We start from the raw sequence: 56,266 nt of genomic DNA, 5'->3' as shown, positions 1-56,266 counted from the left end.
ACACCAGCACCTGTTTCCAGCGACCCTTGCGCATCAGGTGCACAAACAGCTCCGGCTTGCGCTTCTTGTCCACCGGCACGATCCACTGCTTCACCGTGTTGGCGGCGACGTTGCGCGGGCTGACTTCGATGCTCAGTGGGTCGTTGAGCATCTGCCCGGCCAACTGGCGGATGTCATCGGAGAAAGTGGCGGAAAACAGCAAGGTCTGGCGCTTTTTCGGCAGCATGCGGTAGATGTTTGCCAGCTCCTCGGAGAAACCCAGGTCGAGCATGCGGTCGGCTTCGTCGAGCACCAGGGTTTGCAGCTGGTTGAGCTTCAACGCGTTCTGGCGGAACAGGTCGATCAGGCGGCCAGGGGTGGCCACCAGCACATCCACACCCTTGCGCAGCTTCATCATCTGCGGGTTGATGCTTACGCCGCCGTACACCGCGTAGGTGGTTAGCGGCAGGTTTTGCGCATACTCGGCGACGCTGGCGTGAACCTGCTCGGCCAACTCGCGGGTGGGGCACAGGATCAGCGCACGCGCCGAGTTGGCGGCGACTTTCGGCCCTTCCATCGTCAGCAGTTGCAACAACGGCACGGCGAAACCGGCGGTTTTTCCGGTGCCGGTCTGGGCCGCAGCCATCAGGTCACGACCGGCCAGCACCGCCGGAATGGCTTGCGCCTGCACCGGCGTCGGGGTCTGGTAGCCAAGCGTCTCAAGGGCGCGCAGCAAGGGTTCGATCAGGCCAAGGGTGGCGAAAGTCATGTAGTTACCGTAGGAAAATTCAGCGCAAGGAACGCAATGGGCCGCAGTTTACCTTATTTCCGGCTTGGGCTTGCGCCACTGGGGCAGGCTGATCAACAGCACCGCGCTGATGATCACCAGCATCGCCAGGGCTTCTTCCAGGCCGATGGTTTCGCCGACGAACACAATCCCCAGCAACACCGCCACCGCCGGGTTCACGTAGGCATAACTGGTCGCCGCCGCCGGGCGTACGTGCTTGAGCAGGTACATGTAGGCGTTGAAGGCGATGATCGAACCGAACACGGCCAGGTACGCCAGGGCCAGCCAGCCTTCCAGCGGTGGCATGGCCTGCAGGTGCTCACCGGCCAGCGCGCTGCCGATCAGCAGCGTGACACCCGCCACCAGCATTTCCGCGGCACTGGCCATGGCGCCCTGGGGCAGCGGCAAGCGTCGGCTCCACACCGAACCGAATGCCCACGAGGCGGCGGCGAATAACAGCAACGCGGCCCCCAACGGACTCGATTGCAAAGTGCTGCCCATGTTCAGCATGGCAATGCCGATAATCCCCAGGATTACCCCGGCCCACTCCAGGCGGGTGTTACGTGCGCCCCAGAAAAACCCACACAGCAGCGTGAACAACGGCACGGTGGCCACCGCCAGCGCAGCCACACCGGACGACACGCCGGAGTGCTCGGCCAAGGTCACCCCGCCGTTGCCGAAGGTCAGCAGCAAAATGCCGATCTTGGCCGCCGCTTTCCACTGCTCCCACGTTGGCGCGGGCACCCCGCGCCACCGCAGGTAGCCGTACATCACCGCACCCGCCGCCAAAAAGCGAATCCCGCCCAGCATCAGCGGCGGCCAGTACTCCACGCCAATGCGGATCACCAGATAGGTGGAACCCCAAATCACATACAGCGCAAAAAAGGCAGCGATCAACGGTAAGGGAAAGCGACTCGGGCCGGGCATTGGGTGGCTCTATGGCAGTAGAAGGGAGGCTTATTCTAAAAAAGCAGGCGGTTAAACATAAGTTACAAAACCTGTTTAAACCGCCCATACACTTTTCAAAGCATGGTTATGAGGGCTATAAACCATGCTTTCGAAAGCCACGCGCAACTGGAGCCTTATCATGGACAAATACGACCGCATGCTCCTCAGCGCCCTGCTCGAAGACGGCCGCGCCTCCTTCGCCCAACTGGCACGCACCGTAAACCTCTCCGCCCCGGCCGTTGCCGAGCGTGTCGCCAAGCTTGAGGCCAGCGGCGTGATCACCGGCTACCAGGCCAAGGTGGACCTGTCCAAAGTGGGCTTGCCGATTCAATGCGTGATCGAACTGCGCCTGACCAATCACGGCAGCCAGAAGGTCTACGACGAACTGAGCAAAATCCCCGAGCTGACCGAATGCCACCGGGTCACGGGCGATCCGTGCGTGATCATGCAGGCGGCGGTAGGGTCGATGCCGGAGCTGGAAGACCTGATCAACCGAGTGGCGAAGTTCGGCTTCAGCAAGACCTCGATCATCCTCTCCAGTGCCATAGAACGGCGGGTGCCATTGGCGCAATTGGAGGTGAAAAATGGTGGGTAAGGTCGTCAGCCTCAGCCATCCGATCAGCCCGCGAATTCCGCTATGGCCGGGCGACCCGCCGGTGGCATTCGACGACATCGCATCATTGGGCAAAGACGGCTACTTCCTGCGCCGTTTCAGCATGGGCGAGCACAGCGCCACCCATATGAACGCGCCAAACAGCTTCTATGCCGACGGCATGGGCATCGACGGCTACCCACCCCACGACCTGGTGCGGCCTGCGGTAGTCATCGATGTGCGGGCGCAGTGCACGCCGGACTACGCAATCAGCGTGCAAGACATTCAAGACTGGGAGCGCCAGCACGGCCCCATCGAACCGGGCTGCGTGGTGCTGATGTACACCGGCTGGCAGCACCGCTGGGATGATCCGGCGGCGTTCTTCGGCCAAGACGCCCAAGGCTCGCATTTCCCAGGGATCGGCGAGGCGGCGATTGAGTTTCTGCTGTCCCAGCGTCAGGTTGCCGGTGTAGGCATTGATACCCACGGGGTGGATCCGGGGCAAAGCAGCACGTTCGCGACCAACCGTGCGGTGTTGGCGGGCAATGGGATTGTGTTGGAGTGCTTGAACCACTTGGATCAGTTGCCGCCCAAGGGCGCAACGCTGGTGATTGGAGTGCTGGCGCTTGAAGGTGGGTCGGGATCGCCGGCGGCAGTAATGGCGCTTATCCCCTGAAACACCACAAAACCTTATGTGGGAGCGGGCTTGCTCGCGAATACGGTGGGTCAGCCACACATGTATTGACTGACACTGCGCTTTCGCGAGCAAGCCCGCTCCCACAAGGTTCCTACGCGCCTATCGGAATAGACCTACTGACGGTGCTGAGACAAGTGAAATACGCCTTTAAAAACCCATTATTTCATTGGCCAGCAAGACCCATCCCTTTCATTTGCAGGACGTTTCCGAGAGAATTCCACGGCCTTGTTTCCGTCGGATCAGGTAGCTAGTCTCGCTCGGTCATCGAATGTTCGGTGACCGGACGTGCAAGTCCGCCGACGGTAATACGCAACAGCCTTAGCTCCCAACACCTGTTTTTTACTCCAGGCGTTAATGTGTTATGGCAGCTGTACGCGGGAGATCTTCGGATCTACCGGACGCCGTCACGGTCTTGCACACCCGCGTACTGCTGCCACCCTAAATTCGTGTGCAAGCGAACGGTTGCAGCTTCTTAACCTGACGGAGAAGTTACAACATGGTCAAAGTTACCCCCGATCCACCCCGTTCCAACAAAGAATTCCCCAGCGAAGACGCCCTGCTCAATCGCCGCGCCCTCGACTACTACCTCAAAGCATCCGCGCCGGATGCGCCCACCTTTATCCTGAATGACAACCTGAGTTTCGAAGATGCCCTGGCCCATGCGGCGGATTTGCTGCATTGCGCGGTCGAGACGGCGCACTTATCCGAAGAGGCACTGAATGTGCAGCAACGGGCAGTGATGCATCTGGTGGAGATGGCAAAGGTGGTGGTGGATCAGGCGTTGGGTTGCACACAGTCTCGATGAGCAATGCATAACTAATGTGGGAGGGGGCTTGCTCCCGATGGCGGTGGGTCAGCTACAGATTGGCCGACTGATCCACCGCCATCGGGAGCAAGCCCCCTCCCACATTTGGATCTTCAGTGTTCTTGGCAGTGTGGCCAGGTCAGAACCCGCGATGCTTCTTCAAGTGCTCATTGATCTTCGCCGCCGGCACCTTCTGCAAGGTGCACAGCAGGTCGTGGGACAGTTCGCGCAAGCCGTGGGTGCCGCGCAGTTCCTGTGCCAGGTGGGCGGTCAGGTTGGCGGCCATTTCGGCATCGGCCATCGCCCGGTGAGCCTTGCCGGTGTGGGGCAGTTGGGCAAAGGTGTTCAGCGTGCCGAGCTTGTGGTTCGGGGCTGTCGGCATCAGGCGCCGGGCCAGCAGCAGGGAACAGGCGAATTTTTGCAGGCGGGTGCGGCGGATCAGGCCCAGTTCGAAGTCCCAGAACTTTTGGTCGAACGCGGCGTTGTGCGCCAGCAGCGGGGTGGTGCCGACGAATTCATTGACTTCGTTCATCACCCGTTCGGCCGGAGGCGCGCTACGCAGCATGGCGTTGCTGATGCCGGTGAGTTGTTCGATGAACCCTGGCACATGCACGCCGGTTTTCATCAGGCTCTGGTAGCGGTCCACGATCTGGCCACGTTCGAGGATGACCACGGCGATTTCAGTGGCGCGGCAGTGGCTGCTCGGGGTGATGCCGGTGGTTTCAAAGTCGATGACCGCTATACGTTCCAAACCTGTTCCAACTCCGTCCAATCAATTTATTTGAGCAACAACGCGCCTTCGATCGGCACGTAGCGGCTGGCCGCTCGGATCAACGAGTTCGCCGTGAGCCCAGGCACGCCATAGGCCACGGCTTCGACGCCATGCTTGTGGATAACCCGGTCGAGCAACATGTCGAAATCACCGTCGCCGGAGGCCAGCACAATTTCGTCGACGTGGTCGGCGGCGTCCATGATGTCGAGGGTGATGCCCACGTCCCAGTCGCCCTTGGCCGAGCCGTCGCTGCGCTGGATGTAGGGCTTGAGTTTTACCGTAAAGCCCAGGTTGCGCAGGATCTGCTGGAACTGCTGCTGCTTGCTGTCGCCCCGGTCGATGGCATAGGCGTACGCTTCGACGATTTGCCCGCGCGAGCTGATGTCAGCCCACAGGGCGGCGTAATTGAAGTGGCAGCCATACGCCTGGCGAACGGTGTAATAGAGGTTTTGTACATCGGCGAACACTGCAATTTTCTTCACCGCGCTTTCCACCGCACTTCCCCCATGACAACCAGGCGCCACGGCCCGGAAAGGGTGCCAGTATGCCAGCCGCAGGAAAGTTTCCGGAAAAAATCAGACCGGGGCGACAAGGCGCCCCGGGCTTGGGTGTGTCAGACGAAGGAATCGTCGTCGCCGAAGGAAGAGGAATCGTCGGAATAATCGCTGTCGGCAAAGCTGTCCGAGCTGTTGCTGCCCCAACTGTCATTGCCGGCGAACTTCTGGTCATCGTTGCCCCAGCCGCCCTGGTCGCTGGCCGGTGCCGGTTGTTCGATGATTTCCTCTACAACCTGCGGCTGCTGGTTGTGGTGGAACAGGCTGCTGATGCCTTCGGCCAGCAACACACCACCGGCCACGCCAGCAGCGGTTTTCATCGCCCCGCCCAGAAAGCCACTGCCCACGGGTGCTGCAGCGGCAGGCTGTGGGTAGTTTTGCTGCGGCGCAGGCTGGCTGAACCCAGGCCGAGCCGGTTCACGCCAGCCGCCGGAGGATGGCGGGGCACTCGGGGCCGGTTGTTGCTCGCGGGAGGAACCACCGCCGCCAAAGATGCTCGACAAAAAGCCACCGCCGCTCGAAGGCGCCGGTTGCGCGGACTTGGCCCGCTGCAACTCATCCTGCAACTGCTGGATCTGCTGCGCTTGCTGCTTGTTCTGCGCGTCGAGAGTCTTGAGCGCGTGTTCCTGCACCAGAATCGACTGGGTCATGTAGTACCCAGCCGCCGGTTGGCGCGTCATGTGCTCCTTGATCCGCGCTTCGGCCTGGGCGTCGCGGGGGGCTGAGTCCGTTTCGGCTTGTTGCAACCGTGAAAACAGTCCATCGATCAGGGTTTGCTCTTCGCTGTTCATGGCGACCTCGTTAGATTGCCGGTAGAAATCGTGGCCCCGCCTGTGATCAGGCTAAGGTGCGATCTAGTTATGGGGGTGTTACCAGTTGTTTCAATGGTCTTTACTCAAGGTTTACGTTTGCGCCCCAAAGGTCACGATCGGTTAAAGTGACGCCCTTGCTTTCAGGCCTGCGATGAACTTGATGAATCCGTTAGACGTACTGCGCGACTCCTTTCGCTTCACCCTCGGCAACCTGGGCGCCATCGTGCAGCTGTGCCTGCCGCTGGTGATCCTCGAAGCCCTGCTGCAACAAGTGCTCAACCATGTTGTGGGCCCGGATGCCTTCCCCGGCTACAGCGTGGTGGTGGGGTTGCTGGTGTACCCGCTGTACACCGGCGCACTGATCCTGTTTCTCGACGCCCGCACCCGTGGCGATACGCCGCGCACCAAGGACCTATGGGCCATGGCGCTGACCCTGTGGCCACGCTTCGCCTTGTTGACGGCCATGAGCACCCTGCTGATCTTGCTGGGCTTGTCGCTGTATTTTCTGCCGGGCCTGATTCTGATGGTGCTGCTGGCCTTTGCCGAATACCTGCTGGTGCTGCGCGGCATGTCGGCGCTGGAGGCGATGAAGGAGAGTCTGCGCCTGACCCGTGGGCATTTCTGGCGCATCCTTTTGTGCCTGCTGTGCGTGATGACGCCGCTGTGGCTGCTTAAAGGCGCCAGCGTTGCCGCCTACCCCACACCGGCGCCGATGCTGGGCTTGTTGATGGACAGCGCCCACAGCTTCCTGCAACTGTTCACCAGCGTGGTGCTGTTCCGTTTATTCATGCTGATCGGTGGCGATGCCGACGCGCGGTGATATGCTCCGTGCCACCTCTGAAACGCTATAAGCCGAGCCAATGACCCGTTTATTGCGCATCACCCTGCTGGGCCTGTTGATCATCGCAGGCCTGCTCGCCACCCTGATCTACAGCCTGACCTGGCGCCCCGAGCCCAAGCAAACCCTGCCTGTCAGCTGCGTCGCGCCCCGCGCGCCGACCCTGCTGCCGGGCCAGGCGCTCAAGGTCATGACCTGGAACGTGCAGTACCTGGCCGGCAAAAACTATGTGTTCTGGTACGACACCGCCGATGGCAGCGGCCCCGACGAGCGCCCCACGGTCGAAGACATGGCGGCCAGCCTCGATGAAGTGGCCCGGGTGATCCGTGACGAACAACCCGACATCCTGCTGCTGCAGGAACTCGACGAAAACGCCAAGCCTTCCCACTACCAGGACCAGCTCGCCCTTTTGCAGGAGCGCCTGGTCGACCTCTACCCCTGCAGCGCCCAGGCCTTCGACTGGAAAGCCGACTTTGTGCCCGACTGGCATATCTTCGGCAGCGTCGGGCGCAAACTGGCGACCCTGAGCCGCTACCAGATCGAACACGCCGAGCGCCTGCAATTGCCGGTGTCGCCCGCCAATTTCATCAGCCGCCAGTTCCAACCCAAGCCTGCCCTGCTGTTGACCTACCTGCCGCTGAGCGACGGCGGCCAGTTGGCGGTGCTCAACACGCGCCTGGATGGCGATGCCCCTGGGCGCAGCGCCGTGCAGGAACAGGTACAAACCACGGTCAAACTGCTGGATAAATTCGAAGGCAGGGGCACGCCGTGGCTGATCGGCGGGGATTTCAACCTGCTGCCCCTGGGACAATTCCTACGCCTGGACGCGGGTAAACGTGGTCAATACTCGCCAGACAGCGAACTGCACCTGCTGTGGGACAAATACCCGATGATCCCGAGTAACAGCCAGTCCAGCGGTATCGACCGTGAGCAATGGCTGACGAACTTTCCCAACGACCCCAGCGTGGATGGCCCGGATCGCACCGTCGACTATCTGTTCTACAGCCCGCGTATCAAGCGGGTGGAGGCCAAGGTGCGCCAGGACGATACGCTGCGTATCTCCAACCATCTGCCCGTCGTTGCACGCTTCCTGCTGCCGTCCTTGTGATCTCCCACAAATTGTCCCCACAAAGGGGACAATGAATCTCGAATCAGCCTAATTGTCTCTCACTCGACTAGGCCGTAAATTTACTCCCAAGCCAGCACGCAGACAGCCAGAGGCGCTGAAGCGGCCCTCCAATTCCAATACTTCAAGTGAGCGCATACGACATGAACCCTTTCAAAAAAGCCCTGACCGCCACCCTCCTCGCCCTGTCCATCGGCAGCGCCTACGCCGCCGACACCGCCGTGCCCGAGCACCAGACCCAAGCGTTCCTGAACGCACTGGCCGCTGGCGGCGGCCGCCCCCTGGAACAGCTGAGCCCCAAGGATGCGCGTGCGGTGCTGACCGGTGCGCAGAACTCGGTGAAAGTGGACATGTCGGGCATTGAAGTCAGCGACAAGACCATCAAGGCCGATGGCCAGAACATCAAGCTGACCATCGTGCGCCCCGCCAACGTCAAGGGTGAACTGCCGGTGTTCATGTACTTCCACGGCGGCGGCTGGGTACTGGGCGACTACCCGACCCATGCCCGCTTGATTCGTGACCTGGTAGTAGGCTCCGGCGCCGTCGCGGTGTATGTGGACTACACGCCTTCGCCAGAAGCGCACTACCCGACCGCCTTCAACCAGGCCTACGCCGCAACCCGCTGGGTGGCAGAGCATGGCAAGGAGATCAACGTCGATGGCAGCCGCCTGGCGGTGGCCGGTAACAGCGTCGGTGGCAACATGGCGGCGGTGGTTGCCCTCAAAGCCAAGGAGCAGAACACGCCGAAACTGCGCTTCCAGTTGCTGCTGTGGCCAGTGACCGACGCCAACTTCGACACCCCGTCGTACAAGCAGTACGCCGAAGGCCACTTCCTGACCAAAAACATGATGACCTGGTTCTGGGACAGCTACACCACCGACGCCAAGCAGCGTGCCGAGATCTACGCCTCGCCACTGCGGGCCACCAACGCGCAGCTCACCGGCCTGCCACCGGCACTGGTGCAAACCGCTGGCCTGGACGTACTGCGCGATGAAGGCGAGGCCTATGCCCGCAAGCTGGACGCGGCCGGTGTGGACGTAACGGCGGTGCGCTACAACGGGATGATCCATGACTACGGTTTGCTCAACCCGCTGAGCACTATTCCAGAAGTCAAAGCAGCCATGCGCCAGGCAGCGGGTGAGTTGAAAGCCCACCTGAACTGATCCAAACGCTGAACCTGTGGCGAGGGCGCTTGCTCCCTCGCCACAGGTGCGTTGAGTCGCCGCGCAATAATGGCGTTAAACGGTGGCGACCGGCGTGAGCGGTGACGCGACAGCGCCCGGCAGCCGTAGAGGCGGCGCGGTCAGCAGGAAGCGATAGCGGCCCACCGAGCGAAGGTAATGGGCCAGTGGGGTGAGGTGCCACAGCTCGCCCAAATGCACGCCCAGTTTGAACAGACAATGTTCGTGCAACGGCAGCGCCGCACAGCAGGCATCGCCCCCCATGGCGGGGTGCGCCTCAACGGCGTAGTTATCGGCTGCAATCGCCGCCAACTGACTGTCGGTGATCCACTGCAGCAATTTTTCATCGCGGCCATCGAGCACCGCACAGCTGTCGCTGAGCCGCTGGGCATCGGGCCTGCGCTGCATGCCCAACACGACGTCGGCAAAACCGGTGTGCAGGCACACTATATCGCCCGCTTCGATCTCCACCCGATCAGCCTCCAAAACCCGCATGAGCGTGTCGTACCCGACCAGGGTGCGCGCGTCACCCAGGTGCGCGCGCAGGTCGATCAGTGCTGCACGGCCTTGCACACAGCTTTGCGCCATTTGATCGATACCCAGTGCCATGGCGGCCGAGGTGCTGGTATCGCGCATGTGATCCTGGATACCACAGTCGTCTGGCGTGGCGGGGCCCACCACATGTTCCCCTGCCGCAAAGCCGTTGTAGTAGACCGCCTTGGGCCTGCCGCTGCCGTCAACATCGAACAGGGAGCCCACGTGGGCAAGGCCGTCCCATTGGGTCGAGTACTGCAGATGCAAAATCGCCAGGTCATCGCTCAGGACATCGGGCCGGCCGGGCTCCAGTTCGCCCAGCAGGCAATTGAAATTGACCTGGCCACGTCGCAGCGTGGGTCGCAGTACCGGTGGGTGCCGATTGGGATTGAGCCCGTTGCCCCCTGGGTAATCCAGGGGCAGGCTCAAGCAGAATGTCCTGCCCTCCACAACCTCAGCGATACCCTGGCGGTTTTTTTCGCGGGTGATGAGGTTCAGGCGACCGAGTTGGTCGTCAGCGCCAAAATCACCCCAGTTGGCCCCTTCGGGGCGACGCGCCCAGCGTGGATTGGACATGAAGTGCTCCAGCAGCAAAAGTTAAAGCAGGCACTCACCTGCCACGTAGGCTTTGCGCCAGCGCGTGATGGCCACCCGTTCAAATAGCGCGACCCGGTAGAAGGGGTCCGCGGCAATGAACTGCTCGGCTTCTTCCCGGGTCGCCAGGTCGACCACGTACAGCCCACCGCCCTGGTCTGTACCGTCGTCATTGAGCTTGGCACCGCAGGCCAGCAGCAACGCCTTGTGGTGCGCCAGGAAATCCAGGTGCTCATCGCGGGTGTCGCGGCGCAATTGTTGGCTGCCCGGTTTATCCCAGGTCTCGATCAGAAACGGCATCGGCAGCCCTCAATTGGCACTAATGGCGGATGGGTGCTGAGCCAGCGGCGTCACCTGGATCGTCATGAACGGATACAACGGCAGCGCGCTGAGCAACTGGTGCAGCTCATCGTTGCTGGCAACGTCGAATACGCTGAAGTTGGCGTATTGCCCCACCACTCGCCACAAATGCCGCCAGCGGCCATCGCGCTGCAGCTCCTGCGAAAACGCCTTCTCTTCGGCGATAAGCTTGGCCGCTTCCTGCGGATCGAATGTAGAGGGAATGTTCACGTGCATCTGGACCAGAAAAAGCATGAGAAGTACCTATTCCTATTGTCTGTACGTCAGTGGCTCAGGTAGCCCCAGAGCAGCACCGCAGTGATATAAATCAGCCCGACCCACAACATGATGATCACGGTATAGCCCATCACATCCTTGAGCTTGAGGCGTGACAAGGCGAGCGCCGGTAGAATCCAGAACGGTTGAACCAGGTCGTTCCAGGCATTGCCCAGCATGACGGCCATGGACGTCTGGGCCAGCGAGCTGTTGAGCGACTTGGCCGCCTCGATCATGAACGGCCCCTGGATAGCCCAGTGACCGCCACCCGATGGCGCGAAGAAATTGATCACGTACGAGCTCAGCAACCCCCAGAACGGCAGGGTTTGCGCAGTGGAGATCTCGACGAAAACCCGGGAGATGCTGTCGACCAGTCCCGAGCTGTGCATCATCGCCATGATGCCCGCATAGAACGGGTACTGCAGGATGATGCCGCTGATGGTCTTGATCCCTTCGCTCAGCTTGGCAATGTAGTTAGCCGGCGTGCCGAGCAGCAACACACCGAGGAACAGAATCAGGAAGTTGACCTTGTTCAGGTCAAGGCTGCCGCCATTGACGAAGTGCATGACCAGGTAGCCAAGGCCCAGCACACCGATCACCAGGCTCAGCAGACGGCTGTTGTTCAGGCGTGAAGCGAGGGTGCCGTCGGCGAACAACTCATCGACCTGGGTGGCGCCTTTGTCGTGATGACGCTCGTCGAGGGTGCGGTCCACTTCAACGATGTCTTCCGCCCGTCGAGGATGCAGCCAGGCATTGAGCAGTGGCATGGTGATCAGCACGGCTGCCGCCGTGAGCAGCATGGGCAGTGAGAAGATCGTCTCGCTGAGCCCGATCAGGCCCATCTTCGATTCCAGTGGATGCCCTGGGGTGGAGATCAGCACCGGAATTGTCGCGGAAAGCCCCAGGCCGTAAAGGGTGAAACCGCTGTACGCCGCGGCAATGATCAGGGGGTAATGCACCCCTCGCACGCGAAGTGCGAGCTTGCGCGCCACGATGCCGCCGATCACCAGGCCGAAGCCCCAGTTCAGGTAGCTGCCGATACCGCCGACCAGGGTGGCGACGATGATGGCCGCGTGTGGGGTTTTGACCCGGCTGACGATCTTTTCCAGCAGCCCATCGATCAAAGGCGAGGCGGCCAACACATAGCCCATGGCTAGAATCACGGCCATCTGGGTGGTGAACGCCAGCAGGCTCCAGAAACCATCGCCCCAGCTTTGCAGCGTTTGAACCGGGTTTTGCCCTTCGACCAGTACCGCAAGGGCCATCGTCAATAAGGTCAGGCCGATGGCGAAAACAAAGGGGTCAGGCAGGTACCGACGCATCAACTCCGTGAAAAACGCGGTGAGCTTGTTCAAAGGTGACTCCGTTTTATTTTTTTTCTGTCAGGTCAAGCCGCGTCGCCAGTCTCGGCGCGCAGGACGACAGCACGGTAGCCAAGCGGTCAGGGCCGTACAACCCGGCGTCCGATTATCTGTTCGGTAATCGAACGACATGCGTCTGCCGACCTGGAAACCTTGAAACGAAGCGCTACGTCCCCCTTGGCTTGGCGCGTGCGGTCGCCTCGGCCACCAACGGGTCTTCGGGCCAATAGTGTTTGGGGTAACGGCCTTTAAGGTCTTTCTTCACTTCCCCATAGGTGCTGCGCCAAAAGTTGGCGAGGTCCTGGGTGACCTGTACCGGCCTGCGGGCCGGGGACAGCAGGTGCAACGTCAGGACCTGTCGGCCCTGGGCGATGCGCGGTGTTTGCGCCAGGCCAAACAGCTCCTGCAGCCGCACCGCCAAAACGGGCGGGTACTGTGAATAGTCGATGCGAATGTTCGACCCGGACGGTACTTGAATCGCCTGCGGCGCCTGGGCGTCCAACGCTTGTGGAAGCGGCCATGGCAGCAGGTTCCTGACGATCGAAGACAGATCCAGCTGACTGAAGTGGCTGAGCCGGGTGACTTTGCCCAGGTACGGCGTGAGCCAGTCCTCAAGCGTATCCAGCAGATGGGCATCGCTCAGATCAGGCCATTGGCTCTCGCCCTGGCCTTGTTGACTATCCAACTGACGCAGCAGCCCCACCCGCGCTTGCCATTGCCGCAACTCAGGGTTCCAGGGCAGCAGTTCGAGGCCCTTGCGTCGCACCAGGTTGACCAGCGCAAGCGAGCGGGTGTGCTCATCCAGGTGGGGCAAAGGCGCGGTGGACAGCACCAACTGCCCCACCTTCAATTGCCGCTCGGCCTTGAGCACGCCCTCCTTTTCATCCCAATCGACTTCATCGACCGAGCGCACCAGGTCGGCCAACTCGTCCTCGAAGAGCGTCGGATCAAGGTCACTCGCCAGGTAGATGCGTTCTTCGCGCTGGCCTTGTCGGCTGCCCAGATCGGCAACCACCAGCCACGGTTGTTTCATCAAGCTGTCGGCCTCGGCGAACAGCGCGGCACGGCCATTGGCCAGGCGGTATTCGGCGCCGCCAGGGCGACGTTGCCGGGCAACGCGATCCGGGTAGGCCAACGCCAGCAACGCGCCGAGCCAGCGTGGATGATCGGGATCGGCCACCGGCCGCGTCGCCTGCCCGCGCAAATAACCCCGATATTGCCGCGCCAGTTGCCTGGCCCGCTGCACGCCGCCTTGGGTGCCGCGTGCGCGTTCTTCGCCAGATAACAGCGCCAGGCGACTGTGCAGATCCGCACCGCCCCCGCGCAAGATATCGCGCTCACCCAACAGCGCGGCCACATCACAGGCCGTCGCCGCCAAACCCAACTCCTGACCGCGCAACAGCAAATGGCCGATACGCGGGTGCGCCGGCAGCTCAGCCATTTTCTGGCCATGGGCGGTGAGTTTGTCGTCATTCAAGGCGCCAAGGCGCACCAGCAAATCCTGGGCTTGGGCATAGGCAGCGGTCGGCGGTACATCCAGCCACACCAGTTGATCAGGGGTGACGCCCCAGCGCGCCAACTGCAAGGCTAGACCGGCGAGATCAGCCGCGAGCATTTCCGCACTGCTGTAGGCCGCCAAACCTTCATGCTGATCCTCGGACCACAACCGATAACACACGCCAGGCTCCAACCGCCCCGCCCGACCGGCACGCTGGGTGGCGCTGGCGCGTGAAATGCGCTGGGTGTCGAGACGGGTCATGCCACTGCCGGGGTCGAAACGCGGCACCCGCGCCAGCCCGGCATCGATCACCACGCGCACGCCGTTGATGGTGAGGCTGGTTTCGGCGATGTTGGTGGCCAGTACCACCTTGCGTTTGCCGGCTGGGGCAGGGTCGATGGCGGCGCGTTGGGCGTTAAGGTCCAGCTCGCCGTGCAGCGGGCATAACAGCACATCGCTGCGACCACCCAAGGCGTCTGCCAACTGCTGGTTGACCCGGCGAATTTCCGCCTGGCCGGGAAGGAACACCAGCACGCTACCGGTTTCATCATGCAGCGCTTCAAGAATGGTCTGCACCAGCCTCGGCTCGATAAACTCGCCCGCCTGGTACGGCCGCCCCCAGCGCATCTGCACCGGGAACATGCGCCCTTCGCTGCGCAGGATCGGAGCGTCGTCCAGCAGGCCCGCCAGGCGTTCGCCTTCGAGGGTGGCGGACATCAGCAGGATTTTCAGCGGTTGTTCATCGCGAAACAGGTCGCGGCCGTTGAGGCTCAGGGCCAGCGCGAGATCGGCGTCGAGGCTGCGCTCGTGGAATTCGTCGAAGATCAACAAACCCACGCCATCCAGCGCCGGGTCGTCCTGCAAGCGGCGGGTGAGGATGCCCTCGGTGACCACTTCGATACGGGTGTTGGGGCCGACCTTGCTGTCGAGGCGAATGCGATAGCCGACGGTTTCGCCTACCTTTTCCCCCAGCTCACTGGCCAGTCGTTCCGCCGCTGCGCGGGCAGCCAATCGACGCGGTTCCAGCATCAGAATGGTCTGCCCGGCCAGCCATGGCTCGTTCAACAACGCCAACGGCACGCGGGTGGTTTTACCGGCACCGGGGGGCGCTTCCAGCACGGCCTCATGGCGAGTCGCCAAGGCGTCACGCAGGGCGGGTAAAACATCATCGATCGGCAACGAATTCATACTGGCTCCAAAGCAGAGCGGCGAGTATAACGGCGAACTGCGCAAGGTCGGTGGTGGTCGTAGAAACACCACTGGCTCGTGCTGCGAACACAATCCAATGTGGGAGCGGGCTTGCTCGCGAACGCGGTGCATCAGTCACATAGGCTTCAAGTGACAGACTGCATTCGCGAGCAAGCCCGCTGCCACATTTGAGCATCAGTGCCCTGTAGACTTGCTTATAGTCATCTTTCAACCGTGTTCAGGAGCTTCCCCATGCGTATCGCGTCCCGTGTCATCGGCGGTGTCCTCGCCGTTAGCCTGTTGAGCCAATTGACCGCGTGCGGTTCGATCTTCTACCCCGACCGCCGTGGCCAGATCGACGGCAAGATCGACCCCACCGTGGCCGTGCTCGATGCCATCGGCCTGCTGTTCTACGTCATCCCCGGCCTGATCGCCTTCGGCGTCGACTTTGCCACCGGCGCCATTTACTTCGAACCGGGCAAGACCGCCCAGGTTGACCCGGCCAAGCTGCAAGAAGCCATCGGCACAGACGGCAAGGTGGATAACGCCAAGCTGCAATCGATCATCCAGAAAGAAACCGGCCGCAGCCTGCCGCTGGACGACCCGCGCCTGATCCAGTTCAAGGGCAGCGTGCAACAATTGGCGTCCCTTGGCCTGCAACCGGCAGCCTGATCCATGACCAGCAGCCCCGAACACGCCAGGCTCCTGCGCCTGGCCACACGCGCCTCGGTGGGGGTGGCCTGTGCGCTGATTATCACCAAGGCCATTGCCTGGTGGCTCAGCGGCTCGGTGAGCATGCTCGCCGGGTTGACCGACTCGCTGCTGGACGGCGTGACCTCGTTGCTCAACCTGGTGGCGGTGCACTACGCCCTGCGCCCGGCGGATGACGATCACCGTTATGGCCATGGCAAGGCCGAATCGTTGTCGGGCATGGCCCAGGCGCTGTTTATCGGTGCCAGTGCGGTACTGATCGCGTTTCAGGCCTATGAGCGTTTGCAGCATCCGGAGCCGGTGGGCGCGCCATGGCTGAGCATTGGCGTGATCATCTTTTCCCTGGTGCTCACCGTGGCATTGCTGATGCTGCAACACCGTGTGGTGCGCGAAACCGGGTCTACCGCCGTGCGCGCCGACTCACTGCACTACCGCTCGGACCTGATGCTCAACGGCAGCATTCTGGTGGCGCTGGTGCTGGCGGGCATGGGTTTGCATCAAGTAGACGCCTGGTTCGGCCTGGGTATCGCCGCCTACATTTTGTGGAGTGCGGTCCAGATCGCCCGGGAAAGCTTTGCGGTGTTGATGGACGAGGAACTGCCGCCGGATGTGAGCCAACACATGCTGGAACTGGCCCGTGGCGTGCCGGGGGTGCTGGGTGCCCATGACTTGCGCACGCGTATCTCGGGCAACCACTGGTTTGTGCAATTGCACCTGGAACTGCCGGGGGAATTGACCCTGTCCGTGGCCCACGGCATCAGCGACCAGGCCGCCGATGCCATTCACACGGCTTACCCGCGCGCCGAAGTGCTGGTGCACGCCGACCCACGGGAAGTGGTCACCGGCAACAAGGCCTAGTACTGCACCTGGTAACCGCGACTGCTCAGGCAGTTGCCCTGGGCCTGGCGGTAGGTTTGCACCACGGCAGGGTCCGGGGCGTAGGTGACTTGCTGCGGGTCGAAACCGCTTTGCTGCACCGCCCAGCGGTAACAGTCATAGCCGTCCTGCTGCACCTGGGCGGGTGACTGGCCATTGGCCGGATACGCCACCACGTCATAACCGTTGCCTTGCGGAGCAGGCTGGGCCACCGGCACTTCGGTTGGCGGTTGCACAACCACGTACTGCTGGCTGCTGGTCTCGTAGGAGTAATAGGCCCCGGCGGCGAGGAAGAACAGCGCACTGCCCACCCACACTTCCCGCGCGTAGTCCGGCAGGTATTGCACGCGGATGCCGTACGGCGGCCTCACCACCACATAACGCGGACCTTGCGGGCGGTACCAGTAGCCACCGGAGAAGAAGTAGTCCTGGCCACGGTAAGGCACGCGGTAATTGCGCTCGGGGAAACGGTCGATCACATAGCCAGGGCGGTGTTGCGGGCCTGGGCCCCAGCCATTGCCATGCCCATCCGGGCGGCCCGGCCAGCGGTTATCGCCAGGACGGTTATTGTTGTAACCGCCCCCGTTGTTACCCGGACGCGAACCTGGGCCGCCGGCCTCCCAATGCGAGTTGCCGTCGTTACGGCGCGGGATATCTCGGTAGTAGCCCTGACGGGGTTCCTGGGTCTGGCGCACGGTATCGGGCCGGCTCTGGATCGGCAGGTTGTTCGACGGCTGCGGAGCAGGTCGCGGCTGTTCAGCATTTTGTGGGCGGCCTTGCCACTGCCCACCGTTACGCTGCTGTTGCTCGGCACGCTCGAAATGCTGGTTCTGCGGGCGCGGCTGGGCATTCTCGGCGCGAGGCGCCTGGGGCTGGCGCGGTTGATTGTTTTCCGGGCGGGGCTGATTGTTACCAGGCCCCCGTTCATGCTGACCACCGCCTTCAGGGCGCGGTGAGTTATCTCGTTCGTCAGCCAACACTTGATTGCCAACGGCGGCCATCAGCAAACCTACACCTGCCAAACGCCAGATGCGCTTCATGCTATTCCTCACTGCGGATTAGGGCCTGTCCATGAGACTGGAAAAACCAAGCCCGGTTCTGGCACAGGTTATCAGCAGGCAAAAGAAAAGGGGTGACCCGTCGGCCACCCCTTGAGAACTTCGTCCTGGCTCAACGCTTTTGACGTTGGCTCACCTCACGCCGTCTTGTGGACAGTGTGCAGCCTGGAGGCCGGCTCAACCCTGCTGGGGTGGCGGCCGCAGCGGGCCTGATTGGGCGAGCTGCTGTGGACTGTTGTCCAGGCGGTGATTCTGTTGATAAAGATACAGCCTCGTGCCGGACAGATGATTGCGAAGATTGCGTCAATAAACAGTGCTTGCGCAATTTTTAACCCTTCATAGATAATTCACCGCAATAGTTACGACAAAGGCCAACCCAATGAGCAAGCTTGACCGATACGACCTGAGTATTTTGGCGGAATTGCAACGCGACGCGCGGATCTCCAACCAGGAGTTGGCCGAACGCATTGGCCTGTCGCCGTCGCCGTGCTCGCGCCGGGTCAAGCAGTTGGAGGACGACGGCTACATCTCCCGCCAGGTCGCCCTGCTCGACCGCAAGATGCTCGGCCTGAGCCTCACCGCCTATGTGCTGATCGGCATGGACCGGCATACACCGGAACGTTTCGAGAACTTCGAAGCGGCCATCCGTACTCTGCCCCAGGTACTGGAATGCAGCCTGGTGACCGGGATGGATGCCGACTATCAATTGAAAGTGGTGGTGCCGGATATGGATCACTACCAGAAACTGCTGCTGGGGCATTTGACCCGGATTGAAGGGGTGACCAGTGTGCGGTCCAGCTTTGTGCTGAACCAAGTGCTGAACAGCACCGAACTGCCACTGACTCACCTGAGAACCTGATCTCAAGCACAGTGAAGATCCAATGTGGGAGGGGGCTTGCTCCCGATAGCAATCTGTCAGTTGATGCATGTGTTGACTGACACACTGCAATCGGGAGCAAGCCCCCTCCCACATTTTTTACGCGCACGACGTAGGTCAATGTAGCGTTTGCCAGGCTGCCTTATACTTCGCGCCTGCCTCTGTCGGATATTTCCCCATGAACAACATAGACCCCGCCCTCTTTGAAGAATGGATGATGACCGGACTGGTCACCATCCTGATCATTTTCATGGGCTTTATCGTCTGGGACCTGGCAAAGAAGTCCAAGGCCGGGCGCTTTGGTTCGTTCATCCTGTTTTTCGTGCTGGGCCTGGGCGTGGCGGCGTTCATCATCAAGAGCGTGGTGATCGGCCTGATCGAGTCCGGCGCACTATAGGCGCGCCGGCACTTCCTTCCACTGGCCCTGGTCCAGGCCGTCAATGGACCAATCGCCAATTCGCACCCGCACCAGGCGCAAAGTGGGCAGGCCCACCGCCGCCGTCATGCGCCGCACCTGACGGTTACGCCCTTCCCGAATCACCAGCTCCAGCCAATAGGTCGGCACGCTTTTGCGAAACCGCACGGGCGGGTTGCGCGGCCATAACTCGGGTTCGTCCAACTGGCGTGCTTCGGCGGGCAAGGTCATGCCGTCGTTCAATTCCACACCATCACGCAGGCGTTGCAGGTGTTCTTCGGTGGGCTCGCCTTCCACTTGCACCCAGTAAGTTTTCGCCAACTTATGCTTGGGGTCGGCAATGCGCGCCTGCAACTGGCCGTCATTGGTCAGCAGCAACAGGCCTTCGCTGTCACGGTCCAGGCGGCCCGCCGGGTAGATACCGGGGATGTCGATAAAGTCCTTGAGGGTCGCGCGCCCGCCTTCGTCGCTGAACTGGGTCAGCACGTCGAAGGGTTTATTGAACAGGATCAGCTTGGGCTGCGCCGGCGGCGCCTTGGCAACGCGGCGTGCAGCGGAATGCGGAGGTTTCACGCCAGGGCGGCGCGAATCGGGGCGTGTGGGACGGGACATGGCTTCGGTACATCTAACGGTCAGGACCGACAATGCTAGTGGCCTGACCGTTAAATAACCATCCCAACCGCTTAGCGGAACGGCGGCTCGTCGAAGCTGCGCAGTTTGCGCGAGTGCAGCGAGTTGAGTTCGGTGCGTAGCAGATCCACCGCTTCGATGCCGATTTTCAAGTGCTGGCTCACCGCACGCTCATAGAACGCGTTGGCCGAACCGGGCAGCTTGATCTCGCTGTGCAGCGGCTTGTCCGATACACACAGCAACGTGCCGTAGGGCACACGCAAGCGATAGCCTTGCGCTGCGATGGTGCCGCTTTCCATGTCCACGGCCACGGCGCGGGACAGGTTGATCAGCGGCCGTTCCTGGGCCCAGCGCAGTTCCCAGTTGCGGTCGTCGTAGGTCAGCACGGTACCGGTGCGCAGACGCTTTTTCAGCTCTTCGCCTTTCTCGCCGGTGACGTTGGCCGCCGCTTGCTGGAGCGCCATCTGCACTTCGGCCAGGGCCGGGATCGGGATGTTCGGCGGCACCACACGGTCGAGAATCCCGTCGCGGCGCATATAGGCGTGAGCCAACACGTAGTCGCCGATGGTCTGGGATTGGCGCAGGCCACCGCAGTGGCCAATCATCAGCCAGCAATGGGGGCGCAGCACGGCCAAGTGGTCGGTGATGTTCTTGGCGTTGGAGGGGCCCACGCCGATGTTCACCAGGGTCACGCCGTGGCCATCCGTGGCTTGCAGGTGATAGGCCGGCATCTGGTAGCGGTGCCACACCACGCCCGCGGCAATGGCGGACGCTTCGCCGTGGTCCATGGCCTTGTCGATCACCACGTTGCCCGGCAGCACCATGCGGATAAACCGTGGGTCGCTGCGCAGTTGCTCCAGGCCATGCAGGATGAACTGGTCGACGTAACGGTGATAGTTGGTCAGCAGGATCCACGGCTGCACATGGCGCCAGTCACTGCCGGTGTAGTGCACCAGGCGGCGCAGCGAGAAGTCCACGCGAGCGGCATCGAACAGCGCCAGCGGCAGCGGGTCGGTGTTTTCCCAATCGTAGAGGCCGTCGGCGATGCCATCGGTGGCCGCCGACAGGTCGGTGCTGGGAAACACGCGGGCCAGGGTGGCAGCCGTTACACCAGAGCCGGCCAACTCGTCGCCCTGCTCCACCACGTAGGGGTAAGGAATGTTCTGCTGGCTGACGCCCACTTCTACCGTCACGGTGAAGTCATGCATCAAGGGCACCAGTTGCTCCAGCAGGTACTTACGGAATGCGCCAGGGTGGGTGACGGTAACGCTGTAGGTTCCCGGCAACTGAACCTTGGCGTAGGCCCGGGTAGTCTGTGGGACTTCGCCGTGGCAGTGGTAGGTCAGACGCAGTTCCGGGTAGCGAAACAGTGCGCGTTGTTCGGCGTCGGGCTCGACGCGGTCTTTCAGATATTGCTTGAGGGCCTGGTTGAGCGCGCCGGTAGCACGCTCATGCAGAGCCGCCAGCCGGTCCACGGCTTCTTCGGCGGATTGAACGACAACAAAAGCTTCGGTCACGGTAAGCATCCTGTGTTCTGACGTGCAGGCCTTTATCTTGCCTGTAACCCAGCCCTACTGAAACAGTGCAATTGGAATGCTCCCACATTTTGACCCGGTAAAGTCAGAGGGATTGGGGAGTGCTACGGGCAACAATCGCCTCCACGTCCACCCCACGCGGCAAGGTGCCATATACGCGGCCAGATGATTCTCCAAGGCGGCTGGCAATAAACCCATCACTCACCGCCCCATTCCCCGCCTCCACCAGCAACTTGGCCTGCAACGCCACGGCAATATCCTCGGTCAACTGCCGCGCACGGTACTGAATATCCTGGGTATCCATAAACGCCGACTTCAACTGCTCGATATGCCGCGCCAGTCGCTTGTCGCCATGCCCGTCTCCCAGCTCCACAAACAACGCCTCCAATACGCCGGGTTCTTTGGACAGCGCCCGCAGCACGTCCAGGCACTGCACGTTGCCAGAACCTTCCCACGTTGAATTCACCGGCGCCTCACGGTACAGGCGCGGCAGGATGCTGTCCTCGACATACCCGGCACCGCCCATGCATTCGGCCGCTTCATTGATCATCGCGGGGGCGCGTTTGCAGATCCAATACTTGCCGACCGCCGTCACCAATCGAGCGAACTTGGCTTCCTGTGCATCGTCCAGATGGTCCAGCGCGCGGCCCATGCGCATGCTCAGGGCCAATGCGGCTTCGCTTTCCAGGGCCAGGTCGGCGAGTACGTTTTGCATCAGCGGTTGCTCACTGAGAACGCGGCCGCCCACCGAACGGTGGGCACAATGATGGCTGGCCTGGGTCAGTGCCTGGCGCATCAAGGCGCTGGAACCGACCATGCAATCGAAGCGGGTCATGGCGACCATTTCGATGATGGTGGGCACGCCCCGGCCTTCTTCGCCGATCATCCAGGCCAGGGCGCCACGGAATTCCACTTCGCTGGAAGCGTTGGAGCAGTTACCGAGCTTGTTTTTCAGGCGCTGGATATAGAACTCGTTGCGCGTGTCATCCGGACGGTGCCGGGGCAGCAGGAAACAGGTCAGGCCCTTGTCAGTCTGGGCCAGGGTCAGGAACGCGTCGCACATGGGCGCCGAGCAAAACCACTTGTGCCCCACCAGTTCATAAGCCTGGCCCGGCCCACCGGCGCCCACGGGATAGGCACGGGTGGTGTTGGCACGCACATCGGTGCCGCCTTGTTTCTCGGTCATGGCCATGCCAATGGTGGCGCCGCCCTTATGGGCAATGCCGACGTTGCGGGGGTCGTAGTGGGTATTAAGGATTTTCGGCAGCCAGATGTCGGCCAGATCCGGCTGCAAGCGCAGGGCGGGCACACAGGCGAAGGTCATGGTCAGCGGGCAACCGGTGCCGGCTTCAGCCTGGCTGTGCAGGTACGTTAAGCCAGCGCGAGCCACATGCGCACCGGACTGCGGATGGGCCCACGGCAGCGACGGCAAACCCTGTTCGACGGCGGTGCGCATCAGCTCGTGATAGGCCGGGTGGAACTCCACCAGGTCAATGCGGTGACCGTAACGGTCATGGCTGCTGAACACCGGTTTATTCTGGTTGGCCAGGAACCCGGCCTCCATCAACGGCCCACCCGCCAGCGCACCGTAGGCGTCCAGGCGCCCTTCTGCCCAGCCTGCGCCGAAACGGCGCGACCACTCCTGCAAGGGCAGGTCGACGCGATACAGGTTAGTACCCTCCAGGGAAGGGGGCTGATTGGTAACGTCGTGGGTTTCGGCAAACTGATGCAGGTTCATGGCGGCCTCCTGGAAAACGGCCCCATGTGGTTGAGGCACGAATTTCAGTTAAGCACCGCCGCCTGGGTTAAAAAAGTGACATACCCGCCTATTGTCCGGCGCTTTCGCCCTCTAGCGGGCACAGTAAGAGGCGCTCCAGCACCGCTTGCAGCGCCTCGAAACGCACCGGCTTGGCCAGGCGATCGCTGACGCCGATGCCGTGGCAGTGCTCGCGTTGCGACACATTCAATGATGTGCTCAAGGCAATCACCGGCAGTTCGCCGCAGCCTGGCAACGCACGGATCTGACAACACAAGGAGAAACTGCCTTCGGGTATGTCCAACAACACGGCGTCGAATTTTTCCCCTTGCAAGGCCGCCAGGGCACTTGTATCGCTGCTTGCGGTTTTCACCCGGTAACCGAGCTTGAGCAACATGCCGCGCACCACCAACTGGCCGACACTGTTGTCATCTACCAACAGCACGGCGCAGTCCTGTGGCGCGCGATGCTTATCCAACGCCTGGGCTGGCTGGGCAGGTACCGGGCTGACGTCCATTTCCAGCTGGAAGCGGCTGCCCTTGCGCGGTTCGGAATGATGGGTGAGGCGCCCGCCCAGCAGTTCGATCAGCTGTCGGCAAATGGCCAGGCCGATACCCAGGCCGCCGTATTCGCGGGTAGTGGAACCGTCAAGCTGGAAGAAGTGCTGGTACAGGGTTGCTTCATCAAGGGAAGCAAAACCGATGCCCGTGTCGGTGACGATAAAGCTCAAGTGCAGGCTACCGTCACTGTGAGGCAAGCCCACGACGCGCAGGCGCACCGAGCCTTCGTGAGTGAACTTGAAGGCATTGTCCAACAGGCAATCGAGGCACTGCACCAGCTTATCCGCATCGCCAATGAGCCGATCCGGCAACTCGACCGCCACGTCGATGGAGAACTCCAGGCCCTTGCCTTGGGCGCTGCTACTGAACTGCTGGCGCAGGGTGTGGAGCACACCCCGCAGGCTGAACACCTGGGGCTGGGCACTCAGGCGCCCGGCCTGCAGTTCGGTAAGGGTAAGGATGCCATTGACCATGCGCATCATGTCCCGCGCCGAACCGGCGGCAGTTTGCTGGTACTGCGCCAGGTCCTCGGCCAGGGGCACGGTCTGCATCAGTTCCAGGGAGCCGATCACGCCATTCATCGGCGTGCGCAGCTCATGGGTCAGGGTGGCAAGGAACTCATCCTTGAGCCGGTTGCTGCGGGCCAGTTGCTGGTTGAGTACTTCCAGCTTCTGGCTGGCGTCGAAGAGGATCTGTGCCTGCTGCTCACGCATGCTGTTGATGCGGTCGGCCAGGGCCAGTGACAGCAGCGCAACCTCGATGGCCGAGCCGATCTGGCTGGCATACATGGTCAGGAACACATTGGGCAGGTAGCCCAGCACCATCAGCGTGTTGACCACCCCACCCAGCAAGAACGCCGACCAGGCAATGATGAAATAACGCGCCATGCGTTGGCCGCAGTACCAGGCCTTGATGGCCGCGACAAAGATGGTCACGGTGAATACCAGCGCCAGCCCGGTCGCCAGGCGCAGGGCCACCGCATAGCTGGTCAGCAGGGCCAGGGCCATCACCAGCGCGCCACAGGCCGCCAGTGCCAGCAGAATGCGATCGAGCCAGCGGCTGTGTTGCGCGGTGTGCAGGAAGCTGCGGGCGAACAGGCTGCCGAACAGCGCCGCCGAGCCGATCAGGAACGGCACCGCCGCATTGGCCCACCAGGGGTTGTTGGGCCAGAAGTACTCCACGGCCACACCATTGACCGACAGTTGATAAAGGCCGAATGAGGCGATGTAAAAGATGTAATAGAGGTAGCTGGTGTCGCGCACGCTCAGGTAGATAAACAGGTTGTAGATCAGCATGCCCAGCAGTACGCCATAGATCGCCCCCAGTACGTAAAGGCGCAGCGGCTGCTGCTCCAGGTACGCGGTCCCGGCCCAGAGGGTCAATGGCGCCTGGATCGAACCTTCGCTCTGCAGGCGCAGGTACACCGTTTCTTGCTGGTCTGGCACAAAGTTGAGCTTGAACAGGTAATTGCTCTGGCGCACTTCACGGCTGGAAAACGGCAAGGCACTGCCGGTGCGGGTGGTGAGTCGATAGTTGCCGGTGCCGTCGTTCTGGTACAGCTCCAGGTGGTTCAGCGGCGGGTAGGCCAGTTCCAGGAACCAGGTGCGTGGGGCGCGGGGGTCTTTGGCCAGGTAATGCAGGTCGACCTTGAGCCAGAACACCGAGCGCGAATAGCCGGCGTTGAGGGTGGCTTTGTCATGGGTCTTGAACTGTGCGGCGTACGTGGGGGAGCTGACTTCGGCGATGGTGAGGGCGTCGGTCGGGTCTTCGAGCACTTGCATGACGCGGCCCAGGGGCAGGCTTCGCGTGTTCTGGTCGAACTCGACGGCGCCGGCGAGCAACGGTAGCCCGCACAACAATAAAATCAGCAAATAGCGCATAGAGCCCCAGCGTGGCCTGCCCGGTTAAGTCAAAAAGCCCCCCATTCCTTTTGAGAAGACGTAAACCGGCAATACAGTTAATAGTGGTTTGGATCCACTCTAGCATAGCCATTAAAGGCTAATGGACACCATTGAAATAATTTTTCCAAAGGCTCTAGAACGTGGCTTACAGCGTGTTTCCGAGCACCAGGAATGCGCCAGAAAAGCGTCACCCCCGGCACAAAATTCAACCACCGCCAGAGAGCCACGCAAAAAGCGTTTGGTGGTAAGCTCGCGCACCATGAATATCTACAGCTCTCGCCCCGTTGTCCTCTGTCTCTCCGGCCATGATCCCAGTGGTGGCGCCGGCTTGCAGGCAGATATCGAAGCCCTGCTCGCCCAGGGCTGTCATGCGGCCCCGGCCGTCACCGCCCTGACTGTGCAAAACACGGTCAATGTCAGCGATTTTCGCGTGCTCGACCGCGAGTGGGTACTGGCTCAGGCCAATGCCGTGCTTGGCGATTCCGAGGTGGCGGCGGTCAAACTGGGCATGCTTGGCTCCACCGCGATGGTCGACACCGTGGTCGAGTTGCTGCAGGCGCACCCGCACTTGCCGGTGGTGTGCGACCCGGTTCTGCGCGCCGGCGGCGGTGGCAGCCTGGGCAAGGATGAGGTCGGTTATGCGATGCGTGAGCGGCTGTTGCCGTTGTCGCTGATCGCCACCCCGAACCTGCCCGAAGCCCGCATCCTCGCTGAACTGCCCGACGGCACCGCCGACGAGTGCGCGGCGAAGCTGCTGCCGTTTATCAAGCACCTGTTGATCACCGGTGGTCATGGTGACGAGCATGAAGTGCACAACCGTTTATATAGCCGCGACGGTACGCAGCAGACCTTTACCTGTCAGCGCCTGCCCGGCAGCTATCACGGTTCGGGCTGCACGCTGGCCAGTGCATTGGCCGGTCGGATCGCCCAGGGCGAAGGCCTGGTGAGCGCGGTGCAATCGGCGCTCAACTACACTTGGCGCACCCTGCGTGATGCTGAACAACTCGGCCAAGGCCAGTTCGTACCGCGCCGGTTGCCGCTGGATTTCTGCTCGTAAGATTTAATGAGAGGCCTGCCCGATGAAACTACGTGGCCTTTACGCCATTACCGACAGCGAACTGTTGGCCGGCAAATTCCTCGCCTACGTTGAAGCGGCGTTGGACGGTGGCCTGGCCCTGCTGCAGTACCGCGACAAAAGCGGCGACGACGCCCGACGCCTGCGTGAGGCAGAAAAACTTCGGGAGCTGTGCTCACGCTACAAAACCCAACTGATCATCAACGACGACGCCGAATTGGCCGCACGCCTGGGCGTCGGCGTGCACCTGGGCCAGACCGACGGCCCGTTGACCCCAGCCCGTGCACTGCTGGGCTCCAAGGCGATCATCGGCGCCACCTGCCACAGCCAGATCGAACTGGCCGAGCAGGCCGCCAAGGAAGGCGCCAGCTATGTCGCCTTTGGCCGCTTCTTCAATTCCAATACCAAGCCCGGCGCCCCGGCCGCCACGGTCGAGATGCTGGCCCAGGCCCGCGCGCGCCTGCACCTGCCGATCTGCGTGATCGGCGGCATCACCCTGGAGAACGCCGAACCTTTGGTGGCCCACGGTGCCGACCTGCTGGCGGTGGTCCACGGCCTGTTCGGTGCCGACAGCACCCAGGAAGTCACGCGTCGTGCCCGCGCCTTTAACGACCTTCTTAAGATTTGATTTTAGAGAGCCCCATCATGTCCCGTTCCGAAACCCTGTTTGCCAATGCCCAGAAGCACATCCCCGGCGGTGTGAACTCCCCCGTGCGTGCGTTCAAGAGCGTGGGCGGTACGCCGTTGTTCTTCAAACATGCCGAAGGCGCCTACGTCACCGACGAAGATGACAAACGCTACGTTGACTACGTGGGTTCCTGGGGCCCGATGATCCTCGGCCACAGCCACCCGGATGTGCTGGACGCAGTGCGCAAGCAGCTGGAACACGGCCTGTCCTACGGCGCGCCGACGGCCATGGAAACCGAGATGGCCGACCTGGTCTGCGCCATCGTGCCCTCCATGGAAATGGTGCGCATGGTCAGCTCCGGCACCGAAGCCACCATGAGCGCAATCCGCCTGGCCCGTGGTCTCACTGGCCGCGACAGCATCATCAAGTTCGAAGGCTGCTACCACGGCCACTCCGACAGCCTGCTGGTGAAAGCCGGTTCCGGCCTGCTGACCCAGGGCGTGCCAAGCTCGGCCGGTGTACCGGCAGCCTTTGCCAAGCACACCCTCACCCTGCCGTTCAACGACATCGCCGCCGTCGAGCAGATGCTCAATGAAGTGGGCCAGGACGTGGCCTGCATCATCGTCGAGCCGGTGGCCGGCAATATGAACTGCGTACCACCGGCGCCGGGCTTCCTTGAAGGCCTGCGCGAGCAGTGCGACAAGCACGGCGTGGTGCTGATTTTCGACGAAGTGATGACCGGTTTCCGCGTGGCCCTCGGTGGCGCCCAGGCTTACTACGGCGTCACGCCAGACCTGAGCACCTTCGGCAAGATCATCGGCGGCGGCATGCCGGTAGGCTGCTTCGGCGGCAAGCGCGAAATCATGCAGCACATCGCGCCGCTGGGCCCGGTATACCAGGCGGGCACTCTGTCGGGTAACCCACTGGCCATGGCCGCTGGCCTGACCACCCTGCGCCTGATCAGCCGCCCGGGCTTTCACGCCGAGCTGACCGACTACACCACGCGCCTGCTCGACGGCCTGCAACAACGTGCCGATGCGGCAGGTATCCCGTTTGTTACCACCCAAGCGGGTGGCATGTTCGGCCTGTATTTCAGCGGCGCCGACGACATTGTCACCTTCGACGACGTGATGGGCAGCGATGCCGATCTGTTCAAGCGCTTCTTCCACCTGATGCTGGAAGGCGGCGTGTACCTGGCGCCTAGCGCCTTCGAGGCCGGCTTCACTTCGATCGCCCATGGCGACGCCGAGTTGAAACTGACCCTCGACGCTGCCGAGCGGGCATTCGCTGCGCTGAAATAAAAGGCCGAAAAAGTCAGGCACCGTCCAAACGGTGTCTGATTTGCTACTTTGCTGACAGATAATTCCGAGTTTTTTCGAGAAATCACCTGCAATCCGGCAGATAACTTGCCCAACCAGCAGAAAAACGAGTAAAGACTTTGTAAGCAGAGGCCTGCTTATTTCATAATGCGCGCTTATTGGATCCCGCGAGGGTCCGCGTGCCCCGTCAGAGGTAAGTCGATTCCCATGAAACGCACCGGCCGCACCCTGGTTCTGGGCTGCCTGTTGCTCCTTCAGCCGCTGCTGGCACATGCACAAGCAGGCGGCAACTCGTTGTTAATCCCAGCGATGGGTCGTTGCACCCTCAATACCCAGCCTGACAGCCAGGCCGAAGCCCTGAGCGCGTGCCAGAAACAGGCCGACGGTGGGGATGCGCAGGCGCAATACGAGTTGGGTGAGTACTTCCACGACAGCAAGAACCCCGCTCGCGACCTCAACAAAGCCTTGAGCTACTTCGAGAAAGCCTCGTTGCAGGGGCATGCTCAAGCGCAATTCGAACTGGGCAACATGTTCTTCAAGGGCGAAGGCGTACCGGCCAATAACGTCCAGGCCTATATCGTGCTGAAGATGGCGGCGGTCAACGGTGCTGAAGATGCGCTGGATACGGCCGACGAAGTGGCCGAGCATATGCAGCGTGATGAGTTGGAAGTGGCGACCCAGGTGCTGGGGCAGATTTTCCGCAATTATCTGCAGGAATTGCAGAGTGCTGATGGGCGTTCGCCTTTTTCACCGCTGCCTTAAATCTCTAGCGCCTCTAAAGGCCTCTTCGCGAGCAAGCCCGCTCCCACATTTGACCGAGTTCCAATTTTGGAATGCATTCAAATGTGGGAGCGGGCTTGCTCGCGAAGGACGCGACTCGGTCTAACGCCCTACTTCTCAGGCATCGGCATCGGAAACGGCATCACATTGCTGGTGCCCCGCGCTTCGCTGATCTTGGGCGTCCCCAGGCGCTCCACTTCGTCGATACGCACAATCGAATGCATCGGCACAAAGCTGCGCACCACGCCTTCGAACTGCGCCTTGAGCTTCTCTTCGCCCGGGTCGACGACCAACTGGGTGCGCTCGCCAAAGACGAATTCTTCCACTTCCAGGAAGCCCCACAGATCACTTTGATAGATCTGCTTGGCGTACATTTCGAACACCTGGCCCTGGTTGAGGAATATCACCTTATAGATTGGAGCTTCACGTTTGGTCATGGTGGGCGAATAACACATCGGGGATATAAAAGAGGGCGCGAACTATAGCATGGCACCCGATGCACAACGCTAGGAACCAATGGGCATGCCCCCTATAATGCGGGGTTCTTTACCACCAGTTGACGATTCCCATGGCCAAGAAGCTTTACATCGAAACCCACGGTTGCCAGATGAACGAGTACGACAGCTCGCGCATGGTCGATCTGCTGGGCGAACACCAGGCCCTGGAAGTCACCGCCCGCGCCGAAGATGCCGACGTGATCCTGCTCAATACCTGCTCGATCCGCGAACGGGCCCAGGACCGTGTGTACTCCCAGCTGGGCCGCTGGCGTGAATTGAAACTGGCCAACCCAGACATGGTGATCGCCGTCGGCGGTTGCGTGGCCAGTCAGGAAGGCGCCGCCATTCGCGACCGCGCGCCCTATGTCGATGTGGTTTTCGGCCCACAGACCCTGCACCGTCTGCCGGAAATGATCGACGCCGCACGCTTCACCAAGCTGCCGCAAGTGGACGTGTCGTTCCCCGAAATCGAAAAATTCGACCATTTGCCCGAGCCACGCATCGACGGGCCAAGCGCCTATGTGTCGGTGATGGAAGGTTGCAGCAAGTACTGCACCTTCTGCGTGGTGCCCTACACCCGCGGTGAAGAAGTCAGCCGGCCGTTTGACGACGTACTGTCGGAAATCATCCACCTGGCCGAAAACGGCGTGCGCGAAGTGACCCTGCTGGGCCAGAACGTCAACGGCTATCGCGGCCTGACCCACGACGGGCGCCTGGCCGACCTGGCGGAGTTGATCCGCGTGGTGGCGGCCGTGGACGGCATCGAGCGCATTCGCTACACCACCTCGCACCCGCTGGAGTTCTCCGACAGCCTGATCCTGGCCCATGCCGAAGTACCAGAACTGGTCAAACACCTGCACCTACCGGTGCAATCAGGCTCGGACCGCATCCTGTCGGCGATGAAGCGCAACCACACAGCCCTGGAATACAAATCCAAACTGCGCAAGCTGCGTGCGGCGGTGCCGGGCATTTGCATCAGCTCGGACTTTATCGTCGGCTTCCCTGGCGAAACCGAGAAAGACTTCCAGCAAACCATGAAGCTGATCGAAGACGTGGGCTTCGACTTCTCCTACTCGTTCGTCTACAGCCAGCGCCCCGGCACCCCAGCCGCCGACCTGGTGGACGAAACCCCGGAAGAACTTAAAAAAGAGCGCCTCAACGCGCTGCAGCACCGGTTGAACCAACAGGGTTTCGAGATCAGCCGACAAATGGTCGGTTCGATTCAGCGCATCCTGGTCACCGACTACTCGAAAAAAGACCCCGGCGAATTGCAAGGCCGCACCGAGAACAACCGGATCGTCAACTTCCGTTGCGACAACCCCACCCTGATCGGGCAGTTTGCCGATGTGCACATTGATGCGGCGCAGCCGCACTCGTTGCGGGGGTCGTTGATCCAGTAACCCATCAATATGCCTGACTGATGGAGATCAAAATGTGGGAGCGGGCTTGCTCGCGAAGGCGGTGTGTCAGTCGCTACAGATGTCGACTGATCTACCGCCTTCGCGAGCAAGCCCGCTCCCACATTGGAACCGCACAACATTCCGATGACGTAAGTGCTTTCGTACCCGCGCCACTGGCGTTATTCTCTCTTTCACCTAAACAGCCAAAGGGCGGCTAAAAGCGACCTTGAACGCACCCATAGTAGAACCCCATCGTTTTCTCCTCGAGCCGTTTGAGGCTCGCCGTTTCGCCAACCTGTGCGGACAGTTCGACGAGCACCTGCGCCTGATCGAACAACGCCTGGGCATCGAGATCCGCAATCGCGGCAATCAGTTCGAGCTCGTTGGAGAAACCCAATCCACCAAATCCGCAGAAAACCTGCTGCGCCGCCTCTACCGCGAAACCAAGGGTAGCGAGCTGTCGCCAGAAATCGTGCACCTGTATTTGCAGGAATCGGCTGTGGAAGACTTGGCCAACAACCCTGTCGCCGAAGCCAGCGTGGCCCTGCGTACCAAAAAAGGCATGATTCGCCCCAAGGGCTTGAATCAGCAGAAGTACGTCAAGGCAATCCTCGGTAACGACATCAATTTCGGCATCGGCCCCGCCGGTACCGGCAAGACCTACCTGGCCGTGGCCTGCGCAGTGGATGCCCTGGAGCGCGAGCAAGTGCGCCGCATCCTGCTGGTGCGCCCGGCGGTCGAAGCGGGCGAAAAGCTCGGCTTCCTGCCCGGCGACCTCGCACAAAAAATCGACCCGTACCTGCGCCCGCTTTACGACGCGCTTTACGAGATGCTGGGCTTTGAATACGTGGCCAAGCTGATCGAACGTCAGGTGATCGAGATCGCCCCGCTGGCCTACATGCGCGGTCGCACCTTGAGCAACAGTTTCATCATCCTCGACGAAAGCCAGAACACCACCGTCGAGCAGATGAAGATGTTCCTGACCCGCATCGGGTTCGGCTCCACGGCCATTATCACCGGTGACATTACCCAGGTTGACCTGCCCAAAGGCACCAAGTCGGGCTTGAGCCATGTGATTGAAGTGCTCAAGGACGTGCCAGGCATCAGCTTCACGCACTTCTCGCCCAAAGACGTGGTGCGTCACCCGCTGGTGCAGCGCATCGTCGAAGCCTACGAGCGCTTCGAGCACCGCGACGATGGACTGTCCAAGGACGTTCGCCGCGATGCTTGAGCTCGACCTGCAGCTGGCCACCCAAGCGCCCGCCCCCAGCGAAGAACAGTTCCGTCAATGGTGCGCCCTGGCCCTGCGCCAGCGCACCGCCGACTCGGAACTGACCATTCGCCTGGTGGACGAGCCCGAGGGCCGCGAACTGAACCACACCTGGCGCCAGAAGGACTACGCGACCAACGTGCTGTCCTTCCCTGCCGATGTGCCCGATGAGTTACTGGATATCCCCCTGCTGGGCGACCTGGTGATCTGCGTCGAGGTGGTCGAGCGCGAGGCGAAGGAGCAAGGCAAAGACCTTGAAGCCCATTGGGCTCATCTGGTCATCCATGGCTGCTTGCATCTGTTGGGTTACGACCATATAGACGATGACGAAGCCGAGGAAATGGAAACACTGGAACAAACGTTGCTTGCAGAATTGGGTCATCCAGACCCTTACGCAGATGACGAAAACTAAGACACTTAACTGAAACAACAAAGGATTTAGAGTAATCGCTATGAGCGAAGACCGATCGAGCAACGGGCAGAAGTCATGGCTGGGTAAATTGACCCAGGCTTTTGTCCACGAGCCGAAAAACCGCCAGGAGCTGCTGGAGCTCTTGCGCGAGGCCCACCAGAACAAGTTGCTGGACAGCGAAGCGCTGGCCATCGTCGAGGGCGCCATCCAGGTGGCTGACCTGCAAGTACGGGACATCATGGTCCCGCGCTCGCAGATGATCAGCATCAAGGCGACCCAGACCCCACGGGAATTCCTCCCGGCCGTGATCGACTCGGCGCACTCGCGCTACCCGGTGATCGGTGAAAGCCACGACGACGTCATGGGCGTTTTGCTGGCCAAGGACCTGCTGCCGCTGATCCTCAAGGAGAACGGCGACAGCTTCAATATCAAGGACCTGCTGCGCCCTGCGACCTTCGTGCCCGAATCCAAGCGCCTGAATGTGCTGTTGCGTGAATTTCGCGCCAACCACAATCACATGGCCATTGTGATCGACGAATACGGTGGCGTGGCGGGCTTGGTTACCATTGAAGACGTGCTGGAACAGATCGTCGGCGACATCGAAGACGAACACGACGTTGAAGAAGACAGCTACATCAAGCCACTGCCCAGCGGCGATTTCCTGATCAAGGCGCTCACGCCCATCGAGAACTTCAACGAGTTCTTCGACAGCGAATTCTCCGACGATGAGTTCGACACGGTTGGCGGGTTGGTGATGAATGCGTTCGGCCATCTGCCAAAACGCAACGAAACCACCGAGATCGGCGCGTATCGCTTCCGCATCCTCAATGCCGATAGCCGTCGCATCCACTTGATCCGCCTGACACCTATTGCCCGCTAAGGAATGACATGCAGCGCCTAACCCGCCCCGGCTGGCCCGGTAATTTGCTGGCCGTGGTGGCCGGCGCCATCACCACCCTGGCGCTGGCGCCCTTCGATCTGTGGCCGTTTGCGCTGCTGGCCGTCGGGCTGTTCTACATCGGCCTGCGAGAACTGAGCCCACGCCAGGCCCTGGGCCGTGGCTGGTGTTTCGGTTTTGGCCTGTTTGGCGCCGGTACCAGTTGGATCTACTACAGCATCCACCACTTCGGCGGCGCATCAGTGCTGCTGGCGGGGTTCCTGATGCTGCTGTTCACCGCCGCCATCGCCTGGTTCTTCGCCCTGCCCGCCTGGTTGTGGGCACGCTGGTTGCGTCGCAATGAGGCACCGCTGGCGGATGCACTGACCTTCGCGGCGCTGTGGGTAGGCCAGGAAGCGTTTCGCGGCTGGTTCCTCACCGGTTTCCCGTGGCTGTACTCCGGTTATAGCCAGCTCGACGGGCCTCTGACTGGCCTGGCGCCCGTGGGTGGCATGTGGCTGATCTCCTTTGCCCTGGCGCTGACGGCGGCCCTGCTGTGCAACCTGCCACGCCTGTTGGCCAGTAAGCGCAATGCCTTCATTGGTGCAGGCCTCGTGCTGCTGGTCGCCCCTTGGGCCATCGGCCTGGCGCTCAAGCACCACGCCTGGACAGCCCCTTCCGGCGCCCCGCTGACCGTGGCCGCGATCCAGGGCAACGTCGAGCAAAGCATGAAGTGGGACCCGGAACAGCTCAATGCGCAGTTGGCGCTTTACCGCGACATGAGCTTCAGCTCCAAGCCGGTGGACCTGCTGGTGTGGCCGGAAACGGCAGTGCCGGTGCTCAAGGAATCGGTGGAAGGCTACCTGGGCATGATGGGCAAATTTGCTGCCGACCGGCACTCGGCACTGATCACCGGCGTGCCGATCCGCCAGGAAGTGCACCACCAGAAGCGCTATTTCAATGGCATCACCGTGGTGGGTGAAGGCGACGGCACCTACCTCAAGCAGAAACTGGTGCCGTTCGGCGAGTACGTCCCGCTGCAAGACATGCTGCGCGGGCTGATCGCGTTTTTCGACCTGCCCATGTCCGACTTCGCCCGTGGCCCTGCCGACCAGCCGATGCTGCAGGCCAAGGGTTATCAGATTGCACCGTTCATTTGCTACGAAGTGGTGTACCCGGAATTCGCCGCAGGCCTGTCGGCCCAGAGCGATTTGCTGCTGACCATCAGCAATGACACCTGGTTCGGCCGCTCCATCGGCCCGCTGCAACACCTGCAAATGGCGCAGATGCGTGCACTGGAGGCTGGTCGTTGGATGATCCGCGCCACCAACAATGGCGTGACTGGGTTGATCAACCCGTTCGGGCAGATCACCGTGCAGATTCCGCAGTTCGAACGCGGCATCCTGTATGGCGAAGTGGTACCGATGCACAACCTCACGCCGTACCTGCAATGGCGGTCGTGGCCGTTGATTATCGTGTGTGTGCTGTTGTTTGGCTGGGCGCTGTTGGCGGGACGCATGTCCAAAACCGTCTAACAGCATCACATCGGACAAAAATGTGGGAGGGGGCTTGCCCCCGATAGCGGTGTATCAGTCAGTACATCTGATACTGACACACCGCAATCGGGAGCAAGCCCCCTCCCACATTTGTCCTGCGGTGTTACTTATAAAACAACCGGTAACCCACCTGCCCCACCGCCTCATTGATCAACTGCCCGCTGCGCCATACCGACGCAAACTCCGGCATCCAGCCCCCCAGCGGCCGGGCATTGTCCACGCCCAGGAATCCCACTGGCGCAGGCACCACGGTGAAACCGGCCTTTTCAAAGCTCCACACCGAGCGCGGCATATGCCAGGCCTGGGTCACCACCACCACGCGCTTGATGCCTTGGGGCAATAGAATCTCGGCGCTCATCTGCGCATTTTCCCAGGTGGTACGGCTGCGTTCCTCCTTCCAGCGTACCGTCACGCCGAAGTCATCCTGCATCGACACGGCCATCAACTGCGCTTCGCTGGGCGGCGTGCCGTAGTGCAAGCCTCCGGTGGTCAGCACCGGCAGCCCCGAGGCCTTGGCCAGCCGTGCGGCATAACGCTGGCGCTCAAGCCCTACGCCCGTAGGTTGGTCAGTGCCCCAGGCCGGGTCACCGCGCTCGCGTCCGGAGCCCAGTATTACAATGGCGTCAGCGCGTTGGGCCAGGGTCGACCAATCTTCCCGCGCCAAGGGCGGCTCGGTTTCAAGTGCTCGGGCGCCCCACTGCACCATCACCGGCAGGCTGATCAGCCACATCCCGCCAAAGCCCAGGGCAAAGCACAGCGCTGCCAAGCGCGGGCGGCTGCGACGAAACCACCAGGCAAAGGCCAGCAACAGCAGAAAGATGCCGGGCGGCAGGAGCAGTTGTTTGATGAAATAACGAATAGGCATCGGGCATCTCCATTGATGCCCGAAGCCTAAGGTGTAACGGGGTTTAGCGACAATCTCTACGGTGACATGGTGCTTTTGGGGGAGTGAATTACTTGTAGCGGGCGGACCGGAGCTTTTCCGGGCCACGACCGGCCGACAAATCCTTGAGCCACACCACCTTGGCCGAATGCGTTGGCTCCTTGACTGGCGGGGTTGCCACCCAGGGAGGCGCATTGCGCCCGTTGCGTTCCAGATAAGCCTTGATCAGTTCCAACTCCGCGCGGCTCAGACCACGCAGTTCCAACTCCACGGGCCGCTCATCACGCAATCGACCTGCGGTTCTCGCTGCATCCAATGCACGACCCAAACGGTCGATCAGTCCTTCGTAGATTTCCGGTTTCGTTGCGATTCGCTGCGATTCAACCATCCCCTCACCTCATTGAAGAAAGACTTGCTCCCCACTAAACAGCGTAGTCCTAGTGGCTGCGCGCGCCTGGCGCCGCGACAGACGGCCCTTGGCGCGCAATCAGGGTTTCCCTCGATAGAGTGGGGTCATGTATGCTACGGCGCTTCCTGTAACTCCACTTCCCGCAGGGTTTGGGTACGGACGCGCCGATTTTGGGTGTCGATCTCCCCGAGTCCTGCACCGAAGAGGATTAGGCCACCCCTATTCAGTTCAAAAGTAGCCATGCACGAACAATATCAGCCCCGTGAAATAGAAAATGCCGCCCAAACCTTCTGGGACGAGCAAAAGTCCTTTGAAGTCAGTGAACAGCCAGGCAAGGAGACTTACTACTGCCTATCGATGTTCCCTTACCCCAGCGGCAAGCTACACATGGGGCATGTGCGCAACTACACCATCGGTGACGTGATTTCCCGCTACCAGCGCATGCAAGGCAAGAACGTCCTGCAACCCATGGGTTGGGACGCCTTCGGCATGCCGGCGGAAAACGCCGCGATGAAGAACAACGTAGCGCCCGCCAAGTGGACCTACGAAAACATCGCCTACATGAAAAACCAGCTGCGCAGCCTGGGCCTGGCCGTGGACTGGTCCCGCGAAGTGACCACCTGCAAGCCGGACTACTACCGCTGGGAACAATGGCTGTTCACCCGCCTGTTCGAAAAAGGCGTGATCTACAAAAAAAGCGGCACCGTAAACTGGGACCCCATCGACCAGACCGTACTGGCCAACGAGCAAGTGATCGACGGTCGCGGCTGGCGTTCCGGCGCGCTGATCGAAAAGCGCGAAATCCCGATGTACTACTTCAAGATCACGGCCTACGCCGATGAACTGTTGTCGAGCCTCGACGACCTGCCGGGCTGGCCTGAACAGGTCAAGACCATGCAGCGCAACTGGATCGGCAAATCCAAGGGCATGGAAGTGCAGTTCCCGTACAACGTCGATTCGATTGGCGTGGCTGGCGCACTCAAAGTCTTCACCACCCGCCCGGACACCCTGATGGGCGCGACCTATGTCGCCGTGGCCGCCGAGCACCCGCTGGCCACCCAAGCCGCACAGAACAACCCTGAGTTGCAGGCGTTCATCGCCGAATGCAAAGGCGGTAGCGTGGCCGAGGCCGACGTCGCCACCCAAGAGAAAAAAGGCCTGCCGACTGGCCTGTTCGTCGAGCACCCACTGACGGGCGAGAAGTTGCCGGTATGGGTCGCCAACTACGTGCTGATGCACTACGGCGATGGCGCAGTAATGGCAGTGCCTGCCCACGACGAGCGCGATTTCGAGTTCGCCACCAAGTACAACTTGCCGATCAAGTCCGTGGTACGCACCAGCGCCGGTGACACCAACCCGGCCCCGTGGCAAGACGCCTACGGCGAGCACGGCACGCTGATCAATTCCGGCGAGTTCGACGGCCTGGATTTCCAGGGCGCCTTCGACGCCATGGAAGTGGCCCTGATCAAGAAGAACCTGGGCGCCTCGCGCACCCAGTTCCGCCTGCGCGACTGGGGCATCAGCCGCCAACGCTACTGGGGCTGCCCGATCCCGATCATCCACTGCCAAAGCTGTGGCGACGTGCCGGTACCGGAAGACCAACTGCCAGTGGTGCTGCCCGAAGACGTGGTGCCGGACGGCGCCGGCTCGCCCCTGGCGCGCATGCCCGAGTTCTACGAGTGCAGCTGCCCCAAATGCGGCCAGCCTGCCAAGCGTGAAACCGACACCATGGACACCTTCGTCGAGTCCTCGTGGTACTACGCCCGCTACGCCTCGCCGCACTACGAGGGTGGCCTGGTGGAAAAAACCGCGGCCGACCATTGGCTGCCGGTGGACCAGTACATCGGCGGTATCGAACACGCCATCCTTCACCTGTTGTACGCGCGCTTCTTCCACAAACTGATGCGCGACGAAGGTCTGGTGAGTTCCGATGAACCGTTCAAGAACCTGCTGACCCAGGGCATGGTGGTCGCCGAGACTTACTATCGCCGTGAAGCCAATGGCGCCTACACCTGGTTCAACCCGGCCGACGTGGAGCTTGAGCGCGACAGCAAAGCCAAGGTCATCAGCGCCAAGCTGATCGCCGACGGCCTGCCGGTGGAAATCGGTGGCACCGAGAAGATGGCCAAGTCCAAGAACAACGGCGTTGACCCACAGTCGATGATCGACCAGTTCGGCGCCGACACCTGCCGTCTGTTCATGATGTTCGCCTCGCCGCCTGACATGAGCGCCGAATGGTCCGACTCCGGCGTTGAAGGCTCGCACCGTTTCCTCAAGCGCGTCTGGCGCCTGGCCCACGCGCACATCAGCCAGGGCCTGCCGGGCAAACTGGACGTGGCCAGCCTGACCGACGAGCAGAAAGTCATCCGCCGCAGCACCCACCTGGCCATCAAGCAAGCCAGCCAGGACGTGGGCCAGAACCACAAGTTCAACACCGCCATCGCCCAGGTGATGACGCTGATGAACGTGCTGGAAAAAGCCCCGCAAGCCAGCGAACAGGACCGCGCGCTGATGCACGAGGGCCTGGAAACAGTCACCCTGCTGCTGGCACCGATCACCCCGCACATCAGCCACGACCTGTGGAACCGCCTGGGTCACAGCGATGCCGTCATCGACGCACGCTGGCCGGTGCAGGATGACAGCGCGCTGGTCCAGGACACGCTGCAGCTGGTTATCCAGGTCAACGGCAAACTGCGCGGCCAGATCGACATGCCCGCCACCGCCACGCGCGAAGAAGTCGAAGCCGTCGCACGCGTCAACGAGAACGTGCTGCGCTTCACCGAAGGCCTGACGATCCGCAAAGTGATCGTGGTGCCTGGCAAACTGGTCAATATCGTCGCTAGCTAATCGGATCGGGCGTGGGGCCCAAGCCCCACGCCGAACAAAGCCTTCAGGGCCTCGATAAGGCCCACATGGTTTCAAGGGGAGCAACAAAATGATCAAACGCAACCTGCTGGTTATGGGCCTTGCCGTACTGCTGAGCGCTTGCGGCTTCCAGCTGCGCGGCACCGGCACCAACGACCTGGCGATCAAGGAACTGGACGTCAGCGCCCGCGACGCCTACAGCGAAACCGTGACCCAGCTGCGCCAAGTGCTTGAGAACAGCGGCGTTCACGTCTACACCGGCGCGACCTACAAGCTGTTCCTGGCCAACGAGAAAGAAACCCAGCGCAACCTGAGCTACGCCAGTGCCGGCCGTGCGTCGGATATCGAACTGAGCACTGTGCTCAATTTCGAAATCCAGGGCCGCGACCACCTGCCATTGATGGGTGACAACATCCAGGTGCAGAAAGTCGTGAGCCATGACGGCAACAACCTGGTGGGTTCGGACTCCGAAATCCAGCAGGTGCGCAAAGAGATGCGCCGTGAACTGGTACAACGCATGGTGCTGCGCCTGTCGATGCTGAGCCCGGAGCAACTTGAGACCTTGCAGCAACGCGCTGACGACAAGGCCAAGGCTGACGCCGATGCGGCAAAAGCTGCGAAAGAATACGAAGACAACACGCCGAAACAGTCGCCTGTTGAAGTCCCTGTCGAGTAAGCCAGACGGGGCACCCCTGGTGCCCCGTTCGCCCCGCCTATGAAACTCGCCCCCGCCCAACTCGCCAAACACCTGCAAGGTGGCCTTGCGCCTGTCTATATCGTCAGTGGGGATGACCCGCTGTTGTGCCAGGAAGCCGCCGACGCCATCCGCACCGCCGCACGCCAGCAAGGTTTTGATGAGCGCCAGGTATTTGCCGCCGACGCCAGTTTCGACTGGGGAACGTTGCTGCAAGCCGGCGCGAGCATGTCGCTGTTTGCCGAAAAACGCCTCTTGGAACTGCGCCTGCCTTCGGGCAAGCCTGGCGACAAGGGCGCGTCTGCGTTGATGGAGTACTGCTCGCGCCCCGCCGAAGACACGGTGCTGCTGATCAGCCTGCCCAAGCTCGATGGCAGTGCGCAGAAAACCAAGTGGGGCAAGGCCCTGGTCGAAGGCGCGCACACCCAGTTCATCCAGATCTGGCCGGTGGACAGCAATCAGCTGCCGCAGTGGATTCGCCAGCGCCTGTCCCAATCGGGGCTGTCGGCGACACAAGATGCCGTCGAGCTGATCGCTGCTCGGGTGGAGGGCAACCTGCTGGCCGCCGCCCAGGAAATCGAAAAGCTCAAGCTGATGGCCGAAGACGGGCAAATCACCGTCGAGACCGTACAGGGCGCAGTGGCGGACAGTGCACGGTTTGACGTATTCGGGCTGGTGGATGCGATCCTCAACGGCGAACCCGCCCACGCCCTGCGCATGCTCGAAGGCCTGCGTGGAGAAGGCGTGGAACCACCGGTGATTCTCTGGGCCCTGGCCCGGGAACTGCGGGTACTGGCCAATATTGCCCTGCAATACAGCCAGGGCACGCCGTTGGACAAGTGCTTCAGCCAGGCCCGGCCACCGGTGTGGGACAAGCGCAAACCTTTGATGAGCAAAGCCCTGCAACGGCACTCGGCGCAACGCTGGGCGCAATTGTTGTTGGAAGCGCAGCGCATCGATGCGCAGATCAAGGGCCAAGCGGCGGGTTCGCCGTGGATGAGCTTGAGCCGTTTGTCGCTGTTGATGGCCGGGCAGCGCCTGACCCTGCCTGCCGAATAAACCCGTCTCTCAAAAACACCACAAATCCAATGTGGGAGCGGCGGTGCGACGATTCGACTTGCTCGCGAAGGCGGCGTGCCATTCAACACATCAGGGTCTGACGCACCGCATTCGCGAGCAAGCCCGCTCCCACAGTTTTGACCGTGCCCACTTTTCCTACACTTCGCCGGGCTTTACAGCGGCAGAACTTCGGCAGATGATTTGCACCGCTCCAACCACCCAACGAGAGTAACCACCATGAGCAAAAAGCCATCCAAGCATGGCCCCAACAAGGCCAAATCCATCATCGCCCAGCCACTGTTCCGCAGCCGTCAGGAACGCGCCGGCAAGGGCAAAGGCAGCTACCGCCGCGAAGCCTTCCAGTCTAATAGCTGGGAGGCTTCTTACTTTCTGGCTGCCTGAAGGCAAGCGCCCCTCTGGCATGATAAGGTCTGCACCTGATTTGTAATCCCTGGACCTGTGCATGCCCTCTTGTCTTTCCCGTCGTTGGCACCTTCGCCAATTGATCGCTGCCTCCAGCCTCATTCTGCTAGTCGCCTGCGCGGAAAAACCCACCGCTGCCGACGCCCAACCCCTGCCGCAACTCCAGACCGCGCCGGTCGTGGCCCCCGCTGTGGTGGCGCCCCTGGCGGTAGACAACCTGGATATCCAACCAACCCTGACCTTTGCCGAGTGGCAGGCTGGTTTCCGCGCGCAAGCCCTGCAAGCCGGCATCACCGCCGCTGTGTTCGACAATGCCTTCGCCAACGTCACCCCCGACATGGCGGTGATCCGCGCCGACCGCAGCCAGCCGGAATTCTCCCGCCCGGTGTGGGAATACCTCGACGGCGCCCTGTCGCCGGTGCGCGTGCGCAATGGCCAGGCCTTGTTGGTGAAATACGCCGATATCCTGCAAAGCATCGAACAACGTTATGGCGTAGACCGCCAGGCCTTGGTCTCGGTGTGGGGCATGGAAAGCAACTTCGGGCAGTTCCAGGGCAACAACTCGGTGATCCGCTCCCTGGCGACCCTGGCCTATGAAGGTCGTCGCCCGGCGTTCGCCCAGGCGCAATTGCTGGCGGCATTGCAGATCATCCAGCACGGCGATATCCAGGCTGACCAGATGAAAGGTTCCTGGGCCGGCGCCATGGGCCAGACCCAATTCATCCCGACGACCTACAACACCCACGCCGTGGACTTCGACGGCGACGGTCGCCGCGATATCTGGAACAGCCCCGCCGATGCCCTCGCCTCCACCGCGCACTACCTGCAAAGCTCCGGCTGGCAAAAAGGCCAGCCGTGGGGCTTCGAGGTGAAACAGCTGCCCGCGAACTTCGACTACGCCCTGGCCGATGGCGGTGTACGCAAAACCGTTGCCGAGTGGATGAAGCTGGGTATCCAGCTGCCCGTTGGCGCAAACATGCCGCCCAACGTCGACCAACTGTCCGCCGCCCTGCTGCTGCCGGCCGGTTACCGTGGCCCGGCGTTCCTGGTGCTGGATAACTTCCGCGCGATCCTCAAGTACAACAACTCGTCGTCCTACGCACTGGCGGTGGGCTTGCTGTCGGAGCGTTTTGGCGGCGGCGGTGTGATTCGTGGTGACTGGCCAAAGGATGAACTGCCACTGAGTCGCTCACAGCGTATCGATCTGCAAACCGCGCTGAACAACAACGGCTATGACGCGGGCAACCCGGATGGGATTATCGGTGCCAATACGCGCAAGGCGATTCGTGCGGCGCAGCAGTCGCTGGGATGGCCGGCGGATGGGTATCCGACGGTGAAGCTGTTGGAGTCATTGCAGAACCGTTAGACCTGCATATGGCTACTGGCGCCTTCGCGAGCAAGCCCGCTCCCACATTCGACCGCATTCCAAAGGATGTACACGGTTAAATGTGGGAGCGGGCTTGCTCGCGAAAGCGGTTTAACAGACAGCAACAAACTCAGACCTTGAACACCACATCCTGCTCCAGCACCAGCCGCTGCTCCCCCGCATCCAACCGCACCAACGCCCCCATCGGCAACGTCAGGTTCGGGTCGCAATGCCCACTGCGCCACCCCGCCAACACCGGAATGCACAACGGCTCAAAGGTCTGCTTCAACAGACGCTCCAGCGCGACGTTATCCACCCCCGCCACATCCCCCACCAACACACCGGCCACTTGCGCCAGCTTGCCCGCCAGTCGCAGGTGCGTCAGCAGACGGTCGATGCGGTAGATCGGCTCGTTGACGTCTTCGATCAGCAGGATGATGCCCTCGGCGTCTATCTCGAAGGGCGTCCCCATGACTGCAGCGATCATCGACAGGTTGCCACCCAACAAGCGCCCACAGGCAATGCCAGGCGCGATGGTGGTCAACGGATAGGCCACCGGGTGAGCCAGCTCGCTACCGGCGCCCAGCTGGCCACGGAGCATGCTCAGCAGTGAGGACTCGGTTGGCTGTTGCTTATCGCCCAGCAGGTCTGCATTGAGCATGGGGCCGTGAAAGGTCACGAAACCCGCGTAGCGTCTGATGGCCAGGTGCAGGGCGGTGATATCGCTGTAACCCACCAAAGGCTTGGGGTTGGCCCGTAGCAGGTCGAAATCAAGGCTATCGAGCAGGCGTGGGGTGCCGTAGCCACCGCGCAAGCAGAAAATGGCGTCGATTTCGGGGTTGGCGAAGGCGGTGTGGAGGTCGTGGAGACGGGTTTTATCGCTACCGGCGAGGTAGCCGTCTCGCTCATAGACACCGGGGAAGATTCGCAGGTCGTAGCCACGGGCGCGCATCCATTGCCCGGCTTTTTCGACGTCCAGTGCGGCAGGGCCGGCGGGAGCGATCAGGGCAATGGTGCCTCCGGCACGTAGTGCGGGTACGGCGGTGGTCATACACAATTCCCTCTAACAGCGCCAAACCAAATGTGGGAGCGGGCTTGCTCGCGAATGCAGTGTGTCAGTCAAAAAATAGGTGACTGAAACACCGCCTTCGCGAGCAAGCCCGCTCCCACATTGGATAAGCGGCATTGTCCAGATCCGTATTACGAAACCAGGCTCGCCTTGACCAGCTTGGCCTGCTCGTCAGCGTGGTACGAAGAACGCACCAGCGGGCCCGACGCCACGTTCTTGAAGCCCATCTTGTAACCTTCCTCGGCGAACCAGGCGAAGGTGTCCGGGTGCACGAAACGCTGCACCGGCAAGTGACTGCGGGACGGTTGCAGGTACTGGCCCAAGGTCAGCATGTCGATGTCGTGTTCGCGCATGCGCTTCATGACTTCGATCACTTCTTCGTCGGTCTCGCCCAGGCCCAGCATCAAGCCGGACTTGGTTGGAATGTGCGGCATCATCTGCTTGAATTTCTGCAGCAGGGTCAGCGACCACTGGTAGTCCGAACCCGGACGCGCGGCCTTGTACAGGCGCGGCACGGTTTCCAGGTTGTGGTTGAACACATCCGGCGGCTCGGCGGCAGTGATTTCAAGCGCCACGTCCATGCGGCCACGGTAGTCCGGGACCAGGGTTTCGAGCATCACGTTCGGCGACAGCTTGCGGATTTCGCGGATGCAGTCGGCAAAGTGCTGGGCACCGCCGTCACGCAGGTCGTCGCGATCTACCGAGGTGATTACAACGTACTTGAGGCGCAGGTCGGCGATGGCGATGGCCAGGCTTTCCGGCTCGTTGACGTCCAGCGGCTTCGGCCGACCGTGGCCAACGTCGCAGAATGGGCAACGACGGGTGCAGATGTCACCCATGATCATGAAGGTGGCGGTGCCGCCGGAGAAGCACTCGCCCAGGTTGGGGCAGGACGCCTCTTCGCACACGCTGTGCAGCTTGTGCTTGCGCAGCAGGGCCTTGATACGGTCGACTTCCGGCGAAACCGGGATGCGCACGCGGATCCAGTCGGGTTTCTTCGGCAGTTCGGTGGTCGGAATGATCTTCACCGGGATGCGTGCAACCTTCTCGGCGCCGCGCAGCTTGACGCCGGCTTCTACCTTGGCACGCGGGGCCGGGGCCGGACGGTCGGTAACGTCCAGCGTCGGGATCATGGTTTGCACTGCATCAGTAGTCATAATCAGTCGATTCCGCCCGTAAGGGTCGTCTGCTCAGCATAGTCGAGGTGTTTGACGAGCTGCGCACGCAGCCGGGCACTTACCTCGGCAAATTTAATCGGTGTTGCATGTTCGCTCAACTGGGTCATCGCCAACCCGGCGTAGCCGCAGGGGTTGATGCGCCGGAAAGGCGCCAGGTCCATGTCCACGTTCAAGGCCAGGCCATGAAACGAACAACCGTGGCGAATCCGCAAGCCCAGCGAGGCGATTTTCGCGCCATCCACATACACACCGGGGGCATCGGGCTTGGCCGCGGCGCTCACGCCGTAACTGCCCAGCAGCTCGATCAGGCAAGCTTCCATACGGCTCACCAGGTCGCGCACGCCAAAGCCCAGTTTGCGCACATCCAGCAATAGGTATGCGACAAGTTGTCCGGGGCCATGGTAAGTCACTTGGCCACCTCGGTCGACCTGCACCACCGGAATATCACCCGGAACCAACAGATGCTCGGCCTTGCCGGCCTGGCCCTGGGTAAACACCGGCGGGTGTTCCACCAGCCAGATTTCATCAGGAGCCGAGTTGCCGCGCTCGTTGGTGAACCGCTGCATGGCGTGCCAGACGGGCTCGTAGTCCATCTGGCCGAGCTCGCGAAAGCCCAATACCTGTGACATCACAACACCATGTGCACGAAGCCAGTGGCCCGCAGTTCGCTGTTGATGTCGTAGAGCTGGTCTTGGCCGGTCGCAACGATGTGCAACTGGATCGTGGTGTACTTACCGTTGGTGCTGGAGCGCTCGTCCACACGGTTGTCGTTGATCGTCGCGTGTTTACGCACGATCGCGATGATCTTGTCCTTGTTGCCCACGCCGGTATCGCTGATCACTTTGACGGGATAGTCCGTCACTGGGAATTCGATCTTTGGCGCCTTTACTTCGGTATCGGTCATGGCGTAGCGGCCTCGTAAGCGTAAGCCTTGGCGACAACAAAGCCCCGCGTCGGATCAACGCGGGGCTTTGCAGATGCTGGGTGTCAGTTGAACAAGCCGTAGAAGAATAGACGGATGCTATCCCACACGCGGCGGAAGATACCACCTTCGTCAACAGCGTCCAGGGCGATCAGGTCGGCGCTGTGCACCACTTTGTCGTCCAGTTTCACTTCGACTTTACCGATCACGTCACCCTTGGCGATTGGGGCTACCAATTGCGGGTTCATGGTCATGCTGGCAGCGAGCTTTTTCAGCTGGCCTTTAGGCATGGTCAGGGTCAGGTCTTCGGCCAGGCCGGCCTTGACCTGGGAGGTCGCGCCCTTCCAGACCGGTGCGGTCGCCAGTTCGGCGCCCTTCTGGTAGAAGGTCTGGGTTTCGAAGAAGCGGAAACCGTAGGTCAGCAGCTTTTGCGTCTCGGCCGCACGGGCCTGCTCGCTGTTGGTGCCAAATACCACGGCAATCAGGCGCTGGCCGTCACGTACAGCGGACGACACCATGCAGTAGCCGGCCTCTTCGGTGTGGCCGGTTTTCAGACCGTCAACGGTCTTGTCGCGCCACAGCAGCAGGTTGCGGTTAGGTTGCTTGATGTTGTTCCAGAAGAACTCCTTCTGGGAGTAGATCGCGTAGTGCACCGGGTCGACGCGGATGATCGCGCGGGCCAGGATCGCCATGTCGTGAGCCGACGAATAGTGCTCAGGGTTTGGCAGGCCGGTGGGGTTCATGAAGTGGCTGTTGGTCATGCCCAGGTCAGCCACTGTCTTGTTCATCATGTCGGCGAACGCATCTTCGCTGCCGGCGATGTGCTCGGACAGGGCCACGCTGGCGTCGTTACCGGACTGGATGATGATGCCGTGCAGCAGGTCACTCACGGTCACTTGCGAGCCGACCTTGATGAACATGCGCGAGCCGCCGGTACGCCAGGCGTTTTCGCTGACGGTAACCGGGTCGTTCTCGCCGATCTGGCCGCGACGGATTTCCAGGGTCGCGATGTAGGCGGTCATCAGTTTGGTCAGGCTGGCCGGTGGCAGGCGCTGGTCACCGTTGCTCTCTACCAGCACGTTGCCGCTGGCGGCGTCCATGAGGACCCAGGCCTTGGCAGCCAGTTGCGGGGAAGCCGGCACCATTTCAACCGCCCAGGCGGCCGGGGTGATGATCAGCGAAAGAAGCAGGCACGTGCGTTTGGCTAAGGTGGTGATGTTCATCCGTCTCTCGAAATTGCTTATGGAAACTTGCCCTCGCGGGCAAAACTATTCAGACAGCCCGCTTCCAGACTGCCCCGTGTTCGGTTGCCCGCTCACCCCTTGCCCCTGGGTTTTATTGTTCAACGAGCCAACAACCAAGGTTCAAGCCCATGCAGGCCCGAACCTTCAATCTTTTGTTATTCGGCGGTGACGACACTGGGTTGCCCCAGGTTTGCCAGGCGCACGCTGTTCTGCACTTGTGCGACTTCGCTTGGCGAGCCAATCGGCCCCATGCGCACGCGGTGCAGGGTCTGCTGGTTACGCACGATGGAACTGATGAAAACCGGCGCGTTGACCATGCCGCTGAGCTTGGACCTTAACAGTTCTGCCGCATCCGGGTTGGCGAAAGCGCCGACCTGCAGGTATTGACCACCGGCCATGGAGGCGCCAGGCGCTGCGTGGGGCACCACCACCGTATCCGGTGCGTGCTGCGCAGGAGGCGGCGTCCACTGCTCGATCTTGCCGGTCGACGCCGTGACTTGCGGTTGCTGGGTTTGTGGCTCGTTGAGCATCAAGGGTGCGGGCTTGCCGCGCTGAGCCCAGTACTGCGCCGGGTCGATGCCTTCGACCTTGACCCGCGCCGTGCCGATTTCGGCATAACCGAGTTTTTTCGCCGCAGCGTAGGACAAGTCGATGATGCGGTCAGAATAGAACGGCCCACGGTCGTTGACCCGCAGGATCACCGTGCGGTTGTTGTCCAGGTTCGTCACGCGCACATAACTGGGCAGCGGCAGGGTCTTGTGGGCCGCGCTCATGCCGTACAGGTCATACACTTCGCCGTTGGCGGTGTTCTGGCCGTGGAACTTGGTGCCGTACCAGGACGCCGTGCCCGATTGCACGTAGGTCTTGGATTCTTGCAGCGGGAAGTAATTCTTGCCCAGCACCGTATACGGGTTGGCCTTGTACGGGCCGGTGTGCAGGGTTGGGGTGGCATCCGGGATCTTGGAAACGTCCACATCCCACCACGGCGCGCCGTCTTTGTGCGCGCGGTTGATATCCAGACCCGGCTGGGAACGCACGGCAGTACCGCCCTTCTGCGTCGGAGCGCGGCTGGTGGAGCAACTGACGATCAGCAGGGACAACGCGGCGAACGCCACCAGCTTGAGCGGTTGTTTGATCGGCGATACCCGCATTACTTGTTGCCCCGTGCTTGGACCAGCATATCTGACAGCTGATGCACGGCCATGGCGTACATCACACTGCGGTTATAACGCGTGATTGCGTAGAAATTCTTCAGGCCCATCCAGTATTCGGGGCCGTTTTCGCCTTCGAGACGGAACGCTGTCACCGGCATGTCATCCGGCAGCGCATTCTGACTCGACCAGCCCAGCGCCCGCAACTCCCCGACCGTCTTGGCTGGCTCTATGCCCTGGGTCAGGCCTTCATCGGCACGTTCGCCGGTGACATCGGCGCGGATCACCACCGGTTCACCCTCTACCCAGCCGTGACGCTTGAAGTAGCTGGCCACGCTGCCGATGGCATCGTCCGGGTTGCTCCAGATATTGATGTGGCCGTCGCCGTCAAAGTCCACCGCATAGGCGCGAAAGCTGCTCGGCATGAACTGCGGCAAGCCCATCGCGCCCGCGTAGGAACCCTTGAGGGTCAGCGGGTCAACCTGCTCTTCACGGGCCAGCAGCAGGAATTCGCGCAGCTCCTTGCGGAAGAAATCGGCCCGTGGCGGGTAGTCGAAGCCCAGGGTCGACAGTGCGTCGATCACCCGGTAGCTGCCGGTATTACGGCCGTAGAAGGTTTCAATGCCGATGATGGCCACGATCACCTGGGCCGGCACGCCGTATTCCTGCTCGGCACGGGCCAGCACGGCCTCATGTTGGCGCCAGAAATCCACACCACGGGCCACGCGGGCGTCGGTGAGGAACATCGGGCGATATTCCTTCCACTGTTTAACGCGCTCGGCCGGGCGGGAGATGGCATCGAGGATCGCCTGCTTCTTCTGCGCCTCGCGGAACACGCCCATCAGTTGCTCACCGGCAAAACCGTAGTCGCGGGTCATTTCACCGACAAATTCGGCGACCTGGGGTGAACCATCGTAGTCACCGGCCTGCGCCTCTTGCGTTGCACCCAGCAGGCCAATCAGGCCCATCCAGGACGCATGCCGAGTCGCCCAGCCGCGCATTACTTGCATTGACATCTTCACCTTATTCAAACCTGTGCGATCCATTTGCGATGCGTATGAATCGACATCAAAACCCCAAACGCTGACAGCAATGTCACCAGCGAAGTTCCGCCGTAGCTAATGAATGGCAACGGCACCCCCACCACCGGCAGCAGGCCACTGACCATACCGATGTTGACGAAAACGTAAACAAAAAAGGTCATGGTCAAGGCGCCGGCCAGCAGTTTGCCGAACAGCGTCTGCGCCTGGGCAGTGATCACCAGGCCGCGACCAATCAACAGCAGGTAGATCAGCAGTAGCGCGCAAATGCCCACCAGGCCGAACTCTTCGCCCATCACCGCAATGATGAAGTCAGTGTGGCTCTCGGGCAGGAAGTCCAGGTGCGACTGGGTGCCCAGCAACCAGCCTTTGCCGAATACGCCGCCGGAGCCGATGGCCGCCTTGGACTGGATGATGTTCCAGCCGGTGCCCAGGGGGTCGCTCTCCGGATCGAGGAACGTGAGGATCCGCTGCTTCTGGTAGTCGTGCATAAAGAAGAACCACATCGCGATGGCCACGGGCACGGCAGCGGCCAGCACGCTGAGGATCCAGCGCCAGCGCAAGCCGCCCATGAACAGCACGAACGCACCGCCGGCCAGGATCAGCAACGAGGTGCCAAGGTCCGGCTGGCGCACGATGAGGATAAACGGTATGCCGATCAGGATCAGGCTGATGCCCACATGCTTGAGCTGCGGCGGCAAGGTGCGCTTGGACAAATACCAGGCGATGGTCGCTGGCATCAGAATCTTCATGAATTCCGACGGCTGGAAGCGAATCACCCCTGGAATGTTGATCCAGCGGGTCGCGCCCATAGCGTTGTGGCCCATCACGTCCACCACCACCAGCAGCAACACACCGGCCACGTAGCCCAACGGTACCCAACGGGCCATGAAACGTGGCTCCAGCTGGGCGATCACCACCATCGAAAGCAGGCCCAGGCCGAATGACGAGGCTTGCTTGATCAGCAGGTCCCAGTTCTTGCCGCTGGCGGAATACAGGACGAACAGGCTGCCGGCCGCCAGGGTCAGCAACAGGATCAGCAGCGGGCCATCGATGTGCATGCGCTGCAGCAACGTCGCACGGCGACGCATCACATCCTCGCTGGAGAGGATGCGGTCAAAATTACTCTTCACTGGCCGTAACCTCGGTGCTTGAAGGGGGGCCGCCATATTCGGGCTTGAGCCTGCCGTCGTCGGCCAACAGCCAGGCGTCCATCACTTGGCGCACCACGGGGGCGGCAACGCCGGAGCCGGATTCACCGTTCTCGACCATTACCGCCACCACGATTTTCGGGTCATCCGCCGGGGCGAAGCCAACAAACAGGGCGTGGTCACGGTGGCGCTCCTGAACCTTGGTGCGGTCGTATTTCTCGCCCTGCTTGATCGCCACTACCTGGGCGGTGCCGCTCTTGCCGGCAATACGGTATTGGGCGCCGACCGCCGCCTTGCGCGCGGTGCCACGGGCGCCGTGCATCACCTGCTGCATGCCGTGGTTGACCTTGGTCCAGTCCGACGCATCACGCAGCACAATGTCCGGGATCGGGTTGTCGTCCACCGGTTTTTCGCCCTCGATGGTCCTGGCCAGGTGCGGACGGTTCCAGATGCCTTTGTTAGCCACCAGCGCCGTGGCCTGGGCCAGTTGCAACGGTGTGGCTTGCATATAGCCCTGGCCGATACCGAGGATCAACGTCTCGCCCGGGAACCACGCCTGGCGACGGGTCGCGCGCTTCCATTCCCGCGATGGCATCAGGCCAGGGGACTCTTCGAACATATCCAGGGAGACTTTCTGACCCAGGCCGAACTTGCCCATGTAGGCAGACAAACGGTCGATGCCCAGCTTGTGGGCCAGGTCGTAAAAATAGGTGTCGTTGGAGCGCATGATCGCGGTGTCCAAATCGACATAACCGTCACCGGTGCGGTTCCAGTTACGGTATTTGTGATCGTAGTTGGGCAGCATGTAGTAGCCAGGGTCGTACACCCGGCTGGAGGCCGTGACCACGCCCGCGTCCAAGCCGGCAATCGCCACCGCCGGCTTGATGGTCGAGCCCGGCGGGTACAGGCCGCGCAGTACGCGGTTGAACAGTGGCCGGTCGATGGAATCGCGCAACTCGGCATAGGCCTTGAAGCTGATGCCCGTCACGAACAGGTTGGGATCGAAGCTCGGCTGACTGACCATCGCCAGTACTTCGCCGGTCTTCGGGTCCAGGGCCACCACTGCGCCACGCCGCCCGCCCAGGGCCATCTCTGCCGCTTCCTGCAGCTTGATGTCCAGGCTCAGCACGATGTCTTTGCCCGGCACCGGGTCGGTGCGCTTGAGCACCCGCAGCACGCGGCCACGGGCGTTGGTCTCGACTTCTTCATAACCCACCTGACCGTGCAGCTCGGGTTCGTAGAAACGCTCGATGCCGGTCTTGCCGATATGGTGGGTGCCGCTGTAGTTCACGGGATCGAGGCTTTTGAGCTCTTTCTCGTTGATCCGCCCCATGTAGCCGACAGAGTGAGCAAAGTGCGGCCCTTGCGGGTAGTGCCGCACCAATTGCGCCACCACTTCCACACCCGGCAGACGGAACTGGTTCACCGCGATCCGGGCGATCTGCTCTTCGGTCAGCTCAAACAGGATCGGCACCGGCTCGAATGGCCGGCGCCCCTGCTTCATACGCTTTTCGAAGATCACCCGGTCTTCCGGCGTCAGCTGCAGCACCTCGACGATCACGTCGAGGATCTGCTGCCAGTCGCCGGAACGTTCGCGGGTCATGCTCAGGCTGAAGCTGGGTCGGTTGTCCGCAACCACTACGCCATTGCGGTCGAAGATCAGCCCACGGGTCGGCGGAATCGGCTGCACATGCACCCGGTTGTTTTCCGACAGCGTGGAGTGGTAGTCGTACTGGATCACCTGTAGGAAATACAGGCGCGCAATCAACACACCGATCAATCCCACTACCAAAAACGCGCCAAAGACTACACGCGCGCGTACCAGACGTGCGTCTTTCTCGTGGTCCTTGATACGGATCGGCTGGGTCATCGGGAGGGGCGCAGACTATTTGTGGTAAGGGTGCCCGGACAGAACTGTCCAGGCGCGATACAGCTGTTCACCGATCAGGATCCTTACCAACGGGTGCGGCAGCGTGAGCGCCGACAGCGACCAGCGCTGGTCCGCCCGCGCGCACACTTCCGGCGCCAGCCCTTCGGGGCCGCCGACCATGAAGTTGACGGTGCGCGAGTCCAGGCGCCAGCGGTCCAGTTCCACCGCCAATTGCTCGGTGCTCCAGGGCTTGCCGTGCACTTCAAGGGTGACGATGCGCTCGTTGGGGCCGACCTTGGCCAACATGGCTTCGCCTTCCTGACGGATAAAGCGGGCCACATCGGCATTCTTGCCTCGGGTGTTGAGCGGTATCTCTACCAGTTCCAGCGACAGCTCAGCGGGCAGACGCTTGGCATACTCGTGCCAGCCTTCTTCCACCCACTTGGGCATGCGTGAACCGACAGCAATCAGGCGCAGGCGCACAGCCGTTCCTTATTCCTGGTCTTTGTTCAGCTTGTCGAAGTGCGCGTGGCCCACTTCCGGGCTGTGGTGCTTGCCATCGGCGGCACGGCTCTGCTCGGCGCCTTTCCACAGACGCTCCAGGTCGTAGAACTGACGGGCGTTGGAGGTCATCATGTGAACGATCACGTCGTCCATGTCCAGCAGCACCCAGTCGCTGTCGCCCTTGCCTTCTTCACCCAGTGGCTTGACGCCTTGGGCTTTGACGGCTTCGCGGACCTTGTCCAGCATCGCGCCGATCTGGCGGTTGGAGGTACCGGTGGCGATGATCATGTAATCGGTGATGCTTTGCTTGTCGCGCACGTCCAGCACCTGGATGTCCTGGGCTTTTACGTCTTCCAGGGCCGCCACGGCGACTTTCACCAGCTCTTCGCCAGCCAGCTCAGGGCCGGTGTGGGCTTCGACTGGCAGCGGGGCGCTTTTGAAGGTGCCTTTGCGCTTAACTTTGCTTACGTCTTTGTTCGTCATATAAAACTCGTTTTGCTCGTATGTTCGGGCGCTCGCTGCACGACTGTGCGTACGTTCAAGCGCGCCTTTTCAGTTCGACGCACGGTAAAGCCCGTGCGCATCGATGTAGGCCAGGACCGCGTCAGGCACCAGGAAACGTACCGACTTACCGCTGGCCAGCAGTTGACGGATCTGGGTGGCGGACACCGCAAGCGGGGTCTGCCAGACGAATGCAATATTCCCGCTTGGTCCGGTCAGGGCCAAGGGGTCACTTACCGACCGCGCGGCCAGCAGGTTGCGCAAGGCATCCGGCGGTTCGCTGTCGGCATCCGGGCGTTGCAAAACCAGGATGTGGCAATGCTGGAGGAGTTCCTCCCAGCGATGCCAAGAGGGCAGGCCGCAAAATGCGTCCCAGCCCAAAAGCAGAAACAACTGGTCATCGGCGGCCAACTCGGCGCGCATCAGCTCCAGGGTGTCAACAGTGTAGGACGGTTTATCGCGCTTGAGCTCGCGGTCGTCCACCACCAGCGGCGCTATGCCTTCGACGGCAAGGCGCACCATTTCCAGGCGCTGCTGCGGTGACACCTGCGGTGTATCGCGGTGCGGCGGCCGGAAATTGGGGGTCAGGCGCAACTCATCCAGCGCGAGGGCATCCGCGACTTCCAGGGCACTGCGCAAATGGCCGATGTGCACGGGGTCGAAGGTGCCGCCGAGCAGCCCGATGCGTTTAGCCATCAAGTGCGCACATGACCATCGCCGAACACCACGTACTTCTCGCTGGTCAGGCCTTCCAGGCCAACCGGGCCGCGTGCGTGGAGCTTGTCGGTGGAGATACCGATCTCTGCGCCCAGGCCGTATTCGAAGCCGTCGGCAAAGCGCGTCGAGGCGTTGATCATCACCGAAGCGGAGTCCACTTCGTTGAGGAAGCGCCGCGCATCGCTGAAATGCTCGGAAACAATGGCGTCGGTGTGCTTGGAACCGTAGGTGTTGATGTGCTCGATGGCCTCATCCAGGTCATCGACGAGCTTGATCGACAGGATCGGCGCCGTGTATTCGGTGTACCAATCCAGCTCGGTAGCTTCGATCACGTCCGCGCCCAGCAGTGCACGGGTGCGCACGCAACCGCGCAACTCCACGCCCTTGTCGCGATAGATGGCAGCCAGCGGCGGCAGCACGCGCTCGGCGATGCCAGCGTGCACCAGCAGGGTTTCCATGGTGTTGCATGGGGCGTAGCGATGGGTCTTGGCGTTGTCGGCAATGCGGATGGCCTTGTCGATATCGGCCGCGATGTCGATGTAGACATGGCATACGCCGTCCAGGTGCTTGATGACCGGCACCTTGGCATCACGGCTGACGCGTTCGATCAGGCTCTTGCCACCGCGAGGCACGATCACATCGACGAATTCCGGCATGGTGATCAACGCGCCAACCGCGGCGCGGTCGGTGGTTTCCACCACTTGCACCACTTCGGCAGGCAGCTCGGCCACGGCCAGGCCCTGCTGGATGCAGGTGGCAATGGCGCGGTTGGAATTGATCGCCTCGGAACCGCCACGCAGGATGGTGGCATTGCCCGACTTGAGGCACAGGCTCGCGGCGTCGATGGTCACGTTCGGGCGCGACTCATAGATGATGCCGATCACGCCCAGGGGCACGCGCATCTTGCCCACCTGGATGCCGGACGGCAGGTAGCGCATATCGCGGATTTCACCGATGGGGTCAGGCAGCTTGGCCACCTGACGCAGGCCTTCGATCATGTCGTCGATACGGGCCGGGGTCAGCGCCAGGCGGTCCAGCAGGGCTGGCTCCAGGCCATTGGCGCGGCCGTTGGCCAGGTCCAGCTCGTTGGCAGCGGTGAGCTCGGAGCGCGAGGCATCCAGAGCATCGGCGGCCGCCAGCAGGGCGCGATTCTTCTGCGCAGTGCTCGCACGGGCGATCAACCGCGAGGCCTGACGGGCAGCGCGACCCAGGCGGGTCATGTAGTCAAGAACGGACTCAGTCATGGTCAGGGAGTCTTGGCAGGGAGGAAAGCGGCAGATTATAGCTGTGACGCCGCCTGACTGACAGCGGTGAGGGGCGGATGGTCGAAATGAACTGTAAAAACCTGCCGTTCAGCGGTAATTAAGCGGGGAGTTGTTACTATTCCGTCACATTTAGCCGTATTACCCCCTGACCGCCATGCCCAGCCCAGCGCCCAAACACCCCGCCAGCGCCCTGCCCGACGGCTTCTTCGACCGGGATGCGCAAATCCTTGCGCAAGATTTGCTCGGAAAAGTCATACGTCATCGCGTCGGTGAAATCTGGCTTTCGGCGCGAATTATTGAAACCGAAGCCTATTACGTGGCCGAAAAAGGCAGCCACGCCTCACTCGGCTACACAGAAAAGCGTAAGGCTTTGTTTCTAGACGGGGGTCACATCTACATGTACTACGCCCGTGGCGGTGATTCGCTGAACTTCAGCGCACAAGGGCCAGGCAATGCCGTGTTGATCAAATCGGCTTACCCGTGGGTGGACGAATTGTCCGGCCCGGCGAGCCTGGCGCAAATGCTAGTGAACAACCCGGATGCCAACGGCCACCCTCGCGCGTCGCAAAAGCTCTGTGCGGGCCAGACATTGTTGTGCAAGGCCCTGGGCTTGAAGGTGCCGATGTGGGATGCCAAGCGTTTCGACCAGGAGCAACTGTTCGTGCAAGACGTAGGGCAGACCCCAAGCCAGATCATCCAGACCACCCGCCTGGGCATCCCCAGCGGGCGCGATGAGCACTTGATGTACCGCTTCGTCGACGCTGGCTACGCGCCGTATTGCACGCGGAACCCGCTGCGCCGGGGCCAGGTCGAAGGCCGGGATTATTTTTTGATTTGAGCCAATGGAACATTGAAGTCTGCATTGACGCAGAACCAATGTGGGAGCGGGCTTGCTCGCGAATGCGGTGGATCAGCAATACATGCATTGACTGACACACCGC

The 56,266-nt window shown here is 61.6% G+C and carries 56 protein-coding genes (1 of these 56 cut by a window edge); 25 read left to right on the top strand and 31 right to left on the bottom strand.

What is annotated here, in order from left to right:
• Both DYL59_RS23885 and yedA read right to left on the bottom strand, forming a co-directional pair.
• Positions 1–748, bottom strand: the 5' portion of a protein-coding gene (locus DYL59_RS23885; protein ID WP_135291386.1) for an RNA helicase RhlE1. It extends 587 nt beyond the left edge of the window; 748 of the gene's 1,335 nt are visible here — the first part of the coding sequence; the start codon lies at positions 746–748; the stop codon falls past the left edge of the window.
• A 48-nt stretch (positions 749–796) separates the two neighbouring features.
• Positions 797–1,693, bottom strand: a complete 897-nt coding sequence (gene yedA / locus DYL59_RS23880; RefSeq protein ID WP_135291385.1) for a drug/metabolite exporter YedA — start codon at positions 1,691–1,693, stop codon at positions 797–799.
• 160 nt (positions 1,694–1,853) lie between these two features.
• Here yedA and DYL59_RS23875 point away from each other — a divergent pair, with 160 nt between their 5' ends.
• The 3 genes from DYL59_RS23875 (at position 1,854) to DYL59_RS23865 (ending at position 3,808) form a co-directional block, all read left to right on the top strand.
• Positions 1,854–2,309: an Lrp/AsnC family transcriptional regulator gene (locus tag DYL59_RS23875; protein WP_135291384.1), complete on the top strand. Its 456-nt coding sequence runs from the start codon at positions 1,854–1,856 to the stop codon at positions 2,307–2,309.
• Positions 2,299–2,982: a cyclase family protein gene (locus tag DYL59_RS23870; protein ID WP_135291383.1), complete on the top strand. Its 684-nt coding sequence runs from the start codon at positions 2,299–2,301 to the stop codon at positions 2,980–2,982. Before DYL59_RS23875 ends, DYL59_RS23870 begins: the two co-directional genes overlap by 11 nt.
• A 517-nt stretch (positions 2,983–3,499) precedes the next feature.
• Positions 3,500–3,808 carry a DUF3077 domain-containing protein gene (locus tag DYL59_RS23865; protein ID WP_135291382.1) on the top strand — a complete coding sequence of 103 codons (309 nt, stop codon included), beginning with the start codon at positions 3,500–3,502 and terminating at the stop codon, positions 3,806–3,808.
• 139 nt (positions 3,809–3,947) lie between these two features.
• Here DYL59_RS23865 and DYL59_RS23860 read toward each other — a convergent pair whose 3' ends face one another.
• The 3 genes from DYL59_RS23860 to DYL59_RS23850 form a co-directional block, all read right to left on the bottom strand.
• Positions 3,948–4,559, bottom strand: a complete 612-nt coding sequence (locus DYL59_RS23860) for a 3'-5' exonuclease (protein WP_135291381.1) — start codon at positions 4,557–4,559, stop codon at positions 3,948–3,950.
• Positions 4,560–4,585: 26 nt separating this feature from the next.
• Complete coding sequence (locus tag DYL59_RS23855) at positions 4,586–5,062, bottom strand: LabA-like NYN domain-containing protein (protein ID WP_010206743.1); 477 nt, start codon at positions 5,060–5,062, stop codon at positions 4,586–4,588.
• 131 nt (positions 5,063–5,193) lie between these two features.
• Positions 5,194–5,925, bottom strand: coding sequence for a DUF2076 domain-containing protein (locus DYL59_RS23850; protein ID WP_135291380.1), 732 nt, complete (start codon positions 5,923–5,925; stop codon positions 5,194–5,196).
• A gap of 181 nt (positions 5,926–6,106) precedes the next feature.
• Between DYL59_RS23850 and DYL59_RS23845 the strand changes: the two genes are divergently transcribed.
• From DYL59_RS23845 to DYL59_RS23835, 3 genes are all read left to right on the top strand, one after another.
• Positions 6,107–6,766 (top strand): YciC family protein, encoded by a 660-nt coding sequence (locus DYL59_RS23845; protein WP_135291379.1) that lies wholly within the window; start codon positions 6,107–6,109, stop codon positions 6,764–6,766.
• Between the two features lie 40 nt (positions 6,767–6,806).
• Positions 6,807–7,892, top strand: a complete 1,086-nt coding sequence (locus tag DYL59_RS23840; RefSeq protein WP_135291378.1) for an endonuclease/exonuclease/phosphatase family protein — start codon at positions 6,807–6,809, stop codon at positions 7,890–7,892.
• Between the two features lie 161 nt (positions 7,893–8,053).
• Positions 8,054–9,073 carry an alpha/beta hydrolase gene (locus DYL59_RS23835; RefSeq protein ID WP_135291377.1) on the top strand — a complete coding sequence of 340 codons (1,020 nt, stop codon included), beginning with the start codon at positions 8,054–8,056 and terminating at the stop codon, positions 9,071–9,073.
• Between the two features lie 75 nt (positions 9,074–9,148).
• On the opposite strand, the gene DYL59_RS23830 is transcribed toward DYL59_RS23835, so the two are convergent.
• The 5 genes from DYL59_RS23830 to hrpB all read right to left on the bottom strand — a co-directional run bounded on the left by DYL59_RS23830 (position 9,149) and on the right by hrpB (position 14,881).
• Positions 9,149–10,201 carry a cyclase family protein gene (locus tag DYL59_RS23830; RefSeq protein ID WP_135291376.1) on the bottom strand — a complete coding sequence of 351 codons (1,053 nt, stop codon included), beginning with the start codon at positions 10,199–10,201 and terminating at the stop codon, positions 9,149–9,151.
• A gap of 21 nt (positions 10,202–10,222) precedes the next feature.
• The gene (locus DYL59_RS23825; protein WP_135291375.1) at positions 10,223–10,519 is read right to left on the bottom strand and encodes a YciI family protein; all 297 of its coding nucleotides are present in this window, start codon (positions 10,517–10,519) and stop codon (positions 10,223–10,225) included.
• Positions 10,520–10,528: 9 nt separating this feature from the next.
• Positions 10,529–10,813 carry a muconolactone Delta-isomerase gene (catC, locus tag DYL59_RS23820; RefSeq protein ID WP_135291374.1) on the bottom strand — a complete coding sequence of 95 codons (285 nt, stop codon included), beginning with the start codon at positions 10,811–10,813 and terminating at the stop codon, positions 10,529–10,531.
• Positions 10,814–10,842: 29 nt separating this feature from the next.
• A complete protein-coding gene (locus tag DYL59_RS23815; protein ID WP_135291373.1) occupies positions 10,843–12,189 on the bottom strand; it encodes a short-chain fatty acid transporter in 1,347 nt (448 codons plus the stop codon).
• A gap of 172 nt (positions 12,190–12,361) precedes the next feature.
• Complete coding sequence (hrpB, locus tag DYL59_RS23810; RefSeq protein ID WP_135291372.1) at positions 12,362–14,881, bottom strand: ATP-dependent helicase HrpB; 2,520 nt, start codon at positions 14,879–14,881, stop codon at positions 12,362–12,364.
• 252 nt (positions 14,882–15,133) lie between these two features.
• Between hrpB and DYL59_RS23805 the strand changes: the two genes are divergently transcribed.
• Together DYL59_RS23805 and DYL59_RS23800 are read left to right on the top strand one after the other, a co-directional pair.
• The gene (locus DYL59_RS23805; RefSeq protein ID WP_135291371.1) at positions 15,134–15,553 is read left to right on the top strand and encodes a polyribonucleotide nucleotidyltransferase; all 420 of its coding nucleotides are present in this window, start codon (positions 15,134–15,136) and stop codon (positions 15,551–15,553) included.
• Positions 15,554–15,556: 3 nt separating this feature from the next.
• The gene (locus DYL59_RS23800; RefSeq protein WP_135291370.1) at positions 15,557–16,450 is read left to right on the top strand and encodes a cation diffusion facilitator family transporter; all 894 of its coding nucleotides are present in this window, start codon (positions 15,557–15,559) and stop codon (positions 16,448–16,450) included.
• On the opposite strand, the gene DYL59_RS23795 is transcribed toward DYL59_RS23800, so the two are convergent.
• Positions 16,447–17,508 carry a DUF6515 family protein gene (locus DYL59_RS23795; RefSeq protein ID WP_135291369.1) on the bottom strand — a complete coding sequence of 354 codons (1,062 nt, stop codon included), beginning with the start codon at positions 17,506–17,508 and terminating at the stop codon, positions 16,447–16,449. The two genes, DYL59_RS23800 and DYL59_RS23795, sit on opposite strands and share 4 nt — an antisense overlap.
• Before the next feature lie 397 nt (positions 17,509–17,905).
• Between DYL59_RS23795 and DYL59_RS23790 the strand changes: the two genes are divergently transcribed.
• Entirely contained in the window at positions 17,906–18,385 is a 480-nt protein-coding gene (locus tag DYL59_RS23790) for an Lrp/AsnC family transcriptional regulator (RefSeq protein WP_003176264.1), read from the top strand.
• A gap of 205 nt (positions 18,386–18,590) precedes the next feature.
• Positions 18,591–18,800, top strand: a complete 210-nt coding sequence (locus DYL59_RS23785; RefSeq protein ID WP_025999909.1) for a DUF2788 domain-containing protein — start codon at positions 18,591–18,593, stop codon at positions 18,798–18,800.
• Here DYL59_RS23785 and DYL59_RS23780 read toward each other — a convergent pair.
• From DYL59_RS23780 to DYL59_RS23765, 4 genes are all read right to left on the bottom strand, one after another.
• Entirely contained in the window at positions 18,795–19,430 is a 636-nt protein-coding gene (locus DYL59_RS23780) for a pseudouridine synthase (protein ID WP_135291368.1), read from the bottom strand. The two genes, DYL59_RS23785 and DYL59_RS23780, sit on opposite strands and share 6 nt — an antisense overlap.
• A gap of 71 nt (positions 19,431–19,501) precedes the next feature.
• Entirely contained in the window at positions 19,502–20,974 is a 1,473-nt protein-coding gene (gene amn, locus DYL59_RS23775; protein WP_167496711.1) for an AMP nucleosidase, read from the bottom strand.
• Positions 20,975–21,068: 94 nt separating this feature from the next.
• Positions 21,069–22,721: an acyl-CoA dehydrogenase family protein gene (locus tag DYL59_RS23770; RefSeq protein ID WP_135291366.1), complete on the bottom strand. Its 1,653-nt coding sequence runs from the start codon at positions 22,719–22,721 to the stop codon at positions 21,069–21,071.
• An 88-nt stretch (positions 22,722–22,809) separates the two neighbouring features.
• Positions 22,810–25,179, bottom strand: coding sequence for a hybrid sensor histidine kinase/response regulator (locus tag DYL59_RS23765; RefSeq protein ID WP_135291365.1), 2,370 nt, complete (start codon positions 25,177–25,179; stop codon positions 22,810–22,812).
• 280 nt (positions 25,180–25,459) lie between these two features.
• Here DYL59_RS23765 and DYL59_RS23760 point away from each other — a divergent pair, with 280 nt between their 5' ends.
• From DYL59_RS23760 to DYL59_RS23745, 4 genes are all read left to right on the top strand, one after another.
• A complete protein-coding gene (locus tag DYL59_RS23760; RefSeq protein WP_135291364.1) occupies positions 25,460–26,257 on the top strand; it encodes a hydroxymethylpyrimidine/phosphomethylpyrimidine kinase in 798 nt (265 codons plus the stop codon).
• Between the two features lie 22 nt (positions 26,258–26,279).
• The gene (gene thiE, locus DYL59_RS23755) at positions 26,280–26,903 is read left to right on the top strand and encodes a thiamine phosphate synthase (RefSeq protein ID WP_135291363.1); all 624 of its coding nucleotides are present in this window, start codon (positions 26,280–26,282) and stop codon (positions 26,901–26,903) included.
• Positions 26,904–26,920: 17 nt separating this feature from the next.
• Positions 26,921–28,204: a glutamate-1-semialdehyde 2,1-aminomutase gene (gene hemL / locus DYL59_RS23750; protein ID WP_135291362.1), complete on the top strand. Its 1,284-nt coding sequence runs from the start codon at positions 26,921–26,923 to the stop codon at positions 28,202–28,204.
• A gap of 225 nt (positions 28,205–28,429) precedes the next feature.
• The gene (locus DYL59_RS23745; protein ID WP_010206766.1) at positions 28,430–28,984 is read left to right on the top strand and encodes a tetratricopeptide repeat protein; all 555 of its coding nucleotides are present in this window, start codon (positions 28,430–28,432) and stop codon (positions 28,982–28,984) included.
• Positions 28,985–29,112: 128 nt separating this feature from the next.
• On the opposite strand, the gene DYL59_RS23740 is transcribed toward DYL59_RS23745, so the two are convergent.
• Entirely contained in the window at positions 29,113–29,439 is a 327-nt protein-coding gene (locus DYL59_RS23740; protein WP_003194436.1) for a DUF1820 family protein, read from the bottom strand.
• Between the two features lie 131 nt (positions 29,440–29,570).
• Between DYL59_RS23740 and miaB the strand changes: the two genes are divergently transcribed.
• The 5 genes from miaB to lnt all read left to right on the top strand — a co-directional run bounded on the left by miaB (position 29,571) and on the right by lnt (position 34,993).
• Positions 29,571–30,899: a tRNA (N6-isopentenyl adenosine(37)-C2)-methylthiotransferase MiaB gene (gene miaB / locus DYL59_RS23735; protein WP_135291361.1), complete on the top strand. Its 1,329-nt coding sequence runs from the start codon at positions 29,571–29,573 to the stop codon at positions 30,897–30,899.
• A 226-nt stretch (positions 30,900–31,125) separates the two neighbouring features.
• Positions 31,126–32,130, top strand: coding sequence for a PhoH family protein (locus DYL59_RS23730; protein ID WP_135291360.1), 1,005 nt, complete (start codon positions 31,126–31,128; stop codon positions 32,128–32,130).
• Positions 32,123–32,581, top strand: a complete 459-nt coding sequence (gene ybeY, locus DYL59_RS23725) for an rRNA maturation RNase YbeY (protein WP_135291359.1) — start codon at positions 32,123–32,125, stop codon at positions 32,579–32,581. The genes DYL59_RS23730 and ybeY overlap by 8 nt, the downstream gene beginning before the upstream one ends.
• Before the next feature lie 40 nt (positions 32,582–32,621).
• Positions 32,622–33,461: an HlyC/CorC family transporter gene (locus DYL59_RS23720; RefSeq protein WP_135291358.1), complete on the top strand. Its 840-nt coding sequence runs from the start codon at positions 32,622–32,624 to the stop codon at positions 33,459–33,461.
• A gap of 8 nt (positions 33,462–33,469) precedes the next feature.
• Positions 33,470–34,993, top strand: a complete 1,524-nt coding sequence (gene lnt / locus DYL59_RS23715) for an apolipoprotein N-acyltransferase (protein WP_135291357.1) — start codon at positions 33,470–33,472, stop codon at positions 34,991–34,993.
• A gap of 124 nt (positions 34,994–35,117) precedes the next feature.
• On the opposite strand, the gene DYL59_RS23710 is transcribed toward lnt, so the two are convergent.
• Together DYL59_RS23710 and DYL59_RS23705 are read right to left on the bottom strand one after the other, a co-directional pair.
• Positions 35,118–35,879, bottom strand: coding sequence for a YdcF family protein (locus tag DYL59_RS23710; protein ID WP_135291356.1), 762 nt, complete (start codon positions 35,877–35,879; stop codon positions 35,118–35,120).
• Positions 35,880–35,967: 88 nt separating this feature from the next.
• The gene (locus DYL59_RS23705) at positions 35,968–36,285 is read right to left on the bottom strand and encodes a hypothetical protein (RefSeq protein WP_135291355.1); all 318 of its coding nucleotides are present in this window, start codon (positions 36,283–36,285) and stop codon (positions 35,968–35,970) included.
• Between the two features lie 261 nt (positions 36,286–36,546).
• Here DYL59_RS23705 and leuS point away from each other — a divergent pair, with 261 nt between their 5' ends.
• From leuS to DYL59_RS23680, 5 genes are all read left to right on the top strand, one after another.
• Positions 36,547–39,153 carry a leucine--tRNA ligase gene (leuS, locus tag DYL59_RS23700; RefSeq protein ID WP_135291354.1) on the top strand — a complete coding sequence of 869 codons (2,607 nt, stop codon included), beginning with the start codon at positions 36,547–36,549 and terminating at the stop codon, positions 39,151–39,153.
• Positions 39,154–39,241: 88 nt separating this feature from the next.
• Positions 39,242–39,847, top strand: coding sequence for an LPS-assembly lipoprotein LptE (locus DYL59_RS23695; protein ID WP_135291353.1), 606 nt, complete (start codon positions 39,242–39,244; stop codon positions 39,845–39,847).
• 39 nt (positions 39,848–39,886) lie between these two features.
• Complete coding sequence (gene holA, locus DYL59_RS23690; RefSeq protein WP_135291352.1) at positions 39,887–40,924, top strand: DNA polymerase III subunit delta; 1,038 nt, start codon at positions 39,887–39,889, stop codon at positions 40,922–40,924.
• Positions 40,925–41,161: 237 nt separating this feature from the next.
• Positions 41,162–41,326, top strand: a complete 165-nt coding sequence (arfA, locus tag DYL59_RS23685) for an alternative ribosome rescue factor ArfA (RefSeq protein ID WP_003176285.1) — start codon at positions 41,162–41,164, stop codon at positions 41,324–41,326.
• A 61-nt stretch (positions 41,327–41,387) separates the two neighbouring features.
• Positions 41,388–42,713 carry a lytic murein transglycosylase gene (locus DYL59_RS23680; RefSeq protein WP_135291351.1) on the top strand — a complete coding sequence of 442 codons (1,326 nt, stop codon included), beginning with the start codon at positions 41,388–41,390 and terminating at the stop codon, positions 42,711–42,713.
• 130 nt (positions 42,714–42,843) lie between these two features.
• Here DYL59_RS23680 and DYL59_RS23675 read toward each other — a convergent pair whose 3' ends face one another.
• From DYL59_RS23675 to DYL59_RS23615, 13 genes are all read right to left on the bottom strand, one after another.
• Positions 42,844–43,764: a S66 peptidase family protein gene (locus DYL59_RS23675; RefSeq protein ID WP_135291350.1), complete on the bottom strand. Its 921-nt coding sequence runs from the start codon at positions 43,762–43,764 to the stop codon at positions 42,844–42,846.
• A gap of 149 nt (positions 43,765–43,913) precedes the next feature.
• Positions 43,914–44,915 (bottom strand): lipoyl synthase, encoded by a 1,002-nt coding sequence (gene lipA, locus DYL59_RS23670; protein ID WP_165448252.1) that lies wholly within the window; start codon positions 44,913–44,915, stop codon positions 43,914–43,916.
• Between the two features lie 26 nt (positions 44,916–44,941).
• Positions 44,942–45,589, bottom strand: coding sequence for a lipoyl(octanoyl) transferase LipB (gene lipB / locus DYL59_RS23665; RefSeq protein WP_135291349.1), 648 nt, complete (start codon positions 45,587–45,589; stop codon positions 44,942–44,944).
• A complete protein-coding gene (locus tag DYL59_RS23660; protein WP_135291348.1) occupies positions 45,589–45,864 on the bottom strand; it encodes a DUF493 domain-containing protein in 276 nt (91 codons plus the stop codon). Before DYL59_RS23660 ends, lipB begins: the two co-directional genes overlap by 1 nt.
• 83 nt (positions 45,865–45,947) lie before the next feature.
• Positions 45,948–47,105 carry a D-alanyl-D-alanine carboxypeptidase family protein gene (locus DYL59_RS23655; protein WP_135291347.1) on the bottom strand — a complete coding sequence of 386 codons (1,158 nt, stop codon included), beginning with the start codon at positions 47,103–47,105 and terminating at the stop codon, positions 45,948–45,950.
• 176 nt (positions 47,106–47,281) lie between these two features.
• Positions 47,282–48,277 (bottom strand): septal ring lytic transglycosylase RlpA family protein, encoded by a 996-nt coding sequence (locus DYL59_RS23650; RefSeq protein WP_135291346.1) that lies wholly within the window; start codon positions 48,275–48,277, stop codon positions 47,282–47,284.
• The gene (gene mltB, locus DYL59_RS23645; RefSeq protein ID WP_135291345.1) at positions 48,277–49,287 is read right to left on the bottom strand and encodes a lytic murein transglycosylase B; all 1,011 of its coding nucleotides are present in this window, start codon (positions 49,285–49,287) and stop codon (positions 48,277–48,279) included. The genes DYL59_RS23650 and mltB overlap by 1 nt, the downstream gene beginning before the upstream one ends.
• 17 nt (positions 49,288–49,304) lie before the next feature.
• The gene (gene rodA, locus DYL59_RS23640; RefSeq protein ID WP_050572452.1) at positions 49,305–50,408 is read right to left on the bottom strand and encodes a rod shape-determining protein RodA; all 1,104 of its coding nucleotides are present in this window, start codon (positions 50,406–50,408) and stop codon (positions 49,305–49,307) included.
• Between the two features lie 31 nt (positions 50,409–50,439).
• A complete protein-coding gene (gene mrdA / locus DYL59_RS23635) occupies positions 50,440–52,338 on the bottom strand; it encodes a penicillin-binding protein 2 (RefSeq protein ID WP_135291344.1) in 1,899 nt (632 codons plus the stop codon).
• A 15-nt stretch (positions 52,339–52,353) separates the two neighbouring features.
• Positions 52,354–52,821, bottom strand: a complete 468-nt coding sequence (gene rlmH / locus DYL59_RS23630; RefSeq protein ID WP_003176297.1) for a 23S rRNA (pseudouridine(1915)-N(3))-methyltransferase RlmH — start codon at positions 52,819–52,821, stop codon at positions 52,354–52,356.
• A 9-nt stretch (positions 52,822–52,830) separates the two neighbouring features.
• Positions 52,831–53,325 (bottom strand): ribosome silencing factor, encoded by a 495-nt coding sequence (gene rsfS / locus DYL59_RS23625; protein WP_010206793.1) that lies wholly within the window; start codon positions 53,323–53,325, stop codon positions 52,831–52,833.
• A gap of 69 nt (positions 53,326–53,394) precedes the next feature.
• Complete coding sequence (nadD, locus tag DYL59_RS23620) at positions 53,395–54,039, bottom strand: nicotinate-nucleotide adenylyltransferase (RefSeq protein ID WP_135291343.1); 645 nt, start codon at positions 54,037–54,039, stop codon at positions 53,395–53,397.
• The gene (locus DYL59_RS23615) at positions 54,039–55,304 is read right to left on the bottom strand and encodes a glutamate-5-semialdehyde dehydrogenase (RefSeq protein WP_135291342.1); all 1,266 of its coding nucleotides are present in this window, start codon (positions 55,302–55,304) and stop codon (positions 54,039–54,041) included. Before DYL59_RS23615 ends, nadD begins: the two co-directional genes overlap by 1 nt.
• Positions 55,305–55,479: 175 nt before the next feature.
• On the opposite strand from DYL59_RS23615, the gene DYL59_RS23610 reads away from it, so the two are divergent.
• Positions 55,480–56,163 (top strand): DNA-3-methyladenine glycosylase, encoded by a 684-nt coding sequence (locus tag DYL59_RS23610; RefSeq protein ID WP_135291341.1) that lies wholly within the window; start codon positions 55,480–55,482, stop codon positions 56,161–56,163.
• Positions 56,164–56,266: the final 103 nt, after the last annotated feature.

Source organism: Pseudomonas kairouanensis, from assembly GCF_004682055.1.
In the GTDB taxonomy this organism is placed as follows: domain Bacteria; phylum Pseudomonadota; class Gammaproteobacteria; order Pseudomonadales; family Pseudomonadaceae; genus Aquipseudomonas; species Aquipseudomonas kairouanensis.
The sequence above is the reverse complement of the archived record's forward strand: the minus strand, read 5'-3'. Positions and strand labels throughout refer to the sequence as shown.

Coding starts and splice junctions, on each gene's coding strand:
- DYL59_RS23870 (WP_135291383.1), top strand. CDS start 2,299: ATGGTGGGTAAGGTCGTCAGCCTCAGCCATCCGATCAGCCCGCGAATT.
- DYL59_RS23865 (WP_135291382.1), top strand. CDS start 3,500: ATGGTCAAAGTTACCCCCGATCCACCCCGTTCCAACAAAGAATTCCCC.
- DYL59_RS23830 (WP_135291376.1), bottom strand. CDS start 10,201: ATGTCCAATCCACGCTGGGCGCGTCGCCCCGAAGGGGCCAACTGGGGT.
- DYL59_RS23615 (WP_135291342.1), bottom strand. CDS start 55,304: ATGACTGAGTCCGTTCTTGACTACATGACCCGCCTGGGTCGCGCTGCC.
- DYL59_RS23795 (WP_135291369.1), bottom strand. CDS start 17,508: ATGAAGCGCATCTGGCGTTTGGCAGGTGTAGGTTTGCTGATGGCCGCC.
- DYL59_RS23840 (WP_135291378.1), top strand. CDS start 6,807: ATGACCCGTTTATTGCGCATCACCCTGCTGGGCCTGTTGATCATCGCA.
- DYL59_RS23760 (WP_135291364.1), top strand. CDS start 25,460: ATGAATATCTACAGCTCTCGCCCCGTTGTCCTCTGTCTCTCCGGCCAT.
- DYL59_RS23765 (WP_135291365.1), bottom strand. CDS start 25,179: ATGCGCTATTTGCTGATTTTATTGTTGTGCGGGCTACCGTTGCTCGCC.
- mrdA (WP_135291344.1), bottom strand. CDS start 52,338: ATGACCCAGCCGATCCGTATCAAGGACCACGAGAAAGACGCACGTCTG.
- DYL59_RS23705 (WP_135291355.1), bottom strand. CDS start 36,285: ATGGTTGAATCGCAGCGAATCGCAACGAAACCGGAAATCTACGAAGGA.
- mltB (WP_135291345.1), bottom strand. CDS start 49,287: ATGCAAGTAATGCGCGGCTGGGCGACTCGGCATGCGTCCTGGATGGGC.
- DYL59_RS23695 (WP_135291353.1), top strand. CDS start 39,242: ATGATCAAACGCAACCTGCTGGTTATGGGCCTTGCCGTACTGCTGAGC.
- DYL59_RS23780 (WP_135291368.1), bottom strand. CDS start 19,430: ATGTCCCGTCCCACACGCCCCGATTCGCGCCGCCCTGGCGTGAAACCT.
- miaB (WP_135291361.1), top strand. CDS start 29,571: ATGGCCAAGAAGCTTTACATCGAAACCCACGGTTGCCAGATGAACGAG.
- nadD (WP_135291343.1), bottom strand. CDS start 54,039: ATGGCTAAACGCATCGGGCTGCTCGGCGGCACCTTCGACCCCGTGCAC.
- DYL59_RS23845 (WP_135291379.1), top strand. CDS start 6,107: ATGAATCCGTTAGACGTACTGCGCGACTCCTTTCGCTTCACCCTCGGC.
- amn (WP_167496711.1), bottom strand. CDS start 20,974: ATGCTTACCGTGACCGAAGCTTTTGTTGTCGTTCAATCCGCCGAAGAA.
- DYL59_RS23740 (WP_003194436.1), bottom strand. CDS start 29,439: ATGACCAAACGTGAAGCTCCAATCTATAAGGTGATATTCCTCAACCAG.
- hemL (WP_135291362.1), top strand. CDS start 26,921: ATGTCCCGTTCCGAAACCCTGTTTGCCAATGCCCAGAAGCACATCCCC.
- DYL59_RS23835 (WP_135291377.1), top strand. CDS start 8,054: ATGAACCCTTTCAAAAAAGCCCTGACCGCCACCCTCCTCGCCCTGTCC.
- rsfS (WP_010206793.1), bottom strand. CDS start 53,325: ATGACGAACAAAGACGTAAGCAAAGTTAAGCGCAAAGGCACCTTCAAA.
- DYL59_RS23655 (WP_135291347.1), bottom strand. CDS start 47,105: ATGAACATCACCACCTTAGCCAAACGCACGTGCCTGCTTCTTTCGCTG.
- DYL59_RS23680 (WP_135291351.1), top strand. CDS start 41,388: ATGCCCTCTTGTCTTTCCCGTCGTTGGCACCTTCGCCAATTGATCGCT.
- DYL59_RS23790 (WP_003176264.1), top strand. CDS start 17,906: ATGAGCAAGCTTGACCGATACGACCTGAGTATTTTGGCGGAATTGCAA.
- DYL59_RS23650 (WP_135291346.1), bottom strand. CDS start 48,277: ATGCGGGTATCGCCGATCAAACAACCGCTCAAGCTGGTGGCGTTCGCC.
- ybeY (WP_135291359.1), top strand. CDS start 32,123: ATGCTTGAGCTCGACCTGCAGCTGGCCACCCAAGCGCCCGCCCCCAGC.
- DYL59_RS23800 (WP_135291370.1), top strand. CDS start 15,557: ATGACCAGCAGCCCCGAACACGCCAGGCTCCTGCGCCTGGCCACACGC.
- holA (WP_135291352.1), top strand. CDS start 39,887: ATGAAACTCGCCCCCGCCCAACTCGCCAAACACCTGCAAGGTGGCCTT.
- lipA (WP_165448252.1), bottom strand. CDS start 44,915: ATGATCCCGACGCTGGACGTTACCGACCGTCCGGCCCCGGCCCCGCGT.
- DYL59_RS23675 (WP_135291350.1), bottom strand. CDS start 43,764: ATGACCACCGCCGTACCCGCACTACGTGCCGGAGGCACCATTGCCCTG.
- DYL59_RS23825 (WP_135291375.1), bottom strand. CDS start 10,519: ATGCCGTTTCTGATCGAGACCTGGGATAAACCGGGCAGCCAACAATTG.
- DYL59_RS23610 (WP_135291341.1), top strand. CDS start 55,480: ATGCCCAGCCCAGCGCCCAAACACCCCGCCAGCGCCCTGCCCGACGGC.
- leuS (WP_135291354.1), top strand. CDS start 36,547: ATGCACGAACAATATCAGCCCCGTGAAATAGAAAATGCCGCCCAAACC.
- DYL59_RS23710 (WP_135291356.1), bottom strand. CDS start 35,879: ATGCCTATTCGTTATTTCATCAAACAACTGCTCCTGCCGCCCGGCATC.
- DYL59_RS23660 (WP_135291348.1), bottom strand. CDS start 45,864: ATGACCGATACCGAAGTAAAGGCGCCAAAGATCGAATTCCCAGTGACG.
- yedA (WP_135291385.1), bottom strand. CDS start 1,693: ATGCCCGGCCCGAGTCGCTTTCCCTTACCGTTGATCGCTGCCTTTTTT.
- DYL59_RS23805 (WP_135291371.1), top strand. CDS start 15,134: ATGCGTATCGCGTCCCGTGTCATCGGCGGTGTCCTCGCCGTTAGCCTG.
- DYL59_RS23770 (WP_135291366.1), bottom strand. CDS start 22,721: ATGAACCTGCATCAGTTTGCCGAAACCCACGACGTTACCAATCAGCCC.
- DYL59_RS23850 (WP_135291380.1), bottom strand. CDS start 5,925: ATGAACAGCGAAGAGCAAACCCTGATCGATGGACTGTTTTCACGGTTG.
- arfA (WP_003176285.1), top strand. CDS start 41,162: ATGAGCAAAAAGCCATCCAAGCATGGCCCCAACAAGGCCAAATCCATC.
- DYL59_RS23875 (WP_135291384.1), top strand. CDS start 1,854: ATGGACAAATACGACCGCATGCTCCTCAGCGCCCTGCTCGAAGACGGC.
- lnt (WP_135291357.1), top strand. CDS start 33,470: ATGCAGCGCCTAACCCGCCCCGGCTGGCCCGGTAATTTGCTGGCCGTG.
- catC (WP_135291374.1), bottom strand. CDS start 10,813: ATGCTTTTTCTGGTCCAGATGCACGTGAACATTCCCTCTACATTCGAT.
- lipB (WP_135291349.1), bottom strand. CDS start 45,589: ATGTCACAGGTATTGGGCTTTCGCGAGCTCGGCCAGATGGACTACGAG.
- thiE (WP_135291363.1), top strand. CDS start 26,280: ATGAAACTACGTGGCCTTTACGCCATTACCGACAGCGAACTGTTGGCC.
- DYL59_RS23720 (WP_135291358.1), top strand. CDS start 32,622: ATGAGCGAAGACCGATCGAGCAACGGGCAGAAGTCATGGCTGGGTAAA.
- hrpB (WP_135291372.1), bottom strand. CDS start 14,881: ATGAATTCGTTGCCGATCGATGATGTTTTACCCGCCCTGCGTGACGCC.
- rodA (WP_050572452.1), bottom strand. CDS start 50,408: ATGCGTCGCCGTGCGACGTTGCTGCAGCGCATGCACATCGATGGCCCG.
- DYL59_RS23745 (WP_010206766.1), top strand. CDS start 28,430: ATGAAACGCACCGGCCGCACCCTGGTTCTGGGCTGCCTGTTGCTCCTT.